Below are 41,540 nucleotides of genomic sequence, written 5' to 3'. Positions count from 1 at the left end.
GCTGAAACCACCGTAAGTTCAGCCGAAAAATCCGATGATTTTGCGGGTTGACTTTTGTAAGTGATTTTGCGCGAACCCCTATATCTAGTGGTTCGTCGCGATCGCGATACAAGATAATGCGGTATGGGGGTGTTTGCAAGGCGAGCGGCTGTGGATATCTTGTGGGTACTTTGTGAGTGAAACGTAAGTATTCGCTGTAGGCCTTGTGCCCACTGGTTTGAAGTATTTTTCTGCGTCTGCTTGCCGCTGGGCAGTTTTTTTCAGGGGCTGCCAACGCACTCGGATCTTTGTCCGCAGAACCACCCGGTGGGTTGGCTCGGCAGGGCGCTGGTCGTACTATCCAGGGAAAAACAACACCAACAGGCCCTACGCCATGGATCCAACGCCACCGCGCATCCTCATTGTCGAAGACGACCAGCGTCTGGCCGAGCTGACCGCCGAATACCTGGGCGCCCAGGGGTACGCGGTCAGTGTCGAGGGCAATGGTGCGCGTGCAGCGCGACGCATCATCGATACCCAGCCGGACCTGGTCATGCTCGATGTGATGTTGCCGGGGGAAGATGGCATGAGCATCTGTCGCCGCGTGCGCAGCCAATACCCTGGGCCCATCCTGATGCTCACGGCACGCACCGATGAGCTGGATCAGGTGCAAGGACTGGACATCGGCGCAGACGACTACGTGTGCAAGCCCGTACGCCCCCGGCTGTTGCTGGCGCGCATCCAGGCCCTGCTGCGCCGCAGCGAGGCGCCTGCGGGCAAGCGCCAGGACCTGACCTTCGGCGCGCTGCGCATCGACAGCCGGGTGCGTGAGGCGTGGCTCGGCGAGCGGCAGATCGAGCTTACGGGCGCCGAATTCGACCTGCTGTGGCTGCTGGCCAGCAATGCTGGCAAGGTACTGACCCGCGAACAGATATCCACGGCGCTGCGCGGTGTCGGTTATGACGGCCAGGACCGCTCCATCGACATACGCATTTCCCGCATCCGCCCTCGCATCGGCGACGACCCCATCCAGCCCCGGTTGATCAAGACCCTGCGCAGCAAAGGCTATCTGTTTGTGGGCCAATGCCCGTGAACTCCATTTTCCTGCGCATTTACGGCGGCATGCTGGCGGTGCTGGTGCTGGTGGCGCTGCTAGGGGTGCTCAGCCTGCACCTGGTCAATGAAGTACGCGCCGCCCAGCATCGCGAGGGCCTGGCGCAAGGCACGTTCAGCCTCATGGCAGACAACCTGGCCTTGCAGAGCGACACCGAGCGCAAGCGTTCCCTGCTGCTGTGGGGGCGGCTGCTGGGGGTGCCGCTGCAATTGCAGCCCATGTCGGCCTTCGCCCTCGATGGCACACAACGCGCGCGCCTGTACCGCAGCCTCGTGGTGGTCGAGAAGACCGGCCCGCATGCGGCTCGGGTGTTGCGCAGGGTAGGGCAGCAGGACCTGCTGCTGGTCGCTCAGGTCAGGCAGATCAGCGAGCAACTGGCCCGCGCGACCCTGTATTTGCTGGCCGACGAGCTGGTGCGTTATCCGGTGACCGAACAGCAGCAGCGCCTGGAGCAGATCAAGCGCGACAAAGGCTTCGGGTTCGGGGTTGCCTTGCAGCGCATCGAGCGGGCCAGCCTGGATGACGATCAGCGGCGCCGGGTGGAGGAGGGTGACACGGTGATGGCGCTGGGCATGGATGGCGATTCCATACGCGTGTTCGCCGGGCTCTCCGGCTCGCCGTGGGTGCTGGAGATCGGGCCCTTGCACCAGCTCAACCCTTACCCACCCCAGTTGCTGGTATTGATCACCCTGGTTGGGCTGAGCCTGATTGGCCTGGTGGTCTACCTGCTGGTGCGCCAACTGGAGCGGCGCGTGTCCGGCCTGGCGCTGGCCGCGGCGGGCATCGCCCAGGGCAGCCTGGACACACGCGTCCCCGCAGGCGATGCCGACTCGGTCGGGCGCCTGGCCGCTGCATTCAATGGCATGGCCGAGCACTTGCAGCGCTCGCTGTCCATGCAGCGCGAGCTGGTGCGTGCCGTGTCGCACGAGCTGCGCACCCCCGTGGCCCGCTTGCGCTTCGGCCTGGAAATGGTCGAAAGCGCCGCCACCGAGCAGGCCCGCGCCAAGCACCTTGCCGGCATGGACGGCGACATCCAGGACCTGGACAAGCTGGTCGACGAAATGCTCACCTACGCGCGCCTCGAGCAGGGCGCCCCGGCGCTGACATTCCAGCGTATCGACCTGGATGCCTTACTCGATCAGGTCATTGCCGAATTGGCTCCACTGCGCCGTGAGATACGCCTGCTGCGAGGCGATTGCCAGGGCGTCGAAGGCGAGACCGCCTGGGTCGAGGCAGAACCCCGCTACCTGCACCGCGCCGTGCAGAACCTGGTGAGCAATGCCCTGCGCCATGCCGAGCACGAGGTGCGCGTGCGCTACCAGCTAGGCCCGCAGGTGTGCCGTCTCGATGTGGAAGATGACGGCCCAGGCATCCCGGAAGGGGTGTGGGACCGCATCTTCACGCCGTTCATGCGCCTGGACGACAGCCGGACCCGGGCCTCCGGTGGCCATGGGCTGGGTTTGTCGATCGTGCGCCGTATCATCTATTGGCACGCAGGCCGTGCCATGGTAGGCCATGGCACGGCCCTGGGAGGCGCCTGCTTCAGCCTCACCTGGCCGCGGCAACAAGCGCCGTTGTAGGCCTCAGGCGCTGACCAGGCTCAGCAAGTGGCCGTCCTGCAGGCAGAATTGCCCCTGCAATTGGTCGCCCTTGCGCCATTGGGCGGACAGGTCGGTGAGCAGGCGCAGCGTGGCCAGCCCCTCAGCGGACCATTCGAGCAGCTCGGCATGTTCGAAGTAAAAGCGCTGGCCAGTGAGGGGGTAGAGCGTCTTGAACAGGCTTTCCTTCAGCGAGAAGGTCAGGGTCACGGCCAGGCCCAACTGCCGGTGGTCCAGGCGCTCCAGCTCCATCGGCGTCAGGATCTCGCCCATCAGCCGCTCGGCGCGCTCGTCATCGAGTAGCGCTTCCTGATCCAGCCCCAGCCCGCGACAGCTGCTTTGGGCGGCAACCACCGCCGCCGCCCAGCCTTTACCGTGGGTAATCGAGCCCCGGATACCGGCAGGCCAGATGGGGGAGCGGTCTTCGTGGGTGGTGGGCACGTAGTCCCGGCCATCCAACTGCTGCAACGCAGCGCGCGCGCATACCCGTCCGGCGACATATTCAGCCTGGCGCTTGGCGACTGAACGTAGCAGGCCCGCACTGGGTACGATGCCAGCACGCGCGAAATCGTCCGGGGTCATGCGTGTGGGGTCGAAGGCGCAACTGACCAGCACCGCACCAGGCAGGGGGCGGGGCAAGGGCCAGTGTTGCCGAAGCGAGGTACAGCAGGCAGGAAGGGTAGTCATGCGCGGTATTGTGCCAGCTGAGCAGGAGTTGCGGGAGGTGCAGGGCGATGCTGCCCGGCACATGGGCGCAGTTTTCAACGCAAGCATGAAAACGCGCCCAGTGTTGGCTACCTATCACGGTGAGCGCTGGCATCCCATCATGGCTGCCCCGTGTGATCACTCATTGAACACTTGCTTGAAGAACGCCTGCATGTCTGCCCAGGAGCGGTCGTCGGCTGCCTCGTCATAACCGATGTCCGGGCCGCCGTGATCACCATGGCTCAGCCGGTCGGCATCAGGGTTGGTGAACCCGTGCTTGGCCCCGTCGAGGCTGACGAAGCGGTAATTCACCTTCGCCGCGTCCATCTCCGCCTTGAAGGCCTGCACTTGTTCGGCCGTCACCATGCTATCTGCCGCGCCGTGTTCCACCAGAATCGCCGCCCTCACCACCCCAGGCTTTGCTGGTGTAGCGGTAGCCAGGGCGCCATGGAAACTCACCACACCGTCAAGCTTCTCGCCGCGCCTGGCGGCATCGAGTACCACCTTGCCGCCAAAGCAGTACCCCACAGCGCCCAGGTCATGCTTGTTGGTGTTGGGCTGCAGCTTGAGCAACGCCAGCCCGGCGTCGAAACGCCTGGCAGCAGCCTTGGGGTCCTTGAGTGCTGCCGCCATGAACGCCTGGGCGTCCTGAGGGTGCTCGGTGTGCTTGCCGTCACCGTACATGTCGATGGCCAGGGCGTTGTAGCCCAGCGCTGCCAAGTCCCGGGCGCGCCGTTTGGCGTAGTCATTAAGCCCCCACCACTCATGCACCACCACGATGCCTGGCCGCTTGCCGGTGACGGCGTCGTCATAGGCGTAGTAGCCCACCAGCCGGTTGCCGTCGGCATCCTGATAGGGAATCTCGCGGGTCTGTACCGCCGCCTGGGCGAAGGCGGCGGTACACATCAAGGTCAAGGCCAGCAAGGCGCGCATGGTGACTACTCCTGGATTGCAATCGGTTCGTTCAGTCAATGTTCAGCAGGGGTTCAGTCGAGGTTCAGTGTGCCCTGCTTACTCTAGCTTCCAGACCTCAACAGCGCACTCGACTGGAGTAACCTCACCATGAAAACATTCAACACCCTGCTTGCCGCCGTAGCCGTCTGCGCCGCTGGCATGACCAGCGCCCAGGCGGCCGACGAAAACTTCGCCAGCCTCACCTACGGCCAGACCAGCGACAAGGTTCGCAAGTCAGGCCTGCTGCAGCGCAACACCGACCACCTCAACACCGACGGCGTGATCGCCAAGGACGGCACCTGGGGCGTGCGCCTGGGCCGTATCAATGACCAAGGTCGCTACTACATAACCTACGACAACGTCTCCGGTGACCACAGCGGCTTGAAACTTCGCCAGGAAAACCTGCTGGGCAGCTATGACCTGTTCCTGCCCGTAGGCGATACCACCAAGCTGTTCGGCGGCGGTACCCTGGGCATGACCAAGCTGTCCCAGGAATCGCCAGGCCTGAGCCGCGACACCGACTACGGTTACGCCTACGGCCTGCAGGCAGGCGTCATCCAGGACATCACCGACAAGGCCTCGGTCGAACTGGGCTACCGTTACCTGCGCACCAACGCCGCCACCGAAGTCAGCCCCCACGGCGCGCCGAAGGCCGGTACATTGCGCCTGAGCAGCAGCGCGCAGACCTATCTGGCGGCTTCCTACAAGTTCTGACCTGCCCGCCGCGTTATCCTGTAGCGACCCGGGTCTGGCAAGCCAGCTCCAACCAGTGCCATGCTGGGCCATCGGGCCGGTAGGCGCACGCGGTGGGGCTGGCTTGTCAGCATTGGGCACCGTACAGGCACATCCATCAAGGAGCTGCACATGAAACTGCTGGTGGTCGAGGACGAAGCCTTGCTTCGCCATCACCTCTATACCCGCCTGGGGGAAAGTGGCCACGTGGTCGAGGCGGTCGCCAATGCCGAGGAGGCGCTGTACCAGGCCGAGCAGTACCACTTCGACCTGGCAGTGGTCGACCTGGGGCTGCCGGGCATCAGTGGTCTGGAGCTGATCACGCGCCTGCGCAACCAGGCCAAGACCTTTCCCATCCTCATCCTCACTGCCCGCGGCAACTGGCAGGACAAGGTCGAAGGGCTGGCCGCTGGCGCCGACGACTACCTGGTCAAGCCGTTCCAGTTCGAAGAACTGGAGGCGCGCCTCAATGCGCTGCTGCGCCGCTCCAGCGGCTTTACCCAGTCAACCATCGCCGCCGGCCCGTTGGTTCTGGACCTCAATCGCAAGCAGGCCACGCTCGACGGGCAGCCACTGGGCCTGACCGCCTATGAATACCGCATCCTTGAGTACCTGATGCGTCATCACCAGCAGGTGGTGGCCAAGGATCGCCTGATGGAGCAGCTCTACCCTGGCGATGAAGAGCGTGATCCGAACGTCATCGAAGTGCTCATCGGGCGCTTGCGGCGCAAGCTCGAAGGCGAATGCGGCTTCAAGCCTATCGATACCGTGCGCGGGCTTGGCTACCTGTTCACCGAGCGCTGCCGATGATTCGATCCCTGCGCGTGCGCCTGATGCTGGCCGCTGCCGTGTTGGCGGTGTTGTTCATGCTGGCGCTGCTGCCAGCCTTGCAGAAAGCCTTCAGCCTTGCCTTGCAGGAATCGATCGAACAACGCCTGGCCTCGGACGTGACCACACTGATCTCGGCGGCGCGTATCGAAAACGGGCAGCTGCAGATGCCGGCGCTGTTGCCTGACGAGCGCTTCAACCTGCCTTATACCGGCCTGCTGGGGTACATCTTCGACCGCAGTGGCCACCTGGTCTGGCAGTCCCGGGCCACGGCAGCGCAGAACATCAACTACCAGCCTCGCTACGATGGCCGCGGAAACGAGTTCGCCCGCATCCACCAGGCCAACGGCGAGGAATTCTTCGTCTATGACGTCGAGATAAAGCTGCTGGGCGGCAAGAGTGCTGCCTTCAGCATCGTGGCCCTGCAGCCAGTGCGCGACTACCAGCGCACCCTCGACGGCCTGCGTGAAAAACTCTACCTAGGCTTCGGCGCTGCCTTGCTGGCACTGCTGGCGCTGCTCTGGGCAGGGTTGACCTGGGGGTTGCGCTCGCTGCGCCGGCTCAGCCGCGAGCTCGACGATCTGGAATCCGGCGCGCGGGACGGCCTCAGTACCCAGCACCCGCGCGAACTGCTGCGCCTGACCGGTTCGCTGAACCGCCTGCTGCAAAGCGAGCGCGAGCAGCGCCAGCGTTACCGGGACTCGCTGGACGACCTGGCGCACAGCCTGAAGACGCCCTTGGCTGTGTTGCAGGGGGTGGGTGAAAGCCTGCAGCAGCACAACGGCGAACGCGAGCAGGCCAGGGTCCTGCAGAGCCAGATCGAACGCATGAGCCAGCAGATCGACTATCAACTGCAACGCGCCAGCCTGCGCAAGAGCGGCCTGGTGCGCCATAGCGTGGTGCTCCGCCCCTTGCTCGACAGCCTGTGCAGCACGCTGGCCAAGGTCTATCGCGACAAGCACGTGGACGTGACCTTGCAGGTGCCGGACCAGGCACGGGTGCCCATGGAGCAGGGCGCATTGCTCGAGCTGCTGGGTAACCTTCTGGAAAACGCCTACCGCCTGAGCCTGGGCCAGATCAGGGTAAGCCTGTTCAGAGAAGCCGGACGGCTGACCCTCTGTATCGAAGATGACGGCCCAGGCGTGCCCGCCGATCAGCGCCAGCGCATTCTGGAGCGCGGCGAGCGGCTGGACAGCCAGCACCCGGGGCAAGGCATTGGCCTGGCTGTGGTGAAGGACATCATCGACAGCTACGATGCCGAACTGAGCCTCGATGACTCGGCGCTTGGCGGCGCCGCCTTCCGTATCACCTTCAATCTGGAATGACCCCAGGCGGTTTTCCGCCATCTGGGCCGCTCCAATTCCGCCAGCGGGCGGAAACCCGCCACCCTTGCTAAGGTTTCGCCCCGTCGTTGGGCATGGAAAGCCAGCAATAGCCCAGCCTGCACCCGGTTTGGGCATTTTGGCATCACCCTTGCTATCGCTATTGGCAGAGGCCTCAACAGGCAGCTCTACCACAACGACAAATCCCTCCAAGTGCAGGAGGGTTAGCGATTCAGGTGCTGCACCCCTGGAACAGGGTGGCGCGGCACACTTGAGGAAAAACAGCCATGACGACACGTCAGCCGCTTTACAAATCCCTGTATGTCCAGGTGTTGGTTGCCATCACCATCGGTATTCTGCTCGGCCACTACTACCCGGAAACGGGTGTTGCCCTCAAACCCTTGGGTGATGGCTTCGTCAAACTGATCAAGATGGTCATCGCCCCGATCATCTTCTGCACCGTGGTCAGCGGTATCGCCGGCATGCAGAGCATGAAATCCGTCGGCAAGACGGGCGGCTATGCGTTGCTGTATTTCGAAATCGTCTCCACCATCGCGCTGATCATCGGCCTTGTGGTCGTCAACGTGGTCAAGCCCGGCGCTGGCATGCACATCGACGTCAGCACCCTCAATGCCAGCAGCGTAGCCGCCTATGCTGCCGCCGGCGCGCAGCAGACCACCGTAGGCTTCCTGCTCAACGTCATTCCCAACACCGTGGTCGGTGCCTTCGCCAACGGCGACATCCTGCAAGTACTGATGTTCTCGGTGCTGTTCGGCTTCGCCCTGCACCGCCTGGGCAGCTACGGCAAGCCGTTCCTGGACATGATCGATCGCTTCGCCCATGTCATGTTCAACATCATCAACATGATCATGAAGCTGGCCCCGATCGGTGCCTTCGGCGCCATGGCCTTCACCATCGGCCAGTACGGCGTGGGCTCGCTGGTGCAGCTCGGCTACCTGATGGCGTGCTTCTACATCACCTGCCTGCTGTTCGTGCTGGTGGTGCTCGGTGGCATCTGCCGTGCCCACGGTTTCAGCGTACTCAAGCTGATCCGCTACATCCGTGAAGAGCTGCTGATCGTGCTGGGCACGTCCTCGTCCGAGTCCGCGCTGCCGCGCATGCTGGCCAAGATGGAGCGCCTGGGTGCCAAGAAGTCCGTGGTAGGCCTGGTCATCCCGACCGGTTATTCGTTCAACCTGGACGGCACCTCGATTTACCTGACCATGGCTGCGGTGTTCATTGCCCAGGCCACTGACACCCCGATGGACATCACCCACCAGATCACCCTGCTGCTGGTGCTGCTGGTCGCCTCCAAGGGCGCCGCGGGTGTTACCGGTTCGGGCTTCATCGTGCTGGCGGCCACGCTGTCGGCCGTGGGCCACTTGCCGGTTGCCGGCCTGGCCCTGATCCTGGGTATCGACCGCTTCATGTCCGAGGCGCGTGCCTTGACCAACCTGGTGGGCAACGCCGTTGCCACCGTGGTCGTGGCCAAGTGGGTCAACGAGATGGACAACGACACGCTGGCGTCGGAGTTGGCTTCCGGTGGCGGTCCGCTGATCGACACCCGTCCGACCGATGACCTGGGCGTTGCCGAAGGTCCTGCGCGTTGATCGCAACGTAACGGCACGAAAAAAGGCGACCCGACGGGTCGCCTTTTTCATGGGCGGCAGTTCGTGCCTGCGGCCGATGGCGGCAGCACAACCCCCAGGTGCGGCCCTATTGCACCTTCAAGCCAGCACCACCTCAAGCACGCAGATCACATCCGTCTGCGGGTAGTGCCACCTGACCTGCACATCCCAGAACTTCACCCCATATACCCGTTCGGCCACAGGCACCTGATAGGCCGGCCGTGGGTCCTGCGCCAGGCATTGCTCGATCAGGGCCACCAGGGGCTCGCCCAGCCGCAACGCATGCTCGCGGGCCTGGGGCAGGGCGCTGTCGGCCCACTGCACGGTAATGGCGACTGGCGCAGCGCTGGCCATGTGGTTATGGGCACCCTCGACACTGTCGGCATAGGGTACGTAAGGCTTGATGTCCAGCACCGGCGTGCCGTCGAGCAGGTCGATGCCTGACAGCAGCAAGCGGCCAGGTTCAACACCCTCCAGCCGCACCACCGACTGGCCGATGCCGTTGGGCCGGTGGGTGGCGCGGGTGGCGAACACGCCCATGCTCTTGTTGCCCCCCAGGCGCGGTGGGCGCACCTTGAGCCTGGGTTTTTCTTCCAGGGCCTGGTGGAACAGAAAGAGCAGCCAGACGTGGGTGACCTGTTCCAGCCCTTCGACCGCCTCGGGTTGGTCGAAGGGTGGCAGCAGTTCCAGCACACCGCGTGCGGCCGGTGCCAGCTGCGGCTGGCGCGGAATGGCAAACTTCTCCATGAAGCAAGAGCGCACGATGCCTACCGGCGCCACCGTATGCTGCATGACCATTCAGCCGTGCACGCGCTGGGTCAGGCCCTTGAGGAAGTTGCGCAGCAACTGGTCGCCGCACGGGCGGTAGTTGTCATGGCCGGCCTTGCGAAACAGTGCGCTGAGCTCAGGTTTGCTGACGGGAAAATCGACCGATTTCAAGATCGCGTGCAGGTCGTCTTCCTTCAGTTCGAAGGCCACGCGCAGCTTCTTCAGGATCTGGTTGTTGGTAACCGGCAGCTCGACAGGTTGTGCCGGACGGCTTTCGTCCTTGCCGCGACGGTAGATGACCAGGCCGTCGAGAAAGTGCGCCATGACCCGGTCCGGACAGCGCACAAAGCCTTGCTCTTCTTCTTTCTTCACATAGGTCGCCAGGACGACAGGGTTCACGTCCAGGCCGGTCAAACCGATGATCTCGGCCATTTTGGCGTCATTGACTTTCAACATGTAGCGCAGGCTGCGCAGGACGTCATTGTGGTTCATTGCTGCAAAATCCTGTTCTTGTGCCGCACGTCATCGCGCGGCATCTCACTTAGAAACGTTCGGTGCCCGTCAGGTAGCGCCATTGGCCCAGCGCCAGCTTGCCCATCGAAACCCCACCCAGGCGTATGCGGCGCATGCCCAGCAACTCCAGACGCAGATAGGCGCACAGTTCGGAAATCTGGCCGGGTTGCGGGTTCTTCAGCACCAGGCGCAAATGGGTTTCGTTCTGCCAACTGGCCTTGGCCTTGGGCAACTCGCGGTCATTGCGGGTCACGCCGCGAGCCAGACGTTCGAGCATCTGCGCACTGGCTTCACCGCGCACCTGGACGACGAATTCCTGTTCGAGCTTGCGCAGGTCGGCGTTGATCTTGCGGGTAACCCGCCAGTCCTGGGTAAACACCTGCAAGCCGCTGGCACCCGGTTCCAGCGGTGCTACACAAGCCTGGCGGGTGAAATGCCCGTGCAAGGGGCGCACGCCTTCGCGATGGGCCTCGCTGAGGCTGGTCATGTTCATGCCAAGCCGGGCGGTTTCACTGTCCATGCCCGCGGCTTGGTGTAGCAGCAGCGTAACCGGCTCCAGGCTCTCGGCGCGCGCACCGGGCAGCAGCTCCACATGCTGCTGCTCGACCTTGAACTGCGGCTGCTCGACCACCACGCCATCGACCGTCACCCAGCCTCCTTCGATATACAACTCAGCCTCGCGGCGGGAACAGCCAAGCTGCTCGACAAGGCGTTTGGACAGACGGACGGGTTCGGACATGACGGCGATTCGCAAAGGCAATGAAAGGCTGCATTGTACCCTTCCCGCCGGGCGAGGGGCGGGAATCTGTGTCAATCAGGCCGTGCCGCGTCGACGCATGTGCAGCAATGGATACGGCTGGCCCAGGCCGTCCTTGGGCGAACGGCCCACGATTTCGAAGCCCTGGTGCAGATAAAAGCCCAGCGCCTGGGTGTTCTGCTCGTTGACGTCGAGGGTCAGGGCGTCCAACGCCTGCACAGCATGCTGCAGCAGCTGTTTGCCGATACCCTGGCCATGCCATCGCGGGTCCACGAACAACATGTCGATGCGCCCGCCCGCCACGCCGACAAAACCCTGGATGCTGCGATCAGGCCCACGGGCACAGACCAGCATCACCGCGTCCAGGTAGCGCCGCAGCACCTTGTCGCGCAGCAGCACGATGTAGTATTCGGGCAGGAAAGCGTGCGTTGCACGTACCGCGTCTTCCCATACGCTGACCAGCTTGGGGTAGTCGCTGAGATGGGGCGTTTCCAGGGTCGAGAAGGTGCGCATCGGGTCCTTGCTCCAGTGGCCGTCAAACCAAGGATAGATGCTGGGGGAGGGCGCGACCCGGGGCGGGCCGCGCTACTGCGACAGGAGGCCAGCGTGGCGCCCTGTCAGATGGGCTCTGCCCACATGTCGTATTCGTCGGCGTCTACCACGCGGCAACGCACCTTGTCGCCAGGCTTGAAGCCATGGTTGCCATCGATGAAGACACTGCCGTCGATTTCTGGCGCATCGAAGAAGCTGCGGCCCACCGAGCCTTGCTCTTCGACCTCATCGATGAGCACGTCGATTTCCTTGCCGATGCGCATCTGCAGGCGGGCGGCGCTGATGGCCTGCTGGTGGGCCATGAAGCGGTCCCAGCGATCCTGTTTGATGTCGTCCGGGACGTCGGCCAGGCCCAGGTCATTGGCCGGGGCACCTTCGACGGGCGAATACTGGAAGCAGCCCACGCGGTCGAGCTGGGCTTCGGTCAACCAGTCCAGCAGGTACTGGAAGTCTTCCTCGGTTTCCCCTGGGAAGCCGACGATGAAGGTCGAACGAATGACCAGCTCCGGGCACTGCTCGCGCCACTGCTTGATGCGGGCCAGGGTCCGGTCTTCGAAGGCCGGGCGCTTCATCGACTTGAGCACCTTGGGGCTGGCGTGCTGGAACGGAATGTCCAGGTACGGCAGGATCTTGCCGGCAGCCATCAACGGGATCACGTCGTCGACATTGGGGTACGGATACACATAGTGCAGGCGCACCCACGCACCCAGGCTGCTCAGGGCCTCGCACAACTCGAGCATGCGGGTCTTGACCGGGCGGCCGTTCCAGAAGTCGGTCTTGTACTTGACGTCTACGCCGTAGGCGCTGGTGTCCTGGGAAATCACCAGAATTTCCTTGACCCCGGCCTTGACCAGGCGCTCGGCCTCGCTCAGCACCTCGCCCACCGGGCGGCTGACCAGTTTGCCACGCATCGACGGGATGATGCAGAAGCTGCAGCTGTGGTTGCAGCCTTCGGAAATCTTCAGGTAGGCATAGTGGCGCGGCGTAAGCTTGACCCCTTGCGGCGGCACCAGGTCGATCAGCGGGTTGTGGTCCTGACGCGGCGGCACCACTTCGTGCACGGCGTTGACCACCTGCTCGTACTGCTGCGGACCGGTCACCGAAAGCACACTTGGGTGCACATCGCGAATGCTGCCTTCCTCGACACCCATGCAGCCGGTGACGATCACCTTGCCGTTTTCCTTGATGGCTTCACCGATCACTTCGAGCGATTCGGCCTTGGCGCTGTCGATGAAACCGCAGGTGTTGACCACCACCACGTCGGCATCCTCGTACGTTGGCACGACTTCATAGCCTTCCATGCGCAACTGGGTCAGGATGCGCTCGGAATCGACCAGGGCTTTGGGGCAACCCAGGCTGACGAAACCGACCTTGGGGGTGGCGGGCGTGGTGGACATGACTAACCTCGGCATTGAATACAGGTCGCCCAGCGGTGATCGGGGGCGATCTTGACGGGCGCTTTTGGCGCCTCTGATCAAAAAGTGCGCAATTCTAGCGAGCGATGGGTCGATTGACCAGCACAAATACGACGAACGCTGCGCTATGCTTCGCGCCGTTACGCCAGGCCCGGATGGGCGACCTGGCATGCACGCTGACAACAGTGGCCGTGAGGGCCTTTTGCGGGAGTGGTCGATGGTTCAGGCAAGCAGTCACGCCGAGGGCGGGCACGCAGCGAAGCAGGGCGCGACCCGGTCGCTGGGCCTGCTGGTGGCGGCGGTCGGGGTGGTTTATGGCGATATCGGCACCAGCCCGCTGTATACCTTGAAGGAAGTGTTCACGGGCGGTTACGGGGTGCAGGTCAACCACGACGGTGTGCTGGGGATCCTGTCGTTGATCCTCTGGTCGCTGCTGTGGGTGGTGTCGTTCAAGTACGTGGTGTTCATCCTGCGTGCCGACAACCAGGGGGAGGGCGGCACCATGGCCCTGACCGCGCTGGCGCGGCGCGCCACGGCGGCGCATCCGCGCCTGCGGACCCTCATGGTGATCTGCGGCTTGATCGGTGCCTCGCTCTTCTATGGCGACAGCATGATCACCCCGGCCGTTTCGGTGCTCTCGGCCGTCGAGGGCCTGGGCCTGGCCTTCGATGGCATCGACCATTGGGTGGTGCCGGTGTCGCTGGTGGTGCTGGTGGCGCTGTTTCTGGTGCAGCGCCACGGCACTGAAAAGATCGGCAAGCTGTTCGGCCCGGTCATGGTCATCTGGTTCGTGGTGCTTGCCGCGCTGGGGGTTCATGGCATCGCACAGACGCCTGAAGTGCTGCGCGCCTTCAACCCCGGTTGGGCAGTCAATTTCTTCATCGTCCACCCCGGCATGGGCGTGGCCATCCTTGGCGCGGTGGTGCTGGCGCTGACCGGTGCCGAAGCGCTTTACGCCGACATGGGGCATTTTGGCCGCAAGCCGATCGCACGGGCCTGGTTCGCCCTGGTGCTGCCGGCACTGGTGCTCAACTACTTCGGCCAGGGCGCCATGCTGCTGCAAAACCCGGAGGCCGCGCGCAATCCGTTCTACCTGTTGGCCCCCAGCTGGGCCTTGCTGCCGCTGGTCGGCCTTGCCACGCTGGCCACCGTCATTGCGTCGCAGGCGGTGATCTCCGGCGCCTTCTCGCTCACCCGACAGGCCATCCAGCTGGGCTACATCCCGCGTATGCACATCCAGCACACCTCCAGTGACGAGCAAGGGCAAATCTACGTGGCGGCGGTCAACTGGACGTTGATGGTGGGCGTGGTGCTGCTGGTGATCGGCTTCGAGTCCTCGGGCGCCCTGGCGGCAGCCTATGGCGTGGCCGTCACTGGGACCATGTTGATGACGACCATTCTGGTGGCGGCGGTGATGTTGTTGCTGTGGAAGTGGCCACCGGTTCTGGCCGTGCCGCTCCTGCTCGGCTTCTTGTTCGTCGATGGGCTGTTCTTTGCCGCCAACGTTCCGAAGATCGTCCAGGGTGGGGCCTTCCCTGTGCTGGCGGGCGGTGTGCTGTTCCTGCTGATGAGCACCTGGAAACGTGGCAAGCAAATTCTCGTCGAGCGTATAGACGAAGGGGCGCTGCCACTGCCGCTGTTCATCAGCAGTATCCGCATCCAGCCGCCGCATCGGGTGGAGGGCACGGCAGTGTTTCTCACCGCGCGCTCGGATGCCGTGCCCCATGCATTGCTGCACAACATGCTGCACAACCAGGTGCTGCATAGCCAGGTCGTGTTGCTGACGGTGCTCAGCGAAGATCGACCCCGCGTGCCTGAGCAGGAGCGCTTCGAGGTCGAGGCCTATGGCGATGGCTTCTTCAGGGTGGTGCTGCATTTCGGCTTCATGGATGAGCCGGACGTGCCGGCGGCGCTGAAACTCTGCCACCTGGACGAGCTGGACTTCACGCCCATGCGCACCACCTACTTCCTCAGCCGCGAAACCGTGATCGCCTCCAGGCTTGAAGGCATGTCGCGCTGGCGAGGCAACCTGTTCGCGTTTTTGCTGAAGAATGCCAACGGCAATTTGAGGTTCTTCAACCTGCCGCTCAACCGGGTGATCGAGTTGGGGACTCAGGTTGAGATCTGAAACAGGGTAGGGGAGCGGCTGAGTGGACTCCCCTAGGGCCTGGTGATGTTTGCGGCGACGCGAGGATACTGGGCTGCTGCGCAGCTCATCGCGGCCGGTCCGGCGCCCCGGCGAGGCCGCCCCTACACTGACCGCATAACGCCTGAGTCAGGAGCTTCACGGACTTTGTAGGAGCGGCCCTCGTGCCGCGATGGGCCGCAGCGCGGCCCCGGCAATATGCGCTGCGAAGCTGAAATCTTGGGGCTGCTGCGCAGCTTATCGCGGCATGAGGCTATGCAGGGCGCTGGGTAACCCCCGATCCGCGCTATCAGTGCCGAGCGCTCGACCTGGCCCTTGCAAACTGTACGTCCAATAGCCCTCAGTTCTGCTCAGCCACACTCGACTTGCCCTGACGCGTCTCGATCTCATCGATCAGCCGCTTGGCCAAGGCCGGGTAGTTTTCATCGAAGTGGTGCCCGCCCGGCAGTTTCAGGCGTTCGCCTACGGCGGTCTTGTCGGTGCAGCCGCTTTCGTCGCTTTCCTCCACCCCGTACACACACACCACTTTCGCAGCCGGCAGCTTGGCCATCTCAGGCCCGGTGGGCGCCTCTTGACCTTCCTTGCCCAGCCAGCCTTCGACTTCGATCTCGAAGCTGCCGCTGCGGGCAAAGGCCAGCAACATGACAGCGTCCACCCGTTGCTGGTCTTCCGCCGGCAGGCGGTTGTAGATGGCAGGCAGTACGTCTGCACCGAACGAGTACCCCGTCAGCACGAAACGCTTGGTCCCCCACTTCTGCCGGTAGTGATGCATCAGTTCGGACAGGTCGGCAGCGCTTTGCTCCGGTGTCTTGTGCTGCCAGTAGTAGCGCAGGGTATCGATGCCCACCACCGGATAGCCCAGCTTGGCCATCTCGCCGGCCACGTCGCGGTCCAGGTCGCGCCAGCCGCCATCGCCGGACAAGAACAACGTGACGGTATCGGTGGTTTGACCGGCAGGTACCTCGACCACGGGGATCGCCAGTGCGTTGCCATCCTGGCCCACCAAGGCCTGGGTCAGCTGTGCCTTGAGCACCTGCGGCAGGTGGATGTCATAGTCGCTGATGCTGGTTTCGGCATTGCTCTGGTCGCGCACGAAGGCCGCACTGGCATCGTCCGGGTTATCGTTCCACGCCACGCTCCAGTGGCCGTGGGGCGCGGTCTTGGGCAAGGGGGCCTGGCACCCTGGCTGCTCGACCGTAAAGCCCACGGAAATGGCCCGGGCCTTGTCGTCGTTCTGGCTGGCCAGCCAGCGCCAGGCTTGGGTGGCACCCGGGCCAATGCCGGCGACCAGGGTCGGTTTGCTCGGCAACTGTGCCAGGGCCGCGTCCATGGCTTGCTGCTGCTTGGTGCAATCACCGGCAGGCAGCACCACTTGCACCAATTGCGCCTCGGCCGCCTGGGCAAGGTCCAGCAGTTGCTTGTGGGTCAGGGCCTGGTCCTGCGGCACGCCGATCGCCACCCAGGCAGTAGGATGCACGCCTGGGGTGACACGGGTGATGCTGGCATCGTTGATTTGAAGTTGCTCAAGCTGTGCATCAGGCGCCGGGCGCGTCCAGAACCAGAACGCCGTGGCGCCGGCCAGGGCGGCCAACAGCAGGGTCAGCAACAGGTAAAGCCAAAAGCGTCGGGTCATCAGCGTTTCACCAATCCAGTCAAGCCGCCGGCAATCAGGGCGGCAGTGTCGGCCAGAGCCACCAGCGGGTCGAGCCCGGCAGGCACGGCCATGTAGCGAGGTTCCCAGTCGGGCTGGAACTTGTCCTTGAACCGGCGCAGCCCCTGGAAGTTGTAGAGTTGCTCGCCACGGCGGAACACCATCGAGCCCAGGCGCTGGGTCAGGGGCGCACCGCGCCGTGGTTGTAGCCCCGAAAGCGGCACCATGCCCAGGCTGAAGCGGCCGTAGTCATGGCTTTTGTAATGCAGGATCAAGCCGATCATCATGAACTCCATGGTCAGCTTGGGCGCCTGCGGGTGTGCGCGCATCAGGTCGAGGCTGGCCAACTCGTTGCTGTGGGTCTCGAGCAGGTTGGCAAAGGCCACAGGTTGGCCCTGGAAACGAATCAGGGCGATACGGAAATGTTGCAGATAATCCGGGCTGAAACGGCCCAGCGAAAAACCCTTTTCGCGAACGTTCTTGCCACTTAGCCATGCATCGGAAATTTCCTTGAGCTCAGCCAGCGGCGCATGGCCTGGCTCATGGATTTCCAGGCTCAGCCCGTCACGGCCGCCTCGATTCCACGTGTAGCGCAGGTCTTTCATCTCCTTGCCTTTGGCGTCGAGGTCGAAGCGGCGCAGGTCGACACGGGCTTCTTCACCCAGCTTCAAGGCGGTCAGGCCGATATCCATGTAGAACGGCAGGTTCTCCGCACGCACCTGGTAAAACACCGGTCGGGCGTGGTGCAGGTCGCACAGGTCGCGGAACTGCCAGATCATTTCGGCACGTTCCTGGGCCGGCCCGATCGGATCGTAGAGCGCTACCAGGCTGCGACCACGGCGGGCATACATCAGGAACGCGTTGTCCCGGGGATGGAACAGCAGCGCCTTGTCGCCGGTCAGGGCCAGGCCGCCATCGGGCTGGTCGGATGCCTGCAGAATGCGATGGGCACGTTGCAATTCGGCTTCATCGGGCAGGTGGATCACCGGCGGTGCGGTGCGCAGCAGCCAGGTCAGCGCCAGCGCTGCGAGCAGCAAGGCACTGCCCATCGCCGCACGCAGCCCACGGGGGGCATCGGCGTCCAGGGTGAACTGCCACCACAGCTGATGGCTATAGGGCACATCCTGGTAGGCGAACAACAGCAGCCACACCGAGGCGCCTACTGCGCAGGCGCTGGCCACCAGGTACACCGGCGAGAACGGCAGCTCCATCAAACGGCTGGGCCGGTAGAACGAGCGGCGGAACAAGGCCAGGAGCGCGGCCGTGAAGGTCAGCAGGCAGGCTTCCTCCCAATCGAACCCCTTGAGCAGCGAGAGCAATGCACCCACCAGCAACAGCACCGTGGTCAGCAGCCACGCGGCCGACAGGCGCCGACGCAGGCCTTGGGCCAGCAGCAGGCACAGTACGCCGATCAGGCTGGCGCCGAAGTGGGAGGCATCGATCAGCCGATGAGGGATCAGAAAGCCCATGTGCTCAAGGCGGGTATCGATCTCGGGCGTGGCGCCGGAAAACAGCAGTACCACCCCAGACAGAAATACCATGATGGCCAGGATAGGCGCTGCCAGCCCAGAGGCAGCCTTCATGGCCTGCCGCGCGAACAGCAAGCGCCGGGCTTCGTTGGCCAGCAGCAGGACGCAGGCCAGCAGAAGCGGCAGCACCACATAGATGATGCGGTACAACAGCAACGCGGCCGCCAATGGCGCAGCGCCCAATTGATCGGCGAAGGCGGCCAGCAGGATGGCCTCGAACACACCAACGCCACCCGGTACATGGCTGAGCACGCCCGCGGCCAGCGCCAGGAGGTAGACCAGTACGAAGGCACCGAACGGGGGTGCTTCGGGCAGCAGCAGGTAGAGCACGGTAGCGGCGGCGGCGACGTCCAGTGCCGTGATCAGCAGTTGCAGGCCAGTAAGCCGGGCGCCGGGCAGTCGCAGCGTACGCCGACCCAGTTGCACCAGCAGGTTGTCAGGCACTGGCTGCTCGGCCAGCCGCTTGCGGTACAGGCCTACCGCCAACAGTGCGCAGGCGGCCAGGACGGCAACCGCAATGCCGGCCAGCAAGCCTTGCGGCAAACGCAGGGCACTCGAGGCGGCGGGCAGATTGCTCAAGGTGGCCAATGCTGCGAGCGGCGGCAGTGCACAACCCAGTGATAGGCTCGCGAAGACGGTCATGCGCGCGACCTCGCCCGCACCCACGCCTTGGCGTGCATACAGCCGGTAGCGCACCGAGCCGCCCGACAGCATGGACAGGCCGATGGCATTGCCGATGGCGAAGGCGCTGAAACCGCCCAGTACCAACGTTCGCGCAGGTAGCTTGACCCCAGCGTAGCGGCTGGCCGACCACTCGTAGCCCAGCAGAATCACGAATCCGATCACGGTCGCCAGCAGCGCGCCAAGCAGTGACTGCACCGGCACTTCGAGCATGGCATCGTGCAAGGCATAGATGTCCAGCTCGCTCAGCAGGTGGCGGCAGGCGATCAAGGCCATGGTGAACAGCACCAGCGTCACCGCCAGCCCGATCGGCTGACGATAGCGGCTTATCCGTTCAAGCAAGGGCAGGCGCTGCACGGCTCCGGGCAACGCTGTGGCCAGCGGCACCGTAGGTTCAGGGTTCTGAGCGGTCATGGGTTACCCCGGGCGTCAGGCACGAGGTGAAGAAGAGGCGCGGCCAAGTGAAAGTCCCTTTGGAAAACGTATCCAATATTACTCCGGCCATGGGCGCATAACAGCCCGGCAGGGGTTAAAGATAGTTCATCCACGCAAGGGCAGCGCCAGCCGCTAATCGGGGGTGCGCCAAGGCATGCGGGCATCGCTTGCATGTAAGGGAGGTAGAAACGAAAAACCCCGCGCGTATCGCTACGTGCGGGGTTTGTTCTGACGAATATGGTTGCGGGAGCCGGATTTGAACCGACGACCTTCGGGTTATGAGCCCGACGAGCTACCAGACTGCTCCATCCCGCGTCAGAGGTGCGCATTCTACAGCGAAGTGCATTGATGTCAAGTGTTCAATGAAGCGCGCGGCCAACACTCGAACAGGGTAGGGCGCATCCGTGCTAATCCTGCCGCCGTATGACAGGCAAAGAAAAAGGCCACTGCGTTAACAGTGGCCTTTTCTTGAACTTGGTTGCGGGAGCCGGATTTGAACCGACGACCTTCGGGTTATGAGCCCGACGAGCTACCAGACTGCTCCATCCCGCGTCTGTGGGGCGGATTCTACAGCTCTAGCAGGGGGTGTCAAGTGCTACTCATTGATTTACCGAGGTTTTTTCGAATTGCTTTACGCGCGCGCAAAGAAAAAGGCCACTGCGCTAACAGTGGCCTTTTCTCGAATCTGGTTGCGGGAGCCGGATTTGAACCGACGACCTTCGGGTTATGAGCCCGACGAGCTACCAGGCTGCTCCATCCCGCGCCTGTGAGATCGAATTCTACGGATTTCTTGCCCAGTGTCAAGCAAATAGTATGAAAAGCCCTTTTCGTTCAACCCTTTAGCCTTGCAAGGCGCGGGCAGGGGTCGTTCCCCTGGGCCGAAGGCCGGCGTTGCCCAACCCACGGCCATGCTGTTTGAACACGAAACCATGCGCTATTATCTGTATGAATTTACAGTGCCTACGGTCATCCATGCCCCTGCGCAAGATCATTCACGTCGACTGCGACTGCTTTTATGCTGCCATCGAAATGCGCGACGACCCTCGTCTTGCAGGTCGCCCCATGGCAGTAGGCGGGTCGGCCGAAAGGCGTGGGGTCATCGCCACGTGCAACTATGAAGCGCGTGCCTACGGGGTGCGTTCTGCAATGTCGTCCCGTCACGCCCTCAAGTTGTGTCCGGACCTGTTGATCGTCAAGCCGCGCTTCGAGGCTTACCGTGAGGCTTCTCGAGAGATCCATGCCATCTTTCGTGACTACACCGACCTGATCGAGCCGCTGTCCTTGGACGAGGCCTACCTGGATGTCAGCGAAAGCCAATGGTATGCCGGCAGCGCTACACGCATCGCCGAGGACATCCGTCGGCGCGTGGCCCGTACCCTGCATATCACCGTCTCGGCCGGAGTGGCGCCCAACAAGTTTCTGGCCAAGATCGCCAGCGACTGGCGAAAGCCCAATGGCCTGTTCGTGATCAGGCCTGATGAAATAGAAGCGTTCGTGGCGACGCTGCCGGTCACCCGTCTGCACGGTGTGGGCAAGGTCACAGCAGACAAGCTGACCCGCCTGGGGATCGACACCTGCTCGCAGTTGCGCGAATGGTCTCGCCTGGCGCTGGTGCGAGAGTTCGGCACCTTTGGCGAGCGGTTGTGGGGACTGGCGCGTGGTATCGATGATCGCGTGGTTCAAAACGACAGCCGGCGGCAGTCGGTCAGCGTCGAGAATACCTACGACACTGACCTGCCGGATTTGCCCAGTTGCCTGGCACGGTTGCCGGAATTGCTGCAGAGCCTAAATGAGCGCATCGAGCGGATGGACAGCACCTACCGGCCGGAAAAGCCTTTCGTCAAGGTCAAGTTCCATGACTTTACCCAGACCACCCTTGAGCAAGCAGGCGCCGGCAGGGACTTGGACAGTTACCGGCAGCTGGTGACGCAGGCGTTCGCGCGCGGTGGTAAACCGGTGAGATTGCTCGGTGTAGGGGTGAGATTGCGGGATTTGCGCGGTGCGCATGAGCAACTGGAGCTTTTTCCGCCGCTATAGCTCGCAAGGAAAGTGCTGCGGGTCGCGAAAGTTGCGCTCGAAGGGACTGCTTCGGATTATATCGCCGGTAGGCCGGCTTCTATGGGGCAGGAGCGTGTAAGGCCTATTAAAGGCAGTTGTCCCGCGTTGAGCCCATCACGGGCCCAACGCGGATCAACCACAGGCGGCCATCAATGCCCGGGATCGGCAACCAGCCGGCCAGTGGCCTTGGTCAGGGACTGCAAGAACTCCTGTTGCAACTCGGGATCGTTGCGCGTCAGCTCGATCAGGCTCTGCTCCAACTCACTGGCTTCCTCTTCAAGGCCCAGCTCGGACAGCCGCTTGACCCGGTGCACCCACTGGCTCACCTCATCATCTTCGAGGTCGTCGAAAATCAGCTCGTGAGCTTCGCGCAGCTTGTTGCGCAGCGTGGCGCTGATCAACAAACTGGCGTCACCGCGCACGGCGTTGTCCTCATCGACCACTTGCAGGTGCAAGGTGCCGACATGGTTGAGGTTCTGCTCCGAGAAGGGGCTGTCGAGCAGGTTCAGGCGCAGGATGCCCGCGCGGTCGGTGGTCAGCTCATAGGTGTTCTTGCCGGCCTTGACCTCCACCAGGCGCTCGCTCCACGGCATGCTCGTGGCCTCTTCGCGCTTGGCTTTCTGCACTTCGCTGATACCTGCCAGGTTCTGCTGGGCGCGGCCGTTGGAAGGCACGTTCATGAACGGATTAAGGCCGTCCACGCCATAACTGAGCCAATCGTGGGTAATGCTCTGGGGCAGGTTGCCCAAGGCGAAGACGTTGACCACGTTGGCACCCACGCCTGCTACAACCGCCACGGCGCCCAGCGGAATCTCGTAGATTTCCCGCCAGGGTTGGTAAGGCGTGTAGCGGTCGTAGTGGCGCGTCACCTCGAACTCGGTGACCTCGAAACGCTTCTGCTCATGTACGCGTACACGTCGTTGCGGCAGCTCCATCACCTTCGGCTCGCCAACGTCGATCTGCAGGGTGTGTTCGAGCAGTTTGCGCTCGACGCGCTCCTCGTGGTCGCTGCGCTGAGGCATCTGGTTGGCGCAGCCGCTGACGAGCAGGGCGCCGCACAGTGCGGCGCCCTTGAGCTTATAGGTACTTCGCTTGGACATGATCACTCGTGCATTGATTATCAGCGGCGAACGCGGGCCTGCAGGAAGGTCAGCACTTCTTCGAGTGGCAACACCTGGGCATCCTGCTCGGTACGGTGTTTGTATTCCAGGTTGCCATCGGCCAGGCTGCGATCACTGACGACGATGCGATGCGGAATGCCGATCAGCTCCATGTCGGCAAACTTGATGCCGGGGCTGGTCTTCTTGTCGCGATCGTCGAGCAGTACTTCGTAACCTGCCGCCGTCAGCTCGGCATACAGCTTGTCGGTAGCTTCGCGAACCACGTCGGTTTCATAGCGCAGGGGTACCAGGGCAACCTGGAAGGGCGCCAGGGCGTCATTCCAGATGATGCCTTTCTCATCGTGGTTCTGCTCGATGGCAGCCGCTACCACGCGGGACACGCCGATGCCATAGCAGCCCATGGACAGCATGACCGGCTTGCCGTTTTCGCCCAGAACCTGGCACTTGAGGGCTTCGCTGTACTTGGTACCCAGCTGGAAGATGTGACCCACCTCGATGCCACGCTTGATTACCAGGGTACCCTGGCCATCCGGGCTCGGGTCGCCTTCGACCACGTTGCGCAGGTCGGCCACCTGGGGCACTGGCAAGTCACGCTCCCAGTTGACCCCGAAATAGTGCTTGTCGTCGATATTGGCACCGATACCGAAGTCGCTCATCAGGGCGACCGAACGGTCGATCACGCACTCGAGCGGCAGGTTCAGCGGGCCCAGCGAGCCTGCCCCAGCACCGATGGCCTCGCGCAGTTCGGCATCGGTGGCCATGACCAGGGGGTCCGCCACCTGTTCCAGCTTGGCGGCCTTGATTTCGTTGAGCTCGTGATCGCCGCGCACGATCAGGGCGACCAGCTTGCCTTCCTCGGCGCCGCGTACGATCAAGGTCTTGACGGTCTTTTCGATCGGCAGACCGAAGTTTTCGACCAGCTGGGCGATGGTCTTGGCATCGGGCGTATCGACCAGGCGCAGCTCTTCGGTTGGGGCAGGGCGCACGGTCTCGCGCGGCACGGCCTCGGCCTTTTCGATGTTGGCAGCATAGTCGGAGCTATCGCTGAAGATCACATCGTCCTCACCGGACTGGGCCAGGACGTGGAACTCATGGGAATAGCTGCCACCAATGGAACCGGTGTCGGCCTGCACCGGACGGAAATCCAGCCCCAGGCGGGTGAACACATTGGTGTACGCCTGGTGCATGCGGTCATAGGTTTCCTGAAGGGAAGCCTGGTCGGCATGGAAGGAGTAGGCGTCTTTCATGATGAACTCGCGACCACGCATCAGGCCGAAGCGCGGGCGGATTTCATCGCGGAATTTGGTTTGGATTTGGTACATGTTCAACGGCAGCTGCTTGTAGCTCGACAGCTCGTTGCGCGCCAGGTCGGTGATGACCTCTTCGTGGGTTGGGCCCACGCAGAAATCGCGCTGATGCCGGTCCTTGACCCGCAGCAGCTCGGGGCCGTACTGCTCCCAGCGGCCGGACTCCTGCCACAGTTCGGCAGGCTGGATGCTGGGCATGAGCACTTCAAGGGCGCCGGCGGCGTTCATTTCCTCGCGCACCACGTTCTCGACCTTGCGCATTACCCGCAGGCCCATCGGCAGCCAGGTGTATAGGCCCGAAGCCAGTTTGCGGATCATGCCGGCACGCAGCATGAGCTGATGGCTGATGACCACTGCGTCGGCAGGGGTTTCTTTTTGGGTGGCGAGCAAATATTGACTGGTGCGCATGGTTAGCCGTGTCGATTGCCTAAGACGTTGAAATAGCCCCGCATTGTACGGGGGTGAAGCCAAGGCGTACAGGATGCCCCAGGGCGTCCTGCTTGTCAGCCAAGAAAAAGCCCGGCACGGTCGCCGGGCTTTTCAGGTGCGAAGCGTTGCAAGCCAGGCTTACAGGATGCTCAGCGGGTACTCCACGATCAGGCGCAGCTCGTCCAGCGATGGGGAGCCGTAGTAGACGCCATCGGAAGAACGGTAGGTGGCTTGACGAACGCGGAAGCTCAGGTCCTTGGCAGGGCCCTCTTGCATCACGTACTTGATGTCGATGTCGCGTTCCCATTCCTTGCCGTTGCTGGTAGTGCCGGTGTCGGCGCCGCTGCCACGCACGTAGCGGGTCATGAAGCTCAGGCCTGGAATGCCGTACTCGGCGAAGTTCAGGTCGTAGCGAGCCTGCCAGGACTTCTCGCCTTCGGCGTTGAAGTCGGAACGGGCCACGGAGTTGGCCAGGAACACGGTGCCGCCACCGTCGACGCCGTAGCCATAGTCGCCGTCGCCGGTCACTTTCTGGTAGGCCAGGGTGAAGGTGTGGGCGCCGATGTTGTACGCACCGGACAGGCTGAACGCACGGTTGTCGAGCTTGGTCACGCCGTCTTTTTCGGCGCGCTGCAGGCCTTGGCCGTCGCTCTTGGTGTCATAGAAGTTGAAGTCGAACACCAGGCCTTGCTTGTCCGACAGCGGCAGCGCCCAGTTGACGTTGGCGTAGTATTTGCGCCAGTAGTCTTCGACCTTGGAGTAGTACAGGCTGGTGGACAGGCTGTCGGTGAAGGCGTAGGTACCGCCGAATACGTCGGCTTCTTTCAGGCGCAGGCTGTCACGGTTGGTCTGTTCCTGACCGGTCAGGCTGGTGAAGCGACCGGCGTGCAGGGTCAGGCCCTTGATGTCGTTGCTGGTCAGCAACGCGCCCTGGGCGATTTCCGGCAGCAGGCGGCTGTCGTCGGTGGCGAACACTGGCAGGGCAGTGAACTGGTCGCCGACTTTCAGCACGGTGTCGGAGATACGGAATTTAACCGCGCCGCCACCCTTGGAGTAGTCATCCTGTGCACGGCCGTCCGAGCCGTTCGGGAACAGGCCGGTGCCAGCACGGCCCTTGCCGCTGTCCAGTTTCAGGCCGAGCATGCCAATGGCGTCGATACCCACGCCCACGGTGCCCTGGGTGAAGCCCGACTCATAAGAGCCCACGAAGCCGAGGCCGGTTTCTTCACGGCGGCTTTGGCCGCCTTCGTTGTTGCGGAAATCACGGCTGAAATACAGCATGCGAGTTTTGACGCTCAGCTTGCTGTCTTCAATGAAACCTTTGGACTCATCCTGCGAAGAGGCCAGTGCCATCTGCGAGGACCCCGCCGAAACGGCCAGGGCGATCATGCTCCACTTCATCACGCGCATCGTGACTTGCTCCTTTGGTTTTTTTAGGAAGAGTACCGCTGCATCCAGGTGTTCTAGTTATAGGGTGCAGCTCTTTCTTGTTATGTCGGCGAAAATGTATAGCACGCTGAAGGTCGTTGGCGATATGGCGTAAAGCACTCTTGATGGAACTTTTTGGCCGTGTCGCTGTCGGGCAATTCAGCGTCGCATCCGAGGGTGGTGACGCCCGGTGTGCAGGTGTTTCAGAGAGCATGCCGACTTGGGGTGAAGGCAATGCAACAAGCGTGCTCAACTTGGGCTGGCATTGATGAATTTTTCACAAAATTTTCAGGAATTCGTTTCAACCGCCGTAAACACGGGGGTTGGTCGGACTGCACCTCAAGCCCGCCCGGCCAGGCTATTCAGTTGGCTAGCTTGCTATCAAAGTCAATGTGTTACCGCAACATGTTGATGCGGTGTCAATTGTGGTGGGCCACGCAGTGAGTCGACGTGGCGAAGCACCTTATTGGTGCGAAAAGTAGCGCTGTGTTACCGCAATTGCGCAAGGTATCCTTGCTGCCGTTTTTACCGCTACCGTGCGGGTCGCTTTGCCTGAAGGAGGTACGCCGTGTTCGTTCTTGATCCACGCTTGCAGCAGGACACTTGGGTGCTGGGTGATTTCGCCCTGTGCCAGTTGCTGCTGAGCCGAGATGCCAATTACCCCTGGTTCATCCTGGTGCCCCGCCGTGCCGAGGTCAGCGAACTGTTCGACCTGAGCCTGGATGACCAGCACCTGCTCTGGCAGGAAACCACGCAGCTTGCCGAGGCGCTCAAGCGCAGCTACGGGGCTGACAAGATGAACGTGGCGACGCTGGGCAATGTGGTCAGCCAAATGCACATGCACGTGATCGTTCGCCAGCACGATGATGTGGCCTGGCCTGCACCGGTCTGGGGCAAATGCCCGGCCGTGGCCTATACCGACGCACAAGTACAGGCGATACGCGCCCGCGTGCGAAATCTGCACCTCGAAGGTTTCCAGGAGGCCGCCGATGTCGCTTGAGCCGAGAATGATCGAGCTGGAAACGCGCCAGGCATTCCAGGACGACGCCCTGCAGGCGCTCAACGATGTGGTGGTCGAGCAAGGACGCGTGATCGAGCGGCTGCAGTTGCAGATGGCCGAGTTGATCAAGCGTTACGAAGAGATGGCAGGTCAGTATGGCAGCGAGGGTGAAGAGGCGCCGCCGCCTCACTATTGATCATCTGGTCGTCAGGCCTGTCGCACCCGTGGGCGAAGCGACAGGCCTGGTTTCAACGTGTTGAAGCCTGCTCGCCTGTCAGCGGCGCGTGACGGGGACCACATCCTCGGCCTGCAGGCCCTTGTCGCGGTGCATGACCGAGAACTCGACGCGTTGACCCTCTACCAGGATGCGATGGCCCTCGCCGCGGATGGCGCGAAAGTGCACGAAGATGTCATCGCCTGAATCCCTGGAAATGAACCCGAACCCCTTGGACGTATTGAACCACTTGACCGTGCCCATATCTCGGTTGCCGGCCTCCGTCAGTGGCTGTTGGCTGCTGCGTACCTTGCGCGTGCCCTGGGCAAAGCCTGCGCCCAGGTGCAGGGCCACGGCCAGAGCGGCGCACACCAGCGCCGCGAGGTTGCCAAGCTCCGGTCGAGCCAGCACGGTAAGGGTCTGCAGCACCACGGCCACCACCAGCAGGGCGCAGGCCAGGTATTGCAGCTGCTGCCTGGCACCTCGGTAGTACAGCGGCAGGACAGGCGCCAGGATCAGGTTGAGCAAGCCGAACAGGGCCAGGTAGACCGCGTCGGGTTGTTGCAGGAAAGGCGTTGCCTCGGTTTTAAGACTGGGTATGAACGCTAGCAGCAAGGCTGCCGCGCCTGTCACCAGGTGGACGATCTTGAACATGGGATTGGCTCACATTGATTGAAGCTGATCACGGGAAGAGCTGACAGCCCGGTGCGCATGAAGTGTTGGCGCGAACACGTGGCCTTCAGCCTATGCATTCGGCAATTGCAGTCCGCACGAATGGCACGCTGCCTATTTAACCGTAAACCTGCAGGCTACTCAAACTGCACCCGGCGCCCTGTGCCTGCGGCCACCTGACAGAGGCGCGGCGCTCAGAGTGTTGCTAAAGTGGTCGGCACCCGCTTGGGTTTCACGTTTTCCGAAGGGGAGCATCATGGCAATCGATATCGGCATCAGTGAAGAAGATCGCAAGTCCATCGTCGATGGGCTTTCCCGCCTGCTTTCAGATACCTACGTGCTGTATCTGAAAACCCACAACTTCCATTGGAACGTCACCGGGCCCTCGTTCCGTACCCTGCACCTGATGTTCGAGGAGCAGTACAACGAGCTGGCGCTGGCGGTGGACGCCATTGCCGAGCGCATCCGCGCCCTGGGGTTCCCGGCGCCTGGGTCCTACGCGTTCTACGCCAAGCACTCTTCGATCAAGGAAGAGGAGGGGGTTCCCCCAGCCGACGAGATGATCCGGCAACTGGTGCAAGGGCAGGAAGCGGTAGTGCGCACCGCCCGCAGCATCTTCCCAGCGGTTGACAAGGTCAGCGATGAACCCACCGCCGATCTGCTGACCCAGCGCATGCAGGTCCACGAAAAGACTGCATGGATGCTGCGCGTGTTGCTCGACGAGAAATAGCCGGGCCGTGCCGGCAGGCCTGCCCAGGGTGACTGGGCCGGCCTGCCGGTTTCTGTGCGGGAAGGGTTTGCCGCTGCTCTGCACTGGCGCGTTCGGCGCTTGATACACCCCTTGGTTCAATCATCAGGAGGTGTGCAGATGGCTCAGTCTGGCAAGCGGACGGCAGGTCAGGGGCGCTGGCCCGGCAAGCAATGCGTCGACCCATTCACGGCAGATTTCGACATGTTGCAGACCCAGCCTGTTTCCCGCTCGGTGCGGCTCAATGGTTTTTCCACCTGTCTGCGCCTTGAAGCCGTGTATTGGGGTATCCTCGAGCGCATTGCCGCTGCCAACCAGTGCTCGGTCAGTGCGGTGTTGTCCTACGTCGACCGTGAGGTGCACCTGCGCCAGGGGGGCGTGCGCAACTTCAGCGGGCTGATACGGGTGATCTGCGTTGCCTGGTTGCAGCAGCCACCGACGTCGCACTGATTGCCCGGCGGGCTGCGCAGCGCTGGTTAACCATATATAATCCCGCCTTTTGCTGCCCAGGCAGCCAGCGTTATGGTTGACGAGAGACATCCATGCCCCTTTACGACTATCAATGTGCGTCCTGCGAGCACCGTATGGAAGTGCTGCAGAAAATCAGCGCCGCGCCGCTCACCGATTGCCCGGCCTGCCAGGCGCCGGCGATGAAGAAACTGCTGTCGGTACCCGGCTTTCGCCTGAGCGGTAACGGCTGGTACGAAACCGACTTCAAGACCGGTGCGAAAAAGAATCTGGCAGGCGGCGACAAGGCCGACTGAGTTGAATGCTATGACCGGGTCTTGCAGTATTAGCCCTCCGGGCGGCCAAGGCCTCCATCGAATACACGAATCACGAGAAGCGAAACCACCATCATGATGCGCAGCCATTATTGCGGCCAACTGAACGAGAGCCTGGACGGCCAGGAAGTCACCCTTTGCGGCTGGGTCCATCGTCGCCGGGACCACGGCGGGGTGATCTTCCTCGACATCCGTGACCGCGAGGGCATGGCCCAGGTCGTTTTCGATCCGGATCGCGCCGACACCTTCGCCGCAGCCGACCGTGTGCGCAGCGAGTATGTCGTGCAGATCACCGGCAAGGTCCGCCGTCGCCCGGAAGGTGCGGTGAACAGCAGCATGGCCTCCGGTGCCATCGAAATCCTCGGCTACCAGCTCAATGTGCTGAACGAAGCCGAAACCCCGCCGTTCCCGCTGAACGAATACTCCGACGTTGGTGAAGAAACGCGTCTGCGCTACCGCTTCATCGACCTGCGTCGCCCTGAGATGGCCGACAAGCTGCGCCTGCGTTCGCGCATCACCAGCAGCATTCGACGCTTTCTCGACGAAAACGGCTTCCTCGACGTGGAAACGCCGATCCTGACCCGCGCCACCCCTGAAGGCGCGCGCGACTACCTGGTGCCAAGCCGTACCCACGCCGGTAGCTTCTTCGCCCTGCCGCAGTCGCCACAGCTGTTCAAGCAGTTGCTGATGGTCGCCGGTTTCGATCGTTACTACCAGATTGCCAAGTGCTTCCGCGACGAAGACCTGCGTGCCGATCGCCAGCCGGAATTCACCCAGATCGACATCGAGACCAGCTTCCTGGACGAGTCCGAGATCATGGGCCTGACCGAGAGCATGATCCGCAAGCTGTTCAAGGAAGTGCTGGACCTGGAGTTCGGCGAATTCCCGCACATGACCTTCGAGGAAGCCATGCGTCGCTATGGCTCCGACAAGCCAGACCTGCGCATCCCGCTGGAGCTGGTTGACGTCGCCGACCAGCTCAAGGACGTGGACTTCAAGGTATTCGCCGGCCCCGCCAACGATCCTAAATGCCGCGTCACCGCGCTGCGCCTGCCAGGCGGCGCCAGCATGCCGCGCAGCAAGATCGACGAATACACCAAGTTTGTCGGCATCTACGGTGCCCGTGGCCTTGCCTACATCAAGGTCAACGAGCGTGCCAAGGGCGTTGAAGGTCTGCAGTCGCCGATCGTCAAGAACATCCCCGAGGCCAATCTCAACACCATCCTCGACCGCGTGGGCGCCGTTGACGGCGACATCGTGTTCTTCGGTGCCGACAAGTTCAAGGTGGTCAGCGAAGCGCTGGGCGCCCTGCGTATTCGTCTGGGTCACGACTTCGAACTGTTCACCTGCGAGTGGGCGCCGATGTGGGTCGTCGATTTCCCCATGTTCGAAGAAAACGAAGACGGCAGCTTCACCGCGCTGCACCACCCGTTCACCGCGCCCAAGTGCACGCCCGAGGAACTGGAAGCCAACCCGGCCACGGCCCTGTCCCGTGCCTATGACATGGTGCTCAACGGCACCGAACTCGGTGGCGGCTCGATCCGTATCCACCGCAAGGAAATGCAGCAGGCAGTGTTCCGCCTACTGGGTATCGAGGCGGCGGAACAGGAAGAGAAGTTCGGCTTCCTGCTCGATGCCCTGAAGTTCGGTGCACCGCCTCACGGTGGCCTGGCCTTCGGCCTGGATCGCCTGGTCATGCTGATGACCGGCGCCCAGTCGATTCGTGAAGTGATTGCCTTCCCGAAAACCCAGAGCGCCGCGTGTGTCATGACCCAGGCGCCGGGCATGGTCGATGCCAAGGCATTGCGTGAGCTGCACATCCGTCTGCGCGAGCAGACCAAGGTCGAGTAATCGGCCCGGGCGCAGCCGGCGGTTGCGCCCACGCGCTTTGGCGCAGTCTTTCCACGTTCCGCCCTTCGGGGCGGAACCTGTTTCTGTTACACGGATCGGGAGTCGTTATGGCGGGTCATTCCAAGTGGGCGAACATCAAGCACCGCAAAGAGCGCCAGGATGCCAAGAGGGGCAAGGTATTCACCAAGTGGATCCGCGAGCTGACAGTCGCTGCCAAGCAAGGCGGCCCGGACCCTGCCTCCAACCCGCGCCTGCGCCTGGCGCTGGACAAGGCACTGGGCGCCAACATGAGCCGCGATATCATCGATCGCGCAGTGGCCCGTGGCGCCGGCACGAACGAAAGCGACAACGTCGAAGAGCTCACCTATGAAGGTTACGGGCCGGGCGGTGTAGCGATCATGGTCGAGGCCATGACCGATAACCGCAACCGCACAGCTGCAGCAGTGCGCCATGCCTTTACCAAGTGCGGGGGCAACCTGGGCACCGATGGCTCGGTCGCCTACCTGTTCGAGCGCAAGGGGCAGATCAGCTTTGCACCGGGCCTGGAGGAGGATGCCTTGATGGAGGCGGCCATGGAGGCCGATGCCGACGACGTGGTGGCCCACGAGGACGGTTCGTTTGACGTGTTCACCTCGTTCAACAGCTTCTACGCCGTGCGCAATGCCTTGGAAGAGGCCGGTTTCAAGGCGGCCGACGCCGAAATCGTGATGCAGCCGACCACCAGCGCCGAACTCGATCAGGAAGGCGCCGAGAAGGTACTCAAGCTGATCGACATGCTCGAAGACCTGGACGACGTACAGAACGTCTACTCCAATGCGCAGATTTCCGACGAGATCATGGAAAACCTCGGCTGAGGGCTTTCCGGCGCGCCATACTGACGCTTCCGGGCGTCGTACAGGCCCTTTCGCAGGGCACCCGTGGCACAGGTGGCGACACATGCGACCTGGCCAGGGGGTTGACCTGCGAAAGGGCCTGTACTGTTTGCACACCGCTCTACTTCAACGACAGGCGCTATGACTCTGATTCTAGGTATCGACCCCGGCTCGCGCATCACAGGTTATGGCGTCGTCCGCCAGACCGTACGTGGTTGCGAGTACGTGGCCTCAGGCTGCATCCGCACAGGCAGTGGTGAACTGCACGAGCGCTTGCAGATCGTGTTTCGGGGGGTCAGCGAAGTCATCGGTCAGCATGGCCCGGTGACCATGGGCATCGAGCGGGTGTTCATGGCCCGCAACGCCGATTCCGCCCTCAAACTGGGGCAAGCCCGAGGCGCGGCCATCGTCGCCGCGGCTGAAGCAGGCTTGGAAATCGCCGAGTACAGCGCCACTCAGGTCAAGCAGGCGGTGGCCGGTACCGGCGGGGCGAACAAGGACCAGGTGATGATGATGGTCATGCACCTGCTCAAGCTGACCCAGAAGCCCCAGATCGATGCTTCCGACGCGCTGGCCATCGCCTTGTGCCATGCCCACACCCGTTCAAGTCTGGTGCCCCATGGGCTGTCGACGGCGCGTCGGCGCGGTGGGCGCTTGCGTCTGTAAGCGCTTCATGCGCTGATACACATTTTGTGCAGGTGGAGCGTCCGCCTGCCGTATTTGCTGATAGGGTTGAGCAGCCATCGAGCAGCTCCCCGTGAAAAGGATCGAAACGTGATCGGACGTTTGCGCGGCACCCTGGCGGAAAAGCAGCCGCCGCACCTCATCATCGACGTCAATGGCGTGGGCTACGAACTGGAAGTCCCCATGACGACGCTTTATCGCCTGCCCAAGGTCGGCGAACCGGTGACAGTGCACACACACCTTGTGGTGCGCGAAGACGCCCACCTGCTCTATGGCTTTGCCGAAAAGCGCGAGCGCGAATTGTTCCGCGAACTGATTCGGCTCAACGGTGTAGGCCCCAAGCTGGCCCTGGCACTGATGTCCGGGCTTGAGATCGACGAGCTGGTGCGCTGCGTCCAGGCCCAGGATGCCTCGGTGTTGGTACGCGTACCCGGCGTAGGCAAAAAAACAGCAGAGCGCCTGCTGGTCGAGCTCAAGGACCGCTTCAAGGCCTGGGAAACGTCGCCGGCCATGTTCACGCTGGTGTCCGATGGCCCACTGCCGGCCGCCAGCGAGTCCAGCGCCGAGGCGGATGCGGTCAGCGCCCTGGTGTCCCTGGGCTACAAGCCTCAGGAAGCGAGCAAGGCCATCGGCGCGATCAAGGACAAGTCGGGGCTTTCCAGTGAAGAGCTGATTCGTCGCAGCCTCAAGGGGATGATTACCAAGTGATCGAAGCCGACCGCCTGATCGCTGCCAGTGGCCGCGACCGCGAAGAAGTCCAGGATCGCGCCATCCGGCCATTGCGGCTGGAGGAGTACATCGGCCAGCCCGTGGTGCGCGAGCAGATGGCGTTGTTCATCCAGGCGGCGCGTGGGCGCAGCGAGTCGCTCGACCACACGCTGATCTTCGGGCCGCCAGGCCTGGGCAAGACCACCCTGGCCAACATCATCGCCCACGAAATGGGGGTGTCGGTCAAAAGCACCTCGGGGCCGATTCTCGAGCGCCCTGGCGACTTGGCCGCCATGCTGACCAACCTTGAGCCTCATGACGTGCTCTTCATCGATGAGATCCACCGGCTCTCGCCGGTCGTCGAAGAAGTGCTCTACCCAGCCATGGAAGACTTCCAGCTCGACATCATGATCGGCGAAGGCCCGGCGGCCCGCTCGATCAAGCTCGACCTGCCACCTTTCACGCTGGTCGGGGCCACGACGCGCGCCGGCATGCTCACCAACCCGCTGCGCGATCGTTTCGGTATCGTGCAGCGGCTGGAGTTCTACAGCGACAAGGACCTGGCCACCATCGTCAGCCGTTCGGCCAACATCCTGGGCCTGGTCATCGAGGACCTCGGTGCCTACGAGATCGCACGCCGTGCCCGTGGCACGCCGCGCATTGCCAACCGCTTGCTGCGGCGGGTACGCGACTACGCCGAGGTGCGCGGCAAGGGCCAGATCACCAAGGCCGTGGCCGACATGGCGCTCAACCTGCTGGACGTCGATGAGCGCGGCTTCGACCATTCCGACAGGCGCCTGCTGCTGACCATGATCGAGAAGTTCGACGGTGGCCCGGTCGGCGTCGACAACCTTGCCGCCGCCATCAGCGAAGAACGTCACACCATCGAGGACGTGCTCGAGCCCTATCTCATCCAGCAGGGCTACATCATGCGCACCCCCCGTGGCCGTGTGGTGACCCGGCACGCCTACCTGCACTTCGGCCTGAATGTTCCCGGGCGGTTGGGGGAGGGCGCGGATTTTTCCGAGCCGGGTGATGAATGACAGATCGAAACACGCTTTTCGTGGTCCTACCGCTGGCATGCAGCGGGGGCGTTGGCACCTGGACATGAATGTTGAAAAACAGTTGCCAGAGCGGATTGGCAAGCCGAGGAGTAAGCACTAGAGTATGCGCGCGCAAAAAGGCCTGGAACCGTTCACACACCGTTGTCGCGTCTATTACGAAGATACCGATGCCGGTGGCGTGGTGTATTACGTCAACTACCTGAAATTCATGGAGCGCGCGCGCACCGAACGCTTGCGGCACCTGGGCTTTTCCCAGTCGCAACTGGCTGACGACAACCTGCTGTTCGTGGTCCATTCCAGCGAAGCGCGCTACCACGCGCCGGCGCGGCTGGACGATGAATTGCGGGTGACCGCGCACGTACTTGAACTCAATCGCGCCAGCTTGCACTTCGTGCAGCAAGTGTGGCGGGAAAGGGACGACACGCTGCTCTGCGAAGGGCGGTTCCTGATAGCCGCTGTGCGCGCCGACACTTTCAAACCCCGAGCCATACCTCCCCAGCTGCGCGACGCCTTTGCGGCAGACGGCTCGGGTAATCAATCGAATGCAGGAGAATAAGCGTGGAAGCTAACGTCGTCGACCATACCTCCATGTGGAGTCTGGTCAGTAACGCCAGCGTCGTGGTGCAGCTGGTGATGCTGACCCTGGTGGCCGCCTCGGTCACCTCGTGGATCATGATTTTCCAGCGCAGCACCATGCTGCGCGCCGGTCGTCGTGCGCTCGATGCTTTCGAGGAGCGCTTCTGGTCGGGTATCGACCTGTCCAAGCTGTACCGCCAGGCCGGTAGCAACCCGGACCCGGACTCGGGTGTGGAGCAGGTCTTCCGTGCAGGCTTCAAGGAGTTTTCCCGCCTGCGTCAGCAACCTGGCGTTGACCCGGATGCCGTGATGGAAGGGGTTGGCCGTGCCATGCGCGTTGCCATTTCCCGCGAAGAAGAAAAGCTCGAGCAAAGTTTGCCGTTCCTGGCGACCGTGGGTTCGACCAGCCCCTATATCGGCCTGTTCGGTACCGTGTGGGGCATCATGAACTCCTTCCGCGGCCTGGCCAGCGCCCAGCAAGCTACGCTCGCCACCGTTGCGCCGGGCATCGCCGAGGCGTTGATCGCCACGGCCATCGGCCTGTTCGCAGCCATCCCGGCGGTGATTGCGTACAACCGCTTCGCGGCCCGCAGCGAGACGCTGATCGGCCGTTACTACACCTTCGCCGACGAGTTCCAGGCGATCCTGCACCGCAAAGTGCACACCAGCGAAGAGTAATCAGGTAGAAGCCCATGGCCCGAGTTCGCCACAAACGCAAGCCCGTCGCCGAGATGAACGTGGTGCCCTACATCGACGTGATGCTGGTGCTGCTGGTCATCTTCATGGTGACGGCGCCCATGCTCAACCAGGGCGTGAAGGTCGACCTGCCCAAGGTTTCCAGCGAAGCCTTGCCGCAGGACAACAACGTCCAGATCCTTACCATTTCCATCAAGGCCGACAAGACCTACTACTGGAACCTTGGCAGCGAAGTCGATACCGACAAGCAGATGGACAAGGCCATGACCCTGCCGGCCATGACCGACGCCGTCACCAAGATCATCGCGGCCGGCCGCGACCAGGGCAAGCAGACCCAGGTATTCATCCGCGGCGACAAGGCGGTGGACTACGGCGCGGTCATGGGTGCCATGGGCGGGCTGCAGAAAGCCGGTGTCGGTAACGTCGGCCTGATTACCGAGGCACCCTGATGCAACAGCGAGAGCCCTCTGCCTCGGAAAGCTACTTCTGGCCCAGTGTCTGGGCCATCGGCCTGCATGTGCTGGTGTTCGGCATGCTGTTCGTAAGCTTTGCCATGACGCCCGAACTGCCGCCGGCCAAGCCGATCGTTCAGGCTACGCTGTATCAGCTCAAGTCCAAGAGCCAGGCCACCACTCAGACCAATCAAAAGATTGCCGGGGAAGCCAAGAAAACCGCTTCGCGCCAGACCGAGGTCGAGCAGCTTGAGCAGAAGAAGGTCGAGCAGGAAGCGGTGAAAGCTGCGGAACAAAAGAAAGCCGACGCTGCTCAAAAGGCCCAGGAGGCACGCGAGGCAGCCGAGGCCAAGAAAGCCGAGGACGCTGCCAAGGCCGCTGAAGCTGCCAAAGCCGCCGAGGCCAAGAAAGCGGCTGAAGCCAAGAAGGCCGATGAGGCGAAGAAAGCGGCCGAGAAACAGCAGGCTGACATCGCCAAGAAGAAGGCCGAGGAAGAAGCGAAGAAAAAAGCCGAAGAAGAGGCCAAGAAACAGGCCGCTGAAGAGGCGAAGAAGCAAGCTGCCGAGGAGGCCAAGAAGAAGGCCGCCGAGGATGCGAAGAAAAAAGCGGCCGAAGACGCCAAGAAGAAGGCGGCAGCGGCCGAAGAAGCGAAGAAGAAGGCAGCCGAAGACGCCAAGAAGAAGGCCGCGGCCGATGCCCAGAAGAAAAAGGCACAGGAAGCGGCTCGCAAGGCGGCTGAAGACAAGAAGGCACAGGCCCTGGCCGAGCTCTTGTCCGACACCACCGAGCGGCAGCAGGCGCTGGCCGATGAGCAGGGTGACCAGGTGGCCGGCGACTTCGACGACTTGATCCGCATGCGCGCGGCAGAAGGCTGGGCTCGCCCGCCATCGGCGCGTAAAGGCATGACGGTGGTACTGCAGATCAGCATGTTGCCCGATGGCACCATCACCAGCGTCAGTGTGGCCCGGTCAAGCGGTGACGGCCCCTACGACAGCTCGGCGGTGGCAGCGGTGAAAAACATCGGTCGCCTGACTGAAATGCAGGGCATGAAGCCGAGCGATTTCAACCAATATCGCTCGTTCAAGATGACATTTACACCTGAGGATCTAGCGTTGTGATTAAACGTCTGAGAGGACTGCTGGTCATGCTGTGCTGCGTGGCAGGCATGGCCGTAGCAGAGGAAAAGAACATCCTGGTCACCAGTGGCAGTGACCGGGCAACGCCAATTGCGGTGGTGCCGTTCGCTGTTCAGGGTGGCAGTGTGCTGCCTGAAGACATGGCCGACATCATCGGCAACGACCTGCGCAACTCCGGCTACTATTCGCCTATCCCGCGCCAGAACATGATCAGCCAGCCATCCCAGGCCAGCGAAGTCATCTTCCGCGACTGGAAGGCGCTGGGTGCCCAGTACGTGATGGTCGGCAGCATCGTGCCCTCCGGTGGGCGCTTGCAGGTGCAATATGCCCTGTTCAACGTCGCCACCGAGCAGCAGGTCCTGACCGGCAGCGTCGCTGGCAGCACCGACCAGTTGCGCGACATGTCGCACTACATCGCCGACCAGTCGTTCGAGAAGCTGACCGGTATCAAGGGTGCCTTCTCCACGCGCATGCTGTACGTGACGGCCGAGCGCTTCTCCACCAACAACACGCGCTACACCCTGCAGCGTTCGGACTATGACGGTGCCCGCGCCGTGACCCTGCTGCAGTCCCGCGAGCCCATCCTGTCGCCGCGCTTTGCGCCCGATGGCAAACGCATCGCCTATGTATCGTTCGAGCAGAAGCGCCCGCGTATCTTCGTCCAGCACATCGATACCGGTCGCCGTGAACAGGTCACCAACTTCGAAGGCCTCAATGGCGCACCTGCCTGGTCGCCCGATGGTTCGCGCCTGGCCTTCGTGTTGTCCAAGGATGGCAACCCGGATATCTACGTGATGAACGTGGCTTCGCGTCAGATCAGCCGCGTGACCGCCGGCCCTGGCATCAATACCGAGCCCTTCTGGGGTAAAGACGGCAACACCCTGTACTTCACGTCCGACCGGGGCGGCAAGCCGCAGATCTACAAACAGTCGGTCAGTGGCGGCAGCGCCGAGCGCGTAACCTTCGTGGGTAACTACAACGCCAACCCCAAACTCTCGGCGGATGAAAAGACCCTGGTGATGATTCACCGCCAACAGGGTTTCACCAACTTCAAAGTTGCCGCCCAGGACTTGCAACGCGGAAGTGTAAAGATTCTCTCGGAAACAAGTCTTGATGAGTCTCCCACTGTTGCGCCCAACGGCACCATGCTAATCTACGCCACCCGCCAGCAGGGCCGGGGAGTCTTGATGCTCGTGTCGCTTAATGGCCGCGTGAGGCTCCCACTTCCTACCGCTCAAGGCGAAGTCAGAGAACCGTCCTGGTCCCCTTACCTGAACTGATTGCGGCGTAATACGTTTTGCTTAACACACTGGGGTTTCATTAGGAGTTTCACGATGGAAATGCTGAAGTTTGGTAAATTCGCTGCGCTGGCTCTGGCCATGGCCGTGGCTGTAGGTTGCTCCTCCAAGGGCGGTGACAACGCAGGTGAAGGCGCTGGCGCCGTTGACCCGAACGCTGGCTACGGTGCCAACACCGGCGCAGTCGACGGTTCCCTGAGCGAAGAAGCCGCTCTGCGCGCAATCACCACCTTCTACTTCGAATACGACAGCTCGGACCTGAAGCCAGAAGCCATGCGCGCTCTGGACGTTCACGCCAAGGACCTGAAAGCCAACGGCAACCGCGTTGTCCTGGAAGGCAACACCGACGAGCGCGGCACCCGCGAGTACAACATGGCTCTGGGTGAGCGTCGTGCCAAGGCCGTTCAGCGCTACCTGGTTCTGCAGGGCGTTTCCCCTGCTCAGCTGGAAGTGGTTTCCTACGGTGAAGAGCGTCCAGTTGCTACCGGCAACGACGAGCAGTCCTGGGCTCAAAACCGTCGCGTAGAACTGCGTAAGTAAGTTCCTATGCGCAAGTGCCGCCGTGCAGTAACCGTCCTCGCACTCAGCCTGCCCCTTTCGGCGTGGGCTGCAGTCCCTGTAGTAGATGACAACACAGGCAGCTATCCGCCTGCGGGTTATGGCACGAGCGGCGCCTATGCCGGGTCAGGGGCTTCGGCCCCTGCCTCTGCACAGGGCCAGCTGTTCATGCAGCTGCAACAGATGCAGGATCAGCTTTCCCGCCAGCAAGGCATCATCGAAGAATTGCAAAACGATGTGTCTCGCATGAAGCAGGAAAACCTGGAGCGATACCAGGACCTGGACCGTCGCATCAACAGTGGCGCCGCGCCTGCCGCGACCTCTGACAATTCTTCCGCCGGTGGTGCCTCTGGCGCCGCCGCGGGGGCTGCAGCCGGTGCTGCTGCCCAACAAACGGCCGCCAGTAGCGAGCCCGGTGATCCGGCCAAGGAGAAGCTCTACTACGATGCTGCCTTCGACCTGATCAAGCAAAAAGACTTCGACAAGGCCAGCCAGGCGTTCAACGCCTTCCTGCGCAAGTACCCCAGCAGCCAATATGCCGGTAACGCACAGTATTGGCTGGGCGAAGTGAACCTGGCCAAGGGTGATCTGCAGGGCGCAAGCCAGGCGTTCGCCCAGGTAAGCCAGAAGTACCCCAAACACAGCAAGGTGCCAGACTCCTTGTACAAACTGGCCGACGTCGAGCGTCGTCTCGGCCATACGGACAAGGTAAAGGGCATTCTTCAGCAGGTGGTTACCCAATATCCGGGCACATCGGCTGCGCAACTGGCGCAGCGAGACCTGCAAAAGCTGTGAAGTAATGCGGCGTTTGCCCCCCGTTCGAAAGAAACCCGCGCCTGGCGCGGGTTTTTTCGTTAGAATCACCGCCCTTTTTTCGTAAACACGCTGTCACGGATAACGCTATGTCGAGTCCGTGCCAGTGCCTGACGGAGGCGGGCAGCCTGTTTTGCTGTCACGCCCGTGGCGATCATGCAAGATACATTACGCATCACCGAAGTCTTTTACTCGTTGCAGGGTGAAACACGAACGGCTGGGCTGCCCACGGTATTCGTGCGGCTCACCGGTTGCCCCCTGCGTTGCCAATACTGCGACAGCGCCTATGCCTTCAGTGGCGGCACCCTTCGCAGCCTGGATTCGATCCTTGAACAGGTGGCCGGCTTCAAGCCGCGCTATGTCTGCGTGACGGGCGGCGAGCCCCTTGCTCAGCCTAACGCCTTGCCCCTGTTGCAGCGCCTGTGCGACGCCGGTTACGAAGTCTCGCTGGAAACCAGCGGCGCGCTCGATATCGCCGGCACCGACACCCGTGTCAGCCGCGTCGTCGACCTGAAAACCCCAGGTTCGGAAGAATCGCACCGCAACCGCTATGAGAACATCGAGCACCTGACGCGCAACGACCAGGTCAAGTTCGTCATCTGCTCCCGCGAAGATTACGACTGGGCGGTGTCCAAGTTGATTCAGTACAACCTGGCCGAGCGCGCCGGCGAAGTATTGTTCTCGCCCAGCCACCACCAAGTGAGTGCCACTGACCTGGCCGACTGGATCGTTGCCGACAACTTGCCTGTGCGTTTCCAGCTTCAGCTGCACAAGCTGTTGTGGAACGACGAACCTGGCCGCTGAGCAAGAGAGTGAGACATGACTGATAAACGCGCAGTGATTCTTCTGTCCGGTGGTCTGGACTCGGCCACGGTAGTGGCCATGGCCAAGGCCCAGGGCTATGCCTGCTATACCATGAGCTTCGATTACGGCCAGCGTCACCGCGCCGAGCTCAACGCCGCTGCACGGGTCGCCCAGGACCTGGGCGTGGTAGAGCACAAGGTGATCGGGCTGAACCTGGACGGTATCGGTGGCTCGGCCCTGACCGACAGCAGCATCGATGTGCCGGAAACGCCGGGGGAGGGTATCCCGGTGACCTACGTGCCAGCGCGCAACACGGTGTTTCTGTCGCTGGCGCTGGGCTGGGCTGAAGTGCTGCAAGCCCGTGACATTTTCATCGGTGTCAATGCCGTGGATTATTCCGGCTACCCGGACTGCCGCCCCGAATTCGTCGAAGCCTTCGAACGCATGGCCAACTTGGCCACCAAGGCAGGGGTCGAAGGGCAGTGTTTCCGCATTCAGGCGCCCTTGCAGAACATGAGCAAAGCCCAGATCGTCCAGGCCGGCGTGGCACACGGGGTCGACTATAGCTTGACTGTGTCGTGCTACCAGGCTGATGACGACGGGCGTGCCTGTGGCAAGTGCGACAGCTGCCGCTTGCGCGCTGACGGCTTCAAGGCAGCATCCGTGGCGGACCCAACGCGCTATTTTTAAGAAATTTAACTGCGGGGTGTTGATTTCTCTATAGAAATCAGTATTATACGCGCCATCCAACGGGTCGTTAGCTCAGTTGGTAGAGCAGTTGGCTTTTAACCAATTGGTCGTAGGTTCGAATCCTACACGACCCACCATCTTCGCAGCGGTTGCGAATACTCAAGCTAGACCACCGGGTCAGCGTCAAGTAAAGCAATCGTATGAATCGAACAGTCAGTTCGCTTCTGTGTGAAATCTGTACGAGAAGCCCGCCCTTATCGGCGGGCTTTTTC

The 41,540-nt window shown here is 62.4% G+C and carries 40 protein-coding genes and 4 tRNA genes; 28 read left to right on the top strand and 16 right to left on the bottom strand.

Annotation, left to right across the window (positions count from 1 at the left end; genetic code table 11):
- Nucleotides 1-373: 373 nt before the first annotated feature.
- The gene (locus ACK59L_RS15090; protein WP_409274488.1) at nucleotides 374-1,072 is read left to right on the top strand and encodes a response regulator; all 699 of its coding nucleotides are present in this window, start codon (nucleotides 374-376) and stop codon (nucleotides 1,070-1,072) included.
- A 29-nt stretch (nucleotides 1,073-1,101) separates the two neighbouring features.
- On the top strand, nucleotides 1,102-2,673 hold the full coding sequence (locus ACK59L_RS15085) for an ATP-binding protein (RefSeq protein WP_409274491.1): 1,572 nt from the start codon (nucleotides 1,102-1,104) through the stop codon (nucleotides 2,671-2,673).
- A 3-nt stretch (nucleotides 2,674-2,676) separates the two neighbouring features.
- On the opposite strand, the gene ACK59L_RS15080 is transcribed toward ACK59L_RS15085, so the two are convergent.
- Both ACK59L_RS15080 and ACK59L_RS15075 read right to left on the bottom strand, forming a co-directional pair.
- Complete coding sequence (locus ACK59L_RS15080) at nucleotides 2,677-3,378, bottom strand: 4'-phosphopantetheinyl transferase (RefSeq protein WP_058604333.1); 702 nt, start codon at nucleotides 3,376-3,378, stop codon at nucleotides 2,677-2,679.
- A 156-nt stretch (nucleotides 3,379-3,534) separates the two neighbouring features.
- The gene (locus ACK59L_RS15075; protein ID WP_409274486.1) at nucleotides 3,535-4,329 is read right to left on the bottom strand and encodes a dienelactone hydrolase family protein; all 795 of its coding nucleotides are present in this window, start codon (nucleotides 4,327-4,329) and stop codon (nucleotides 3,535-3,537) included.
- Nucleotides 4,330-4,458: 129 nt separating this feature from the next.
- On the opposite strand from ACK59L_RS15075, the gene ACK59L_RS15070 reads away from it, so the two are divergent.
- From ACK59L_RS15070 to ACK59L_RS15055, 4 genes are all read left to right on the top strand, one after another.
- Entirely contained in the window at nucleotides 4,459-5,064 is a 606-nt protein-coding gene (locus ACK59L_RS15070; protein ID WP_196135260.1) for an outer membrane protein, read from the top strand.
- 150 nt (nucleotides 5,065-5,214) lie between these two features.
- Nucleotides 5,215-5,892, top strand: a complete 678-nt coding sequence (locus ACK59L_RS15065) for a response regulator (RefSeq protein WP_409274484.1) — start codon at nucleotides 5,215-5,217, stop codon at nucleotides 5,890-5,892.
- Nucleotides 5,889-7,235 (top strand): ATP-binding protein, encoded by a 1,347-nt coding sequence (locus tag ACK59L_RS15060; RefSeq protein ID WP_144966244.1) that lies wholly within the window; start codon nucleotides 5,889-5,891, stop codon nucleotides 7,233-7,235. The genes ACK59L_RS15065 and ACK59L_RS15060 overlap by 4 nt, the downstream gene beginning before the upstream one ends.
- A 284-nt stretch (nucleotides 7,236-7,519) precedes the next feature.
- Nucleotides 7,520-8,842 (top strand): dicarboxylate/amino acid:cation symporter, encoded by a 1,323-nt coding sequence (locus ACK59L_RS15055; RefSeq protein WP_196135258.1) that lies wholly within the window; start codon nucleotides 7,520-7,522, stop codon nucleotides 8,840-8,842.
- A gap of 117 nt (nucleotides 8,843-8,959) precedes the next feature.
- Here ACK59L_RS15055 and tsaA read toward each other — a convergent pair whose 3' ends face one another.
- From tsaA to rimO, 5 genes are all read right to left on the bottom strand, one after another.
- Entirely contained in the window at nucleotides 8,960-9,652 is a 693-nt protein-coding gene (gene tsaA / locus ACK59L_RS15050; RefSeq protein ID WP_409274481.1) for a tRNA (N6-threonylcarbamoyladenosine(37)-N6)-methyltransferase TrmO, read from the bottom strand.
- 6 nt (nucleotides 9,653-9,658) lie between these two features.
- Nucleotides 9,659-10,120: a DUF1456 family protein gene (locus ACK59L_RS15045; RefSeq protein ID WP_058604329.1), complete on the bottom strand. Its 462-nt coding sequence runs from the start codon at nucleotides 10,118-10,120 to the stop codon at nucleotides 9,659-9,661.
- 49 nt (nucleotides 10,121-10,169) lie between these two features.
- Nucleotides 10,170-10,880 carry an rRNA pseudouridine synthase gene (locus ACK59L_RS15040; protein ID WP_409274479.1) on the bottom strand — a complete coding sequence of 237 codons (711 nt, stop codon included), beginning with the start codon at nucleotides 10,878-10,880 and terminating at the stop codon, nucleotides 10,170-10,172.
- 75 nt (nucleotides 10,881-10,955) lie between these two features.
- Nucleotides 10,956-11,411 (bottom strand): GNAT family N-acetyltransferase, encoded by a 456-nt coding sequence (locus ACK59L_RS15035; protein WP_409274477.1) that lies wholly within the window; start codon nucleotides 11,409-11,411, stop codon nucleotides 10,956-10,958.
- Nucleotides 11,412-11,515: 104 nt separating this feature from the next.
- Nucleotides 11,516-12,847, bottom strand: a complete 1,332-nt coding sequence (gene rimO / locus ACK59L_RS15030; RefSeq protein WP_058604326.1) for a 30S ribosomal protein S12 methylthiotransferase RimO — start codon at nucleotides 12,845-12,847, stop codon at nucleotides 11,516-11,518.
- Between the two features lie 235 nt (nucleotides 12,848-13,082).
- Between rimO and ACK59L_RS15025 the strand changes: the two genes are divergently transcribed.
- Nucleotides 13,083-14,993, top strand: coding sequence for a potassium transporter Kup (locus tag ACK59L_RS15025; RefSeq protein WP_058604325.1), 1,911 nt, complete (start codon nucleotides 13,083-13,085; stop codon nucleotides 14,991-14,993).
- 358 nt (nucleotides 14,994-15,351) lie between these two features.
- Here the strand turns inward: ACK59L_RS15025 and ACK59L_RS15020 are convergent, their stop codons facing one another.
- The 5 genes from ACK59L_RS15020 to ACK59L_RS15000 all read right to left on the bottom strand — a co-directional run bounded on the left by ACK59L_RS15020 (nucleotide 15,352) and on the right by ACK59L_RS15000 (nucleotide 20,070).
- Nucleotides 15,352-16,644, bottom strand: a complete 1,293-nt coding sequence (locus tag ACK59L_RS15020; protein WP_409274474.1) for a virulence factor family protein — start codon at nucleotides 16,642-16,644, stop codon at nucleotides 15,352-15,354.
- Nucleotides 16,644-19,286, bottom strand: coding sequence for a bifunctional lysylphosphatidylglycerol flippase/synthetase MprF (gene mprF, locus ACK59L_RS15015; protein ID WP_409274472.1), 2,643 nt, complete (start codon nucleotides 19,284-19,286; stop codon nucleotides 16,644-16,646). Before mprF ends, ACK59L_RS15020 begins: the two co-directional genes overlap by 1 nt.
- A gap of 259 nt (nucleotides 19,287-19,545) precedes the next feature.
- Nucleotides 19,546-19,622 (bottom strand) — tRNA-Met (locus ACK59L_RS15010).
- Nucleotides 19,623-19,782: 160 nt separating this feature from the next.
- Nucleotides 19,783-19,859: transfer RNA gene (locus ACK59L_RS15005), tRNA-Met, on the bottom strand.
- Between the two features lie 134 nt (nucleotides 19,860-19,993).
- Nucleotides 19,994-20,070 (bottom strand) — tRNA-Met (locus ACK59L_RS15000).
- Between the two features lie 215 nt (nucleotides 20,071-20,285).
- Here ACK59L_RS15000 and dinB point away from each other — a divergent pair.
- Nucleotides 20,286-21,344, top strand: a complete 1,059-nt coding sequence (gene dinB, locus ACK59L_RS14995; RefSeq protein WP_375335485.1) for a DNA polymerase IV — start codon at nucleotides 20,286-20,288, stop codon at nucleotides 21,342-21,344.
- A gap of 170 nt (nucleotides 21,345-21,514) precedes the next feature.
- Here dinB and ACK59L_RS14990 read toward each other — a convergent pair whose 3' ends face one another.
- The 3 genes from ACK59L_RS14990 to ACK59L_RS14980 all read right to left on the bottom strand — a co-directional run bounded on the left by ACK59L_RS14990 (nucleotide 21,515) and on the right by ACK59L_RS14980 (nucleotide 25,632).
- Nucleotides 21,515-22,465: a hypothetical protein gene (locus tag ACK59L_RS14990; RefSeq protein WP_058604321.1), complete on the bottom strand. Its 951-nt coding sequence runs from the start codon at nucleotides 22,463-22,465 to the stop codon at nucleotides 21,515-21,517.
- A gap of 20 nt (nucleotides 22,466-22,485) precedes the next feature.
- Nucleotides 22,486-24,201, bottom strand: coding sequence for a proline--tRNA ligase (locus ACK59L_RS14985; RefSeq protein WP_409274470.1), 1,716 nt, complete (start codon nucleotides 24,199-24,201; stop codon nucleotides 22,486-22,488).
- 159 nt (nucleotides 24,202-24,360) lie between these two features.
- Complete coding sequence (locus ACK59L_RS14980; protein WP_196135250.1) at nucleotides 24,361-25,632, bottom strand: OprD family porin; 1,272 nt, start codon at nucleotides 25,630-25,632, stop codon at nucleotides 24,361-24,363.
- Between the two features lie 586 nt (nucleotides 25,633-26,218).
- On the opposite strand from ACK59L_RS14980, the gene ACK59L_RS14975 reads away from it, so the two are divergent.
- Both ACK59L_RS14975 and ACK59L_RS14970 read left to right on the top strand, forming a co-directional pair.
- On the top strand, nucleotides 26,219-26,650 hold the full coding sequence (locus ACK59L_RS14975; protein WP_145254976.1) for an HIT domain-containing protein: 432 nt from the start codon (nucleotides 26,219-26,221) through the stop codon (nucleotides 26,648-26,650).
- Nucleotides 26,640-26,846, top strand: coding sequence for a SlyX family protein (locus ACK59L_RS14970; RefSeq protein ID WP_196135249.1), 207 nt, complete (start codon nucleotides 26,640-26,642; stop codon nucleotides 26,844-26,846). The genes ACK59L_RS14975 and ACK59L_RS14970 overlap by 11 nt, the downstream gene beginning before the upstream one ends.
- A 78-nt stretch (nucleotides 26,847-26,924) precedes the next feature.
- Here ACK59L_RS14970 and ACK59L_RS14965 read toward each other — a convergent pair whose 3' ends face one another.
- Nucleotides 26,925-27,518, bottom strand: a complete 594-nt coding sequence (locus tag ACK59L_RS14965; protein ID WP_144966262.1) for a cold shock domain-containing protein — start codon at nucleotides 27,516-27,518, stop codon at nucleotides 26,925-26,927.
- 274 nt (nucleotides 27,519-27,792) lie between these two features.
- Here ACK59L_RS14965 and ACK59L_RS14960 point away from each other — a divergent pair, with 274 nt between their 5' ends.
- The 18 genes from ACK59L_RS14960 to ACK59L_RS14875 all read left to right on the top strand — a co-directional run bounded on the left by ACK59L_RS14960 (nucleotide 27,793) and on the right by ACK59L_RS14875 (nucleotide 41,405).
- Complete coding sequence (locus ACK59L_RS14960) at nucleotides 27,793-28,266, top strand: Dps family protein (RefSeq protein ID WP_023536324.1); 474 nt, start codon at nucleotides 27,793-27,795, stop codon at nucleotides 28,264-28,266.
- A 138-nt stretch (nucleotides 28,267-28,404) separates the two neighbouring features.
- The gene (locus ACK59L_RS14955; RefSeq protein WP_027914213.1) at nucleotides 28,405-28,734 is read left to right on the top strand and encodes a ribbon-helix-helix domain-containing protein; all 330 of its coding nucleotides are present in this window, start codon (nucleotides 28,405-28,407) and stop codon (nucleotides 28,732-28,734) included.
- 92 nt (nucleotides 28,735-28,826) lie between these two features.
- Nucleotides 28,827-29,048 (top strand): FmdB family zinc ribbon protein, encoded by a 222-nt coding sequence (locus tag ACK59L_RS14950; RefSeq protein ID WP_023536249.1) that lies wholly within the window; start codon nucleotides 28,827-28,829, stop codon nucleotides 29,046-29,048.
- 93 nt (nucleotides 29,049-29,141) lie between these two features.
- A complete protein-coding gene (gene aspS / locus ACK59L_RS14945) occupies nucleotides 29,142-30,917 on the top strand; it encodes an aspartate--tRNA ligase (RefSeq protein ID WP_409274466.1) in 1,776 nt (591 codons plus the stop codon).
- 107 nt (nucleotides 30,918-31,024) lie between these two features.
- Entirely contained in the window at nucleotides 31,025-31,771 is a 747-nt protein-coding gene (locus tag ACK59L_RS14940) for a YebC/PmpR family DNA-binding transcriptional regulator (RefSeq protein WP_058604316.1), read from the top strand.
- 159 nt (nucleotides 31,772-31,930) lie between these two features.
- Nucleotides 31,931-32,455, top strand: coding sequence for a crossover junction endodeoxyribonuclease RuvC (gene ruvC / locus ACK59L_RS14935; protein WP_409274463.1), 525 nt, complete (start codon nucleotides 31,931-31,933; stop codon nucleotides 32,453-32,455).
- Between the two features lie 108 nt (nucleotides 32,456-32,563).
- Nucleotides 32,564-33,181 carry a Holliday junction branch migration protein RuvA gene (gene ruvA / locus ACK59L_RS14930; RefSeq protein ID WP_058604315.1) on the top strand — a complete coding sequence of 206 codons (618 nt, stop codon included), beginning with the start codon at nucleotides 32,564-32,566 and terminating at the stop codon, nucleotides 33,179-33,181.
- The gene (gene ruvB, locus ACK59L_RS14925) at nucleotides 33,178-34,224 is read left to right on the top strand and encodes a Holliday junction branch migration DNA helicase RuvB (protein WP_023536242.1); all 1,047 of its coding nucleotides are present in this window, start codon (nucleotides 33,178-33,180) and stop codon (nucleotides 34,222-34,224) included. The genes ruvA and ruvB overlap by 4 nt, the downstream gene beginning before the upstream one ends.
- Nucleotides 34,225-34,348: 124 nt before the next feature.
- Nucleotides 34,349-34,801 (top strand): tol-pal system-associated acyl-CoA thioesterase, encoded by a 453-nt coding sequence (ybgC, locus tag ACK59L_RS14920; RefSeq protein WP_058604314.1) that lies wholly within the window; start codon nucleotides 34,349-34,351, stop codon nucleotides 34,799-34,801.
- Nucleotides 34,802-34,803: 2 nt separating this feature from the next.
- Nucleotides 34,804-35,499 (top strand): protein TolQ, encoded by a 696-nt coding sequence (gene tolQ, locus ACK59L_RS14915; RefSeq protein ID WP_023536305.1) that lies wholly within the window; start codon nucleotides 34,804-34,806, stop codon nucleotides 35,497-35,499.
- A 14-nt stretch (nucleotides 35,500-35,513) separates the two neighbouring features.
- Complete coding sequence (gene tolR, locus ACK59L_RS14910; protein ID WP_003254760.1) at nucleotides 35,514-35,966, top strand: protein TolR; 453 nt, start codon at nucleotides 35,514-35,516, stop codon at nucleotides 35,964-35,966.
- Nucleotides 35,966-37,087 (top strand): cell envelope integrity protein TolA, encoded by a 1,122-nt coding sequence (tolA, locus tag ACK59L_RS14905; RefSeq protein WP_100851032.1) that lies wholly within the window; start codon nucleotides 35,966-35,968, stop codon nucleotides 37,085-37,087. Before tolR ends, tolA begins: the two co-directional genes overlap by 1 nt.
- 26 nt (nucleotides 37,088-37,113) lie before the next feature.
- Nucleotides 37,114-38,385, top strand: coding sequence for a Tol-Pal system beta propeller repeat protein TolB (tolB, locus tag ACK59L_RS14900; protein WP_058604312.1), 1,272 nt, complete (start codon nucleotides 37,114-37,116; stop codon nucleotides 38,383-38,385).
- A 54-nt stretch (nucleotides 38,386-38,439) separates the two neighbouring features.
- Nucleotides 38,440-38,943, top strand: coding sequence for a peptidoglycan-associated lipoprotein Pal (gene pal / locus ACK59L_RS14895; RefSeq protein ID WP_023536326.1), 504 nt, complete (start codon nucleotides 38,440-38,442; stop codon nucleotides 38,941-38,943).
- Nucleotides 38,944-38,949: 6 nt separating this feature from the next.
- Nucleotides 38,950-39,756 carry a tol-pal system protein YbgF gene (gene ybgF / locus ACK59L_RS14890; protein ID WP_409274459.1) on the top strand — a complete coding sequence of 269 codons (807 nt, stop codon included), beginning with the start codon at nucleotides 38,950-38,952 and terminating at the stop codon, nucleotides 39,754-39,756.
- 174 nt (nucleotides 39,757-39,930) lie between these two features.
- Complete coding sequence (gene queE, locus ACK59L_RS14885) at nucleotides 39,931-40,578, top strand: 7-carboxy-7-deazaguanine synthase QueE (RefSeq protein WP_023536244.1); 648 nt, start codon at nucleotides 39,931-39,933, stop codon at nucleotides 40,576-40,578.
- Nucleotides 40,579-40,593: 15 nt separating this feature from the next.
- A complete protein-coding gene (queC, locus tag ACK59L_RS14880; RefSeq protein ID WP_409274456.1) occupies nucleotides 40,594-41,268 on the top strand; it encodes a 7-cyano-7-deazaguanine synthase QueC in 675 nt (224 codons plus the stop codon).
- Between the two features lie 61 nt (nucleotides 41,269-41,329).
- Nucleotides 41,330-41,405, top strand: a tRNA-Lys gene (locus ACK59L_RS14875).
- Nucleotides 41,406-41,540: the final 135 nt, after the last annotated feature.

Origin of the sequence: Pseudomonas sp. KCJK9111 (genome assembly GCF_046231935.1) — a bacterium.
GTDB classification, from domain to species: Bacteria; Pseudomonadota; Gammaproteobacteria; order Pseudomonadales; family Pseudomonadaceae; genus Aquipseudomonas; species Aquipseudomonas parafulva_B.
The sequence above is the reverse complement of the archived record's forward strand: the minus strand, read 5'-3'. Positions and strand labels throughout refer to the sequence as shown.

Excerpts from the sequence above, each read along its gene's own strand:
- aspS (WP_409274466.1), top strand. The coding sequence starts at position 29,142 with ATGATGCGCAGCCATTATTGCGGCCAACTGAACGAGAGCCTGGACGGC.
- ACK59L_RS14960 (WP_023536324.1), top strand. The coding sequence starts at position 27,793 with ATGGCAATCGATATCGGCATCAGTGAAGAAGATCGCAAGTCCATCGTC.
- ACK59L_RS15060 (WP_144966244.1), top strand. The coding sequence starts at position 5,889 with ATGATTCGATCCCTGCGCGTGCGCCTGATGCTGGCCGCTGCCGTGTTG.
- ACK59L_RS14965 (WP_144966262.1), bottom strand. The coding sequence starts at position 27,518 with ATGTTCAAGATCGTCCACCTGGTGACAGGCGCGGCAGCCTTGCTGCTA.
- ACK59L_RS14955 (WP_027914213.1), top strand. The coding sequence starts at position 28,405 with ATGGCTCAGTCTGGCAAGCGGACGGCAGGTCAGGGGCGCTGGCCCGGC.
- queE (WP_023536244.1), top strand. The coding sequence starts at position 39,931 with ATGCAAGATACATTACGCATCACCGAAGTCTTTTACTCGTTGCAGGGT.
- ACK59L_RS14940 (WP_058604316.1), top strand. The coding sequence starts at position 31,025 with ATGGCGGGTCATTCCAAGTGGGCGAACATCAAGCACCGCAAAGAGCGC.
- ACK59L_RS15070 (WP_196135260.1), top strand. The coding sequence starts at position 4,459 with ATGAAAACATTCAACACCCTGCTTGCCGCCGTAGCCGTCTGCGCCGCT.
- ybgC (WP_058604314.1), top strand. The coding sequence starts at position 34,349 with ATGCGCGCGCAAAAAGGCCTGGAACCGTTCACACACCGTTGTCGCGTC.
- ACK59L_RS15020 (WP_409274474.1), bottom strand. The coding sequence starts at position 16,644 with ATGACCCGACGCTTTTGGCTTTACCTGTTGCTGACCCTGCTGTTGGCC.
- ACK59L_RS15065 (WP_409274484.1), top strand. The coding sequence starts at position 5,215 with ATGAAACTGCTGGTGGTCGAGGACGAAGCCTTGCTTCGCCATCACCTC.
- ACK59L_RS15080 (WP_058604333.1), bottom strand. The coding sequence starts at position 3,378 with ATGACTACCCTTCCTGCCTGCTGTACCTCGCTTCGGCAACACTGGCCC.
- ACK59L_RS15090 (WP_409274488.1), top strand. The coding sequence starts at position 374 with ATGGATCCAACGCCACCGCGCATCCTCATTGTCGAAGACGACCAGCGT.
- tolR (WP_003254760.1), top strand. The coding sequence starts at position 35,514 with ATGGCCCGAGTTCGCCACAAACGCAAGCCCGTCGCCGAGATGAACGTG.
- ACK59L_RS15075 (WP_409274486.1), bottom strand. The coding sequence starts at position 4,329 with ATGCGCGCCTTGCTGGCCTTGACCTTGATGTGTACCGCCGCCTTCGCC.
- queC (WP_409274456.1), top strand. The coding sequence starts at position 40,594 with ATGACTGATAAACGCGCAGTGATTCTTCTGTCCGGTGGTCTGGACTCG.
- ACK59L_RS15055 (WP_196135258.1), top strand. The coding sequence starts at position 7,520 with ATGACGACACGTCAGCCGCTTTACAAATCCCTGTATGTCCAGGTGTTG.
- ACK59L_RS14970 (WP_196135249.1), top strand. The coding sequence starts at position 26,640 with ATGTCGCTTGAGCCGAGAATGATCGAGCTGGAAACGCGCCAGGCATTC.
- ACK59L_RS14985 (WP_409274470.1), bottom strand. The coding sequence starts at position 24,201 with ATGCGCACCAGTCAATATTTGCTCGCCACCCAAAAAGAAACCCCTGCC.
- pal (WP_023536326.1), top strand. The coding sequence starts at position 38,440 with ATGGAAATGCTGAAGTTTGGTAAATTCGCTGCGCTGGCTCTGGCCATG.
- tsaA (WP_409274481.1), bottom strand. The coding sequence starts at position 9,652 with ATGCAGCATACGGTGGCGCCGGTAGGCATCGTGCGCTCTTGCTTCATG.
- tolA (WP_100851032.1), top strand. The coding sequence starts at position 35,966 with ATGCAACAGCGAGAGCCCTCTGCCTCGGAAAGCTACTTCTGGCCCAGT.
- ACK59L_RS15085 (WP_409274491.1), top strand. The coding sequence starts at position 1,102 with ATGCTGGCGGTGCTGGTGCTGGTGGCGCTGCTAGGGGTGCTCAGCCTG.
- rimO (WP_058604326.1), bottom strand. The coding sequence starts at position 12,847 with ATGTCCACCACGCCCGCCACCCCCAAGGTCGGTTTCGTCAGCCTGGGT.
- ACK59L_RS14990 (WP_058604321.1), bottom strand. The coding sequence starts at position 22,465 with ATGTCCAAGCGAAGTACCTATAAGCTCAAGGGCGCCGCACTGTGCGGC.
- ACK59L_RS15035 (WP_409274477.1), bottom strand. The coding sequence starts at position 11,411 with ATGCGCACCTTCTCGACCCTGGAAACGCCCCATCTCAGCGACTACCCC.
- mprF (WP_409274472.1), bottom strand. The coding sequence starts at position 19,286 with ATGACCGCTCAGAACCCTGAACCTACGGTGCCGCTGGCCACAGCGTTG.
- tolB (WP_058604312.1), top strand. The coding sequence starts at position 37,114 with ATGCTGTGCTGCGTGGCAGGCATGGCCGTAGCAGAGGAAAAGAACATC.
- ruvC (WP_409274463.1), top strand. The coding sequence starts at position 31,931 with ATGACTCTGATTCTAGGTATCGACCCCGGCTCGCGCATCACAGGTTAT.
- ybgF (WP_409274459.1), top strand. The coding sequence starts at position 38,950 with ATGCGCAAGTGCCGCCGTGCAGTAACCGTCCTCGCACTCAGCCTGCCC.
- ACK59L_RS15025 (WP_058604325.1), top strand. The coding sequence starts at position 13,083 with ATGGTTCAGGCAAGCAGTCACGCCGAGGGCGGGCACGCAGCGAAGCAG.
- ACK59L_RS15045 (WP_058604329.1), bottom strand. The coding sequence starts at position 10,120 with ATGAACCACAATGACGTCCTGCGCAGCCTGCGCTACATGTTGAAAGTC.
- ACK59L_RS14950 (WP_023536249.1), top strand. The coding sequence starts at position 28,827 with ATGCCCCTTTACGACTATCAATGTGCGTCCTGCGAGCACCGTATGGAA.
- ACK59L_RS15040 (WP_409274479.1), bottom strand. The coding sequence starts at position 10,880 with ATGTCCGAACCCGTCCGTCTGTCCAAACGCCTTGTCGAGCAGCTTGGC.
- ACK59L_RS14980 (WP_196135250.1), bottom strand. The coding sequence starts at position 25,632 with ATGCGCGTGATGAAGTGGAGCATGATCGCCCTGGCCGTTTCGGCGGGG.